Source organism: Psychroflexus lacisalsi (assembly GCF_020164495.1).
In the GTDB taxonomy this organism is placed as follows: Bacteria; Bacteroidota; Bacteroidia; order Flavobacteriales; family Flavobacteriaceae; genus Psychroflexus; species Psychroflexus lacisalsi.
The window spans coordinates 230,686-288,356 of record NZ_JAIQYZ010000002.1; the positions used below are offsets into that span (position 1 = coordinate 230,686).

58 protein-coding genes and 1 riboswitch (2 of these 59 only partly in view) are annotated in these 57,671 nt (G+C 35.9%); of the genes, 21 read left to right on the forward strand and 37 right to left on the reverse strand.

Going from position 1 to position 57,671, the window contains the following annotated elements; all coding sequences use genetic code 11:
• The 8 genes from LB449_RS08370 to LB449_RS08405 form a co-directional block, all read left to right on the forward strand.
• On the forward strand, positions 1-753 hold the 3' portion of the coding sequence (locus LB449_RS08370; RefSeq protein ID WP_224454650.1) for a DUF5694 domain-containing protein. It extends 120 nt beyond the left edge of the window; only the last 753 of its 873 coding nucleotides appear in the window; its start codon lies beyond the left edge, outside the window; the stop codon is at positions 751-753.
• Positions 754-772: 19 nt separating this feature from the next.
• A complete protein-coding gene (locus LB449_RS08375; RefSeq protein ID WP_224454653.1) occupies positions 773-1,630 on the forward strand; it encodes a hypothetical protein in 858 nt (285 codons plus the stop codon).
• Positions 1,631-1,717: 87 nt separating this feature from the next.
• On the forward strand, positions 1,718-2,305 hold the full coding sequence (locus tag LB449_RS08380) for an outer membrane beta-barrel protein (protein ID WP_224454655.1): 588 nt from the start codon (positions 1,718-1,720) through the stop codon (positions 2,303-2,305).
• Positions 2,306-2,374: 69 nt separating this feature from the next.
• Entirely contained in the window at positions 2,375-2,521 is a 147-nt protein-coding gene (locus tag LB449_RS08385) for a hypothetical protein (protein ID WP_224454656.1), read from the forward strand.
• Between the two features lie 35 nt (positions 2,522-2,556).
• Positions 2,557-2,991 (forward strand): GspE family protein, encoded by a 435-nt coding sequence (locus LB449_RS08390; protein WP_224454657.1) that lies wholly within the window; start codon positions 2,557-2,559, stop codon positions 2,989-2,991.
• Between the two features lie 457 nt (positions 2,992-3,448).
• Complete coding sequence (locus tag LB449_RS08395) at positions 3,449-4,315, forward strand: TraB/GumN family protein (protein WP_224454658.1); 867 nt, start codon at positions 3,449-3,451, stop codon at positions 4,313-4,315.
• Between the two features lie 367 nt (positions 4,316-4,682).
• Complete coding sequence (locus LB449_RS08400; RefSeq protein ID WP_224454659.1) at positions 4,683-4,868, forward strand: hypothetical protein; 186 nt, start codon at positions 4,683-4,685, stop codon at positions 4,866-4,868.
• Between the two features lie 68 nt (positions 4,869-4,936).
• Positions 4,937-6,646, forward strand: coding sequence for a DUF885 domain-containing protein (locus tag LB449_RS08405; RefSeq protein ID WP_224454660.1), 1,710 nt, complete (start codon positions 4,937-4,939; stop codon positions 6,644-6,646).
• A 16-nt stretch (positions 6,647-6,662) separates the two neighbouring features.
• Here the strand turns inward: LB449_RS08405 and thiD are convergent, their stop codons facing one another.
• From thiD to mraZ, 21 genes are all read right to left on the reverse strand, one after another.
• Positions 6,663-7,472, reverse strand: a complete 810-nt coding sequence (gene thiD, locus LB449_RS08410; RefSeq protein WP_224454661.1) for a bifunctional hydroxymethylpyrimidine kinase/phosphomethylpyrimidine kinase — start codon at positions 7,470-7,472, stop codon at positions 6,663-6,665.
• A gap of 33 nt (positions 7,473-7,505) precedes the next feature.
• Positions 7,506-8,165: a thiaminase II gene (gene tenA, locus LB449_RS08415; RefSeq protein WP_224454662.1), complete on the reverse strand. Its 660-nt coding sequence runs from the start codon at positions 8,163-8,165 to the stop codon at positions 7,506-7,508.
• Positions 8,166-8,210: 45 nt separating this feature from the next.
• Complete coding sequence (thiM, locus tag LB449_RS08420) at positions 8,211-9,020, reverse strand: hydroxyethylthiazole kinase (protein WP_224454663.1); 810 nt, start codon at positions 9,018-9,020, stop codon at positions 8,211-8,213.
• 5 nt (positions 9,021-9,025) lie between these two features.
• Positions 9,026-9,901: an ABC transporter substrate-binding protein gene (locus LB449_RS08425; RefSeq protein WP_224454664.1), complete on the reverse strand. Its 876-nt coding sequence runs from the start codon at positions 9,899-9,901 to the stop codon at positions 9,026-9,028.
• 1 nt (position 9,902) lies between these two features.
• A complete protein-coding gene (thiE, locus tag LB449_RS08430; RefSeq protein ID WP_003442419.1) occupies positions 9,903-10,532 on the reverse strand; it encodes a thiamine phosphate synthase in 630 nt (209 codons plus the stop codon).
• Between the two features lie 62 nt (positions 10,533-10,594).
• A riboswitch (TPP riboswitch) is annotated at positions 10,595-10,683 on the reverse strand.
• A 137-nt stretch (positions 10,684-10,820) separates the two neighbouring features.
• Entirely contained in the window at positions 10,821-11,204 is a 384-nt protein-coding gene (locus LB449_RS08435; protein WP_003442418.1) for an acyl-CoA thioesterase, read from the reverse strand.
• A 237-nt stretch (positions 11,205-11,441) separates the two neighbouring features.
• Positions 11,442-13,187 carry a T9SS type A sorting domain-containing protein gene (locus LB449_RS08440; protein WP_224454665.1) on the reverse strand — a complete coding sequence of 582 codons (1,746 nt, stop codon included), beginning with the start codon at positions 13,185-13,187 and terminating at the stop codon, positions 11,442-11,444.
• 2 nt (positions 13,188-13,189) lie between these two features.
• Positions 13,190-14,782 (reverse strand): S8 family serine peptidase, encoded by a 1,593-nt coding sequence (locus LB449_RS08445; RefSeq protein ID WP_224454666.1) that lies wholly within the window; start codon positions 14,780-14,782, stop codon positions 13,190-13,192.
• A gap of 162 nt (positions 14,783-14,944) precedes the next feature.
• The gene (gene ftsZ, locus LB449_RS08450; RefSeq protein ID WP_224454667.1) at positions 14,945-16,816 is read right to left on the reverse strand and encodes a cell division protein FtsZ; all 1,872 of its coding nucleotides are present in this window, start codon (positions 16,814-16,816) and stop codon (positions 14,945-14,947) included.
• Positions 16,817-16,842: 26 nt separating this feature from the next.
• A complete protein-coding gene (gene ftsA, locus LB449_RS08455; protein ID WP_224454668.1) occupies positions 16,843-18,237 on the reverse strand; it encodes a cell division protein FtsA in 1,395 nt (464 codons plus the stop codon).
• Positions 18,238-18,249: 12 nt separating this feature from the next.
• A complete protein-coding gene (locus LB449_RS08460) occupies positions 18,250-18,969 on the reverse strand; it encodes a cell division protein FtsQ/DivIB (RefSeq protein ID WP_224454669.1) in 720 nt (239 codons plus the stop codon).
• Positions 18,956-20,308, reverse strand: coding sequence for a UDP-N-acetylmuramate--L-alanine ligase (gene murC, locus LB449_RS08465; RefSeq protein ID WP_224454670.1), 1,353 nt, complete (start codon positions 20,306-20,308; stop codon positions 18,956-18,958). The genes LB449_RS08460 and murC overlap by 14 nt, the downstream gene beginning before the upstream one ends.
• On the reverse strand, positions 20,305-21,402 hold the full coding sequence (gene murG, locus LB449_RS08470; RefSeq protein ID WP_224454671.1) for an undecaprenyldiphospho-muramoylpentapeptide beta-N-acetylglucosaminyltransferase: 1,098 nt from the start codon (positions 21,400-21,402) through the stop codon (positions 20,305-20,307). Before murG ends, murC begins: the two co-directional genes overlap by 4 nt.
• Complete coding sequence (locus tag LB449_RS08475) at positions 21,399-22,640, reverse strand: FtsW/RodA/SpoVE family cell cycle protein (protein ID WP_224454672.1); 1,242 nt, start codon at positions 22,638-22,640, stop codon at positions 21,399-21,401. Before LB449_RS08475 ends, murG begins: the two co-directional genes overlap by 4 nt.
• 6 nt (positions 22,641-22,646) lie before the next feature.
• Complete coding sequence (murD, locus tag LB449_RS08480; protein WP_224454673.1) at positions 22,647-23,990, reverse strand: UDP-N-acetylmuramoyl-L-alanine--D-glutamate ligase; 1,344 nt, start codon at positions 23,988-23,990, stop codon at positions 22,647-22,649.
• On the reverse strand, positions 23,991-25,211 hold the full coding sequence (mraY, locus tag LB449_RS08485; protein WP_224454674.1) for a phospho-N-acetylmuramoyl-pentapeptide-transferase: 1,221 nt from the start codon (positions 25,209-25,211) through the stop codon (positions 23,991-23,993).
• A gap of 3 nt (positions 25,212-25,214) precedes the next feature.
• A complete protein-coding gene (locus LB449_RS08490) occupies positions 25,215-26,678 on the reverse strand; it encodes a UDP-N-acetylmuramoyl-L-alanyl-D-glutamate--2,6-diaminopimelate ligase (protein WP_224454675.1) in 1,464 nt (487 codons plus the stop codon).
• A complete protein-coding gene (locus tag LB449_RS08495) occupies positions 26,675-28,639 on the reverse strand; it encodes a penicillin-binding protein (RefSeq protein ID WP_224454676.1) in 1,965 nt (654 codons plus the stop codon). The genes LB449_RS08490 and LB449_RS08495 overlap by 4 nt, the downstream gene beginning before the upstream one ends.
• A gap of 1 nt (position 28,640) precedes the next feature.
• Entirely contained in the window at positions 28,641-28,955 is a 315-nt protein-coding gene (locus LB449_RS08500) for an FtsL-like putative cell division protein (protein ID WP_224454677.1), read from the reverse strand.
• Between the two features lie 2 nt (positions 28,956-28,957).
• Entirely contained in the window at positions 28,958-29,860 is a 903-nt protein-coding gene (gene rsmH / locus LB449_RS08505; protein WP_224454678.1) for a 16S rRNA (cytosine(1402)-N(4))-methyltransferase RsmH, read from the reverse strand.
• Positions 29,853-30,308, reverse strand: coding sequence for a division/cell wall cluster transcriptional repressor MraZ (mraZ, locus tag LB449_RS08510; RefSeq protein ID WP_224454679.1), 456 nt, complete (start codon positions 30,306-30,308; stop codon positions 29,853-29,855). Before mraZ ends, rsmH begins: the two co-directional genes overlap by 8 nt.
• Positions 30,309-30,653: 345 nt before the next feature.
• Between mraZ and LB449_RS08515 the strand changes: the two genes are divergently transcribed.
• Together LB449_RS08515 and yihA are read left to right on the forward strand one after the other, a co-directional pair.
• Positions 30,654-31,418, forward strand: a complete 765-nt coding sequence (locus tag LB449_RS08515) for an alpha/beta fold hydrolase (RefSeq protein ID WP_224454680.1) — start codon at positions 30,654-30,656, stop codon at positions 31,416-31,418.
• Between the two features lie 11 nt (positions 31,419-31,429).
• Positions 31,430-32,029, forward strand: coding sequence for a ribosome biogenesis GTP-binding protein YihA/YsxC (gene yihA, locus LB449_RS08520; RefSeq protein ID WP_224454681.1), 600 nt, complete (start codon positions 31,430-31,432; stop codon positions 32,027-32,029).
• Here yihA and LB449_RS08525 read toward each other — a convergent pair whose 3' ends face one another.
• The 3 genes from LB449_RS08525 to gldB are packed head-to-tail and all read right to left on the reverse strand — an operon-like array spanning position 32,030 to position 33,697.
• On the reverse strand, positions 32,030-32,401 hold the full coding sequence (locus LB449_RS08525) for a GTPase (protein WP_224454682.1): 372 nt from the start codon (positions 32,399-32,401) through the stop codon (positions 32,030-32,032).
• Positions 32,385-32,738 carry a gliding motility protein GldC gene (gene gldC / locus LB449_RS08530; protein ID WP_224454683.1) on the reverse strand — a complete coding sequence of 118 codons (354 nt, stop codon included), beginning with the start codon at positions 32,736-32,738 and terminating at the stop codon, positions 32,385-32,387. The genes LB449_RS08525 and gldC overlap by 17 nt, the downstream gene beginning before the upstream one ends.
• A gap of 2 nt (positions 32,739-32,740) precedes the next feature.
• Positions 32,741-33,697 (reverse strand): gliding motility lipoprotein GldB, encoded by a 957-nt coding sequence (gene gldB / locus LB449_RS08535; RefSeq protein ID WP_455431240.1) that lies wholly within the window; start codon positions 33,695-33,697, stop codon positions 32,741-32,743.
• A gap of 82 nt (positions 33,698-33,779) precedes the next feature.
• Here gldB and nadE point away from each other — a divergent pair, with 82 nt between their 5' ends.
• A complete protein-coding gene (gene nadE / locus LB449_RS08540) occupies positions 33,780-34,562 on the forward strand; it encodes an NAD(+) synthase (protein WP_224454685.1) in 783 nt (260 codons plus the stop codon).
• Between the two features lie 54 nt (positions 34,563-34,616).
• Here the strand turns inward: nadE and dnaG are convergent, their stop codons facing one another.
• The 6 genes from dnaG to LB449_RS08570 form a co-directional block, all read right to left on the reverse strand.
• The gene (dnaG, locus tag LB449_RS08545; protein WP_224454686.1) at positions 34,617-36,569 is read right to left on the reverse strand and encodes a DNA primase; all 1,953 of its coding nucleotides are present in this window, start codon (positions 36,567-36,569) and stop codon (positions 34,617-34,619) included.
• A gap of 147 nt (positions 36,570-36,716) precedes the next feature.
• Positions 36,717-37,694, reverse strand: a complete 978-nt coding sequence (locus LB449_RS08550; protein ID WP_224454887.1) for a polyprenyl synthetase family protein — start codon at positions 37,692-37,694, stop codon at positions 36,717-36,719.
• A 49-nt stretch (positions 37,695-37,743) separates the two neighbouring features.
• Complete coding sequence (rlmN, locus tag LB449_RS08555; RefSeq protein WP_224454687.1) at positions 37,744-38,790, reverse strand: 23S rRNA (adenine(2503)-C(2))-methyltransferase RlmN; 1,047 nt, start codon at positions 38,788-38,790, stop codon at positions 37,744-37,746.
• 409 nt (positions 38,791-39,199) lie between these two features.
• Positions 39,200-40,063: a hydroxymethylglutaryl-CoA lyase gene (locus tag LB449_RS08560; protein ID WP_224454688.1), complete on the reverse strand. Its 864-nt coding sequence runs from the start codon at positions 40,061-40,063 to the stop codon at positions 39,200-39,202.
• 46 nt (positions 40,064-40,109) lie between these two features.
• The gene (locus tag LB449_RS08565; protein ID WP_224454689.1) at positions 40,110-40,727 is read right to left on the reverse strand and encodes a LysE family translocator; all 618 of its coding nucleotides are present in this window, start codon (positions 40,725-40,727) and stop codon (positions 40,110-40,112) included.
• A gap of 5 nt (positions 40,728-40,732) precedes the next feature.
• Complete coding sequence (locus LB449_RS08570) at positions 40,733-41,755, reverse strand: quinone-dependent dihydroorotate dehydrogenase (protein WP_224454690.1); 1,023 nt, start codon at positions 41,753-41,755, stop codon at positions 40,733-40,735.
• A 107-nt stretch (positions 41,756-41,862) separates the two neighbouring features.
• On the opposite strand from LB449_RS08570, the gene pepT reads away from it, so the two are divergent.
• From pepT to crcB, 3 genes are read left to right on the forward strand one after another with little or no spacing between them, the layout of a single operon-like run.
• Entirely contained in the window at positions 41,863-43,098 is a 1,236-nt protein-coding gene (gene pepT, locus LB449_RS08575; RefSeq protein WP_224454691.1) for a peptidase T, read from the forward strand.
• Between the two features lie 54 nt (positions 43,099-43,152).
• A complete protein-coding gene (locus tag LB449_RS08580) occupies positions 43,153-44,193 on the forward strand; it encodes an AraC family transcriptional regulator (RefSeq protein ID WP_224454692.1) in 1,041 nt (346 codons plus the stop codon).
• Positions 44,193-44,573 carry a fluoride efflux transporter CrcB gene (gene crcB, locus LB449_RS08585; RefSeq protein WP_224454693.1) on the forward strand — a complete coding sequence of 127 codons (381 nt, stop codon included), beginning with the start codon at positions 44,193-44,195 and terminating at the stop codon, positions 44,571-44,573. The genes LB449_RS08580 and crcB overlap by 1 nt, the downstream gene beginning before the upstream one ends.
• A gap of 16 nt (positions 44,574-44,589) precedes the next feature.
• Here crcB and LB449_RS08590 read toward each other — a convergent pair whose 3' ends face one another.
• The 3 genes from LB449_RS08590 to LB449_RS08600 are packed head-to-tail and all read right to left on the reverse strand — an operon-like array spanning position 44,590 to position 48,003.
• Positions 44,590-45,516 carry a 2-hydroxyacid dehydrogenase gene (locus LB449_RS08590; RefSeq protein WP_224454694.1) on the reverse strand — a complete coding sequence of 309 codons (927 nt, stop codon included), beginning with the start codon at positions 45,514-45,516 and terminating at the stop codon, positions 44,590-44,592.
• Between the two features lie 10 nt (positions 45,517-45,526).
• The gene (locus tag LB449_RS08595) at positions 45,527-46,156 is read right to left on the reverse strand and encodes a response regulator (RefSeq protein ID WP_224454695.1); all 630 of its coding nucleotides are present in this window, start codon (positions 46,154-46,156) and stop codon (positions 45,527-45,529) included.
• A complete protein-coding gene (locus LB449_RS08600; protein ID WP_224454696.1) occupies positions 46,153-48,003 on the reverse strand; it encodes a sensor histidine kinase in 1,851 nt (616 codons plus the stop codon). The genes LB449_RS08595 and LB449_RS08600 overlap by 4 nt, the downstream gene beginning before the upstream one ends.
• Positions 48,004-48,322: 319 nt before the next feature.
• Here LB449_RS08600 and LB449_RS08605 point away from each other — a divergent pair, with 319 nt between their 5' ends.
• On the forward strand, positions 48,323-48,718 hold the full coding sequence (locus tag LB449_RS08605) for a pyrophosphohydrolase domain-containing protein (RefSeq protein ID WP_224454888.1): 396 nt from the start codon (positions 48,323-48,325) through the stop codon (positions 48,716-48,718).
• 84 nt (positions 48,719-48,802) lie between these two features.
• On the opposite strand, the gene LB449_RS08610 is transcribed toward LB449_RS08605, so the two are convergent.
• From LB449_RS08610 to LB449_RS08620, 3 genes are read right to left on the reverse strand one after another with little or no spacing between them, the layout of a single operon-like run.
• Positions 48,803-49,417 (reverse strand): deoxynucleoside kinase, encoded by a 615-nt coding sequence (locus tag LB449_RS08610; RefSeq protein WP_224454697.1) that lies wholly within the window; start codon positions 49,415-49,417, stop codon positions 48,803-48,805.
• Between the two features lie 4 nt (positions 49,418-49,421).
• A complete protein-coding gene (locus tag LB449_RS08615) occupies positions 49,422-50,210 on the reverse strand; it encodes a hypothetical protein (RefSeq protein WP_224454698.1) in 789 nt (262 codons plus the stop codon).
• A gap of 43 nt (positions 50,211-50,253) precedes the next feature.
• A complete protein-coding gene (locus LB449_RS08620; RefSeq protein WP_224454699.1) occupies positions 50,254-50,577 on the reverse strand; it encodes a DUF6122 family protein in 324 nt (107 codons plus the stop codon).
• A gap of 115 nt (positions 50,578-50,692) precedes the next feature.
• On the opposite strand from LB449_RS08620, the gene rpe reads away from it, so the two are divergent.
• The 4 genes from rpe to LB449_RS08640 are packed head-to-tail and all read left to right on the forward strand — an operon-like array spanning position 50,693 to position 54,391.
• On the forward strand, positions 50,693-51,355 hold the full coding sequence (gene rpe, locus LB449_RS08625; RefSeq protein WP_224454700.1) for a ribulose-phosphate 3-epimerase: 663 nt from the start codon (positions 50,693-50,695) through the stop codon (positions 51,353-51,355).
• Position 51,356: 1 nt separating this feature from the next.
• Positions 51,357-52,316, forward strand: a complete 960-nt coding sequence (locus LB449_RS08630; RefSeq protein WP_224454701.1) for a YpdA family putative bacillithiol disulfide reductase — start codon at positions 51,357-51,359, stop codon at positions 52,314-52,316.
• A gap of 48 nt (positions 52,317-52,364) precedes the next feature.
• Positions 52,365-53,276 (forward strand): hypothetical protein, encoded by a 912-nt coding sequence (locus LB449_RS08635; protein WP_224454702.1) that lies wholly within the window; start codon positions 52,365-52,367, stop codon positions 53,274-53,276.
• 50 nt (positions 53,277-53,326) lie between these two features.
• The gene (locus LB449_RS08640) at positions 53,327-54,391 is read left to right on the forward strand and encodes a flavin-containing monooxygenase (protein WP_224454703.1); all 1,065 of its coding nucleotides are present in this window, start codon (positions 53,327-53,329) and stop codon (positions 54,389-54,391) included.
• A gap of 57 nt (positions 54,392-54,448) precedes the next feature.
• Here the strand turns inward: LB449_RS08640 and sucC are convergent, their stop codons facing one another.
• Positions 54,449-55,642, reverse strand: coding sequence for an ADP-forming succinate--CoA ligase subunit beta (sucC, locus tag LB449_RS08645; RefSeq protein WP_224454704.1), 1,194 nt, complete (start codon positions 55,640-55,642; stop codon positions 54,449-54,451).
• Between the two features lie 123 nt (positions 55,643-55,765).
• On the opposite strand from sucC, the gene LB449_RS08650 reads away from it, so the two are divergent.
• Both LB449_RS08650 and LB449_RS08655 read left to right on the forward strand, forming a co-directional pair.
• The gene (locus LB449_RS08650) at positions 55,766-55,990 is read left to right on the forward strand and encodes a DUF3820 family protein (RefSeq protein ID WP_224454705.1); all 225 of its coding nucleotides are present in this window, start codon (positions 55,766-55,768) and stop codon (positions 55,988-55,990) included.
• A gap of 82 nt (positions 55,991-56,072) precedes the next feature.
• Positions 56,073-57,671, forward strand: partial view of a CTP synthase gene (locus tag LB449_RS08655; RefSeq protein ID WP_224454706.1) — the 5' portion only. 6 nt of this gene lie beyond the right edge of the window; the window shows 1,599 of its 1,605 coding nt (coding positions 1-1,599); it begins with the start codon at positions 56,073-56,075; the stop codon falls past the right edge of the window.

Consider the following 57,671-nt stretch of genomic DNA (forward strand, 5'->3'; position numbering starts at 1 on the left):
ACATTCCATTTTGCCTATTATGATCAGGATTTATATAAGACTGATAAAGACAAAAGGGTTGATATTTTGTCTAAAAAAAGACAAAAAGAAATTCAAGAGCTGGTAGAATATATATCTCTGTTTAAGCCAACAAAAATATTTGTTGAAGATTTTAATAAGGATAATATTCTAATGAAAAATTACAGGAATTACAAAAATGGAAATTATAAACTAACAGCTGATGAAATTGATCAACTGGCTTACAGATTGATGGATAATTTTGAACTTGACACTTTATATGGTGTAGATGAAAAAACAATCTTTCAGACATTATATAGTAAACCAGAAACTAAAAACTACGCTTCAGATTTAAGCAAAGGCTTTGATTTACAAAAAGATTTTTTAGAAAGTGACATCGGTAAAAGGTACATGAAATGGTATGAAATAGATGATAGCTTAAAATTAGAAAATTCAATGCTTGATTATTTCAAAATATTAAATTCACCAATAAGTCAGAAAAGAGGATTTTACAGCTTGTTTGCAGGGACCTTTGGATATGAAAATACAGATGGCGCTGACATATTAACTTTAAGCTTGGTAAGTCGAAATATGAGAATTTTAAATCACATTGAAAGAAATATTAATTCACCTGATGAAAGAATTTTGATTTTATTTGGCTCATCTCATACAGACTTTTTTAAATTATTTTATAATTCGTCACCTGAACATAAATTGATAGACTTTAATGAGCTATACTCTTTAGAGATGAATTAATTACATTAATAAAAAAATCATGATCAAACTTGTCCTCATCCTCATCCTTTACCTGGTAAGTCTTTTTTCTAATGCGCAAACCGACAGTGTTGAAGAGTCTGTAGATTTAAAATGGAAAATAGCAGATACATTAACGTACCATACTGTTATGAGAGATACCATTTATGGAAGCAGTAAATCACAAACTGAAACCGATTCCATCAGAAGTAATATGAACGGCTTATTACAACTCATGCAAAAACAATTTTTCAACCTGAACTATGAAACAAAACTGTTTCCAGACAAAAATGGAAACGTTGACATCGCTATGATGCTAAAAGAAAATAGAGCAGACTCTACAAAATCGATTTTCTCAGGAATTGCAAAAATGAACGGTAATGTAGCTTTAAGAGGTAAAGTTAGTCCTGAAGGAAAACTATTAAGCTATTACTACAAAAGAGCTCAAAACAATATCATTTCGATTTTATTTGAACTACCAACGGCCTCCGTAAAGGTTGGAGATGCATGGAGTTTGGATGTAAATATGATTTCGATGGACCAGAATTTCAAAGCTGACTCGACTTACAAGAACAATACAGTAAGACTTAGTGAAATAAAGATCCTGAATGGAAATAAAATTGCAGTCATAAAATACGATTTGCAAGAGTTTGTTTCTGGAGAATTTGATAATAGATTCATGTCCATGTTTTCAAAAGAATCAGCTTACAAAGAAACGTACATGAAAATATCTCACAAAGCAACTGCGGAATTTGATATCGATAAAGGATATTGGATTTTATATGACGGAGTTATGGACACAGAAACCAATTTTTCTCCACTAGGCATGAATGGAAATAAAAGAACTAAATTTAAATTAACACCTGTAAACAAGAGCTGATCAAAATTTAAAAACCCTGGTCTTTCATTTAAATTTCATAGACCTAAACGATCAATTAACATTCAATTCATCACAACCAAAAGTAATATGGTATTCAACTGTTTTAAAAGTACACTCTGTGCTGCCTTGCTGATAGTTTCAGTAAAAGCCATTGCTCAAGATTCAAAATTGAGCCTGGAAGTCAATTATCCTATAACTTTTGGTAATAGTTATATCGGCGAGGCTTACGATGGTATTGTAGATGTTGGTGCCAATTACCGACTTTCAGAATTGAATTTTGTAACTATTGGAACGTCCCTAAATGCAGGGGTTTATAAGTTACAAGACGATATCAGTCCCCAATTGATAGACGCTTACGTCTACATGATTCAACCAAGGGCTTTTGGAGAGCTAAATATTGAAACTTTGCCAAGGCTTCATCCTAAAATAGGTGCCGGTTACACTTTGGTAATTTACAATTTGATCAATTCAGAACCTTTTGCAAATTTTGACAGTAATACCGAAACAGAGGGAGCGATAAACCTTAATTTTAGTCTTGCGTTTGATATTTCTTCGAGACTATACATCCAGGCTCAGTATGATTTTATCACTTTTGATTTTGGCTTTGAAAGACCAAATCCAGATATAGACGATAATTTCAATATCTTTAAAGCAGGATTGGGTTACCGATTTTAAAAAAGAGATTGCCTTGAAACTAGTTTTTGATAAAAAATTATTACAGTTATGAAATTCAATAAAGTCAGAATGCTGGGAATAGTAATATTCATTGCTGCATTTACAGTTCATTATTTCTTTGAAAATTCTGCGATTAGTTTTTTCCTTGGAATATCAACTGCAATCGGGATTCTACTTGTAGTTTATGGGCGTTTAAATATCTTCAGAAGAAAATAAACATTTAATAATCCTGGATTTAAACGTTCAAAATCATGAAAATCAAATACAAAAAGAGTAACATTTTTAATAACCTACTACTGGCGATTTTTTGGTTTGGTATAGCCATATTTTATTGGGTTGTAAAAAGATTTGAGCCCTTAATTTTATTTCTACATTTAATTCCTATATCCAATTTTATATATCGGTATCTTTATAAGAAGGAGAACCAATACCTCACTATTGAAGATGGAGTGATACAGAAAAATAATCTCTACAGCTCAAATACTAAAATTCAAGTCAATGAGATCTCAGAAATTGAAAAAATTGGCCTTGATTATCTTCTCAAATCTGAAGACATCAACTTAAGATTCGACCCAAACTTAATTGATGAAGAATCACTCAAAGAATTGACTCAGTTTTTAGGACAACTGAATTTACCTTCAGAAAATAATCTCTACAGCAAGCTTAATACAGGATTGAAAGTTTAGAATCTATATTCATGAAAATCAAATTCAAAAAAAAAACGATTACGTTACAACCTAAACATCGGTATTTTAATGACGTGTTTAGGTTCGGCATATTTCATTTTCGATGCAAGTCCAATGATCTCCGGCTATCTATATTTGGCAGCTGGTCTGAGTATGACTTTCCAATACCTTTATGATGTAAAGCACCAGTACCTCATCATTGAGAATGGCATCATCAAAAAGAACAAACTGTATAGTTTAAAAAAAAAATCCTTATCGAGGATATTCTTGAAATAAAAGGTACCAACAAGGGATATCTTCTTAAATCTGAAAAAGTAAATCTAAAGATTAACCCTAAAGTAATTGATGAAGAGTCGATGCCAGACTTAATTCAATATCTGCAAAGCATAAATATTCCAGATGACAAAAACCTTTTCAGTAAATTTAAATTCAATTAAAAAACTTAAAACCAATTTTTATGAAAATCAAATTTCTATTTATTTTATTTCTCGGCTGTGCTTTATCACTCACAGGGCAAGCGCAATCCACAGAAAATGCCTTGTTTTGGAAAGTTAGCGGCAATGGGTTAACTGCCGACTCTTACCTCTACGGTACAATTCACCTGGCTTGCGAAGTCAAGATTTCTGACAATGTAAAGCAAGCTTTCGACTCTACGGAGCAACTCGCTTTGGAGATTAATATGGCAGACCCCAATATGATGACAGTCATGATGCAAAACATGTACATGAAAGACGGCAAAAAACTATCCGATTTTGCTAACGATGAGGAATTGAAACAGCTCGAGGCATTTTTTAAAGGTAAAGTACAAGGAATGAATTTTGGCATGATGCAAAGCATAAAACCATTCTTTTTGAGTGCTATGGCTGTAACAAGTTTTATGAGCTGCTCGACTCCACAAGGTTATGATATGTATTTTATGGAACAGGCGAAAGCAAAAGAAAAATCCATCATCGGCCTTGAAACCTTAATGGATCAAGTCAATATGATCGATAAAATACCTTATCAGGAACAAGTTGATGAACTCCTAGAGATGGCAAGTAAACCCGCAGAGGAGAATAGCCGTGTTTACCAAGAAATGCTCAGAAGATACGAGGCAAAAGACCTGGACGGACTCATGAAGTTTATGACAGAGCAAGAATCTAGCATGAACTTATACGCCGAAGACTTCCTGGATAATCGTAACAAAAAATGGATCCCAGTCATCGAAGAAAAAGCAAAGGAAACCTCAACTTTTTTTGCCTTTGGAGCCGCCCATTTGGCCGGTAACAATGGAGTGATTAATTTGCTAAGGAGAGCAGGTTATACTATAAAAGCGATGGAATAATTCCAGAATTAAAGTAATTATTTTCTTATCAGAATTAATTAAAATGATTTTGCTAAAGTTAGATTAATACTCTTCGATACATTTCTTAAAATGCGAAACTAATTTGGTACCCCAGTCTTATGAAAAGTTTCAACTGAAGGGTTTAAGTTGGCTTAAGACTGAGATGAGCAAACTTAGATTTCCAAATGCTTAACCAATATTTAAACAAATACATGTTTTTAAAATTACTTAGACCTCACAGGTTTTAGAAACCTGTGAGGTCTAAGTAATTAAGTTTTAACCTAAACAAATATTTTTTTTAATAGCATCACTTTTATATAAACTGAAATCTGGGTATCGAAATATAAATTATCTTTATGTTTAACCAATGAAAAAGGCAAAGCGCTATGTATATTTGAATTTGGTATTCGGTATCATCTGGCTTTTGGCAGGCTTTTTCAAGGTAGGCTTTAATGGTCAGGATAATTGGTTTGGCTATGTCTGGTTTGTTTTGGCAACTTTTTATCTTGGAGTTTTTATCTATCAGATTTTAAAACTCAAAAACAAAAGCTAAAAAACAAAGTCGATATAAAATGTGACTCTGTTCAGCTTAGCCTATTCTGTAATCTAAACATCAATTTTATGAAATCAAATTTAAGTGTAATTATCATTTTTATAGTTTGCAACTCACTTTGGAGTCAAACACCGAGTCAAAGCTTAGACTCTATTATACAGACCTATCAAGACCATAAAGGTTACGACCAAAAAATCTATCCCTTGGGTTTATACACAAAAGCTTATTACCAACAAGAAGCAAATTTTGCGAGTCAACTCCTTACCGATTTAGCTGAAATGGATAACAGCCAACTTTCAGAAACTGAACAGATTTCATTAGAAATGCTAAAGTTTAAGCTCAAGGAAACAGTGGACTTCTATGAGTTTGAAGCCTACTTAAATCCACTGCTGTCCGATTCTGGTTTCCATCTTAGTCTATCTTATGAAGTGAGAGACCTCAACACTTATGAGCAAGTGAAAGCTTATCTCAATAAACTCAATGCTATTCCTACTTATGTGGACCAACATTTTAAACTTCTGAGACAAGGCTTAAAAAAAGGCATCACCCAACCCCGAGTGATTTTTGAAGGCTATGAGTCGACTTACGATTCTCAAATCGTTGACCAGCCTGAAGACAGTTATTTTTACGAACCTTTTCAGAACTTACCCTCTACCCTATCAGAATCTCAAAAAGACTCTGTAATGCAAGCAGCAAGAACGGCCATAAAAGCCAACGTCATTCCACAATTTAAGCGTGTTAAAAGCTTTTTTGAAACGGAATATTTACCCACTACTAAAACCACTTTAGGAGTTTCAGAAGGACCACAAGGCGAAGCCTACTATCAAAATCGGTTAAATTACTATACAACCTTGGATTTAACTGCTGAAGACATTCATCAAATTGGTTTGGATGAAGTGGCGAGAATCAATTCAGAAATGAAAGCTATCATAGCAGAAGTCGATTTTGAGGGGAGCTTTGAAGAGTTCATCTACTTCCTTAGAACCGATGAGCAGTTTTATGCTAAAACTGGAGAAGAACTTTTAAAAGAAGCCCGTGATATAGCCAAACGTATCGATGCCAAACTCCCGGCTTATTTCAAAACTTTACCTAGGAAACCCTACGGTGTCACAAAAGTCCCCGATGCCATTGCTCCTAAATATACCACAGGCCGCTATATTGGCGCTTCCAATGACACTCAACCTGGCTATTACTGGGTCAACACCTATAACTTGCCCAACCGGCCTTTGTATGTTTTACCGTCGTTAACCGCTCACGAAGCGGTGCCTGGACATCATTTACAAAACGCTCTTAATGCAGAGCTTGGCGATAGCATTCCTGATTTTAGAAAAAACATGTATTTATCCGCCTATGGAGAAGGTTGGGGTTTGTACTCTGAGTTCCTTGCTGAAGAAATGGGGATTTATACCACCGCCTATGAGCGATTTGGAAAATTGACTTACGAACAATGGCGTGCTTGTCGTTTGGTTATAGATACGGGCATTCATGCCATGGGATGGACTCGAGAGGAAGCTGTAGACTATTTCACCAAAGAGACAGCCCTTTCGTTACACAATATCAATACCGAAGTAGATCGCTATATTTCATGGCCAGGACAAGCCGTTTCTTACAAGATTGGTGAGATCAAAATTCGCGAATTACGAGCGAAAGCTGAAAAAATGCTTGGCAGTGGCTTTGATATCCGTGAGTTTCATGAAGTTATTCTTGAACAAGGGGTTGTCACCTTACCGATTTTAGAACAACGTATTAATACATTTATTGATAAAAATAAAAGTTAGCTCAAAATCCAAGAGGTCAACCCTCCAACTTATAAAAATGATGAATTGGGCCTGAGCCTTTGCCTATTTTATAGTCACCACCCGCTTTGATAGCTTGGTAAATAAATGTTTTTGCTTTTTGAGACGCTTCTTCTAAACTAAAACCTTGAGCCAAATAACTTGCCAATGCAGAAGATAGACTACACCCTGTACCATGCGTATTTTTGGTTGTGATTCTTGGGGAACTCAATTTTGTTATCTGTTTTGTTTTAACATTGAATAAAATATCGACAGATTTATCACCTTTTAGGTGTCCAGCTTTAAGTAATACAGAGACCTTAAACTTTTCGGCCAAAGCTTTTGCATACTCTGAAAACTCCATAGAATTTTTAATATTTTCACCTAGTAGAAGCTCCATTTCGGGAACATTAGGTGTCATCACTTCTGCCTGCGGTATTATTTGATCCATCAAGGCTTGTATAGCATCTTCCTGAAGCAAACGATCACCAGAAGTTGCTACCATAACGGGATCTATAACGATATGTTTTGGTTTGTAATGTTGAAGATGTTTTGCAACCTCTTCGATCACCTCTTTAGAATGAAGCATTCCTATTTTTACGGCATCTGCTCCAATATCCTCCATCACTGCTGTAAATTGATTTGCAATCATCTGAGGAGAAACTCCTTCAATGGCGTTTACACCAAGGGTGTTCTGGGCTGTAATAGCAGTAATTACTGTTGCAGAATAAGCTCCGCAGGCTCCAGCCGACTTTATATCAGCTTGTATGCCTGCACCACCTCCAGAATCACTTCCTGCTATAATTAAAAGCTTTGGGTAAGTTTTCATTTTTAGTCATTTATTAATGATGGTTTTTTTAGCTCAAACTGGCCACTTTTCCTTGCGATACGCACTATCCCAAAACATCCATTCCAGTTGTGCAGTCTTTAGAAAAGCTTCTGTCATTTCTTCTCTTACTTTGGACGTTGTATTTTCAGCATAATACTCTGTAATTTCAATAGCACGATCTACAGAATTTGAAAAATCCTCACCTCCATAGGTATCCATCCACTTTTGGTAAGGATTATTGTTTGTGTTGGCAATTGACAGCAAATAATCCCCGACTTCTTTATAAATCCAGAAACAAGGCAAAACAGCAGATAAGCTCACTTCTATAGAATCGTACTGATAAACTTCAGTAAGAAAACCAGTATACAAGCTACAAGTTGGAGATTTCTCTGGTGGCTTAAATCCTCCCAATTGACTTATAAATTCTTTGTGCAAGGCTTTTTCAACTTCAATAGTTCCATTCGCAAAACTCATATAGTCCAACGAATGATCAGGGTCTTTTAATTGGGTAGCGATATTACCCAGTACCTTCCCGTAAATAGTTAGATAAAAGGCATCTTGATGCATATAAAAATGGAATTGTTCAGCACTTAAAGTTCCTTCACTTAACTCTTTAATGAACGCATGATTTTTAATTTGGTTCATTAATGGATGTACTAGATCAATTGTCTTAGGAAACCATTTATAATTCATAATTCAATTATTTTGATAGTGGTTAATCATATGGTATTATACGAATTAAACAAATTCAATCTTGGATTTATCTCTCAAAATCGTATCAGTAAGTTTATATATTTCATCGATAAGAAATACTCTAAAACTGCCAGGATAACACCCTCTATTGTGCTGGGCAGCATGTTCGCCAGCTATTCCCATACTCAAAAAACTCGCTATACAAGAGGCCAATAAATTATCCGTGTTGGCTCCGCAAAATCCAGCAGTAAGTGCCCCAAGCATACACCCAGAACCTGTGACTTTGGTTAGCATGTCATCGCCATTATGAACAAGTGCTGTTATTTCTCCGTCGGTTATAATATCAATTTTGCCTGAAGCTGCAACAATACATTTCCAATCTTTAGCTAGTTGTTGACAAACTTCTACACCATCCTCACCCTTATCTAAGGAATCCACTCCACGCACTTTAGTTTCTACTCCTGCCAAAGATTTGATCTCGCCAAGATTACCTTTAATAATATCTACTTTACCAAAAGATCTTAACTTATCTATAAAACCAATTCGTCTTGGGATAGCTGCACATCCTACTGGGTCCAAAATCACGGGTATGTTGAGCTCATCTGCTGCTTTAACGGCTTGTAGCATCGCTAACTCCTGCTCTTTGGTTAAGGTTCCAATATTTAGGTAAACAGCGTTGGCAAGTTTCGTAAAATCATAAGCTTCATCTGCAGATTCACACATGGCTGGTGATGCACCAATACTCAACAATATATTAGCACAATCGTTTATAGTCACATAATTGGTAATGGCCTCTACAAGAGGAGTTTTGGATTTTAAATTTGATAGTTGTTCGTAAATTTGATTTTCTAACATTGCTTTTAATTTAAAAATGCTTTTTTGAATTTATCTTCACTTAAATCTGTGACGCCGATCTCATTAAAGAACTTCAAAATAGGAAGCTCTTTTTCCGATGAAGATTCAAAATCTTTACTAAAACATTTGGCTGTAGCTTTCAAGATATCGTCCATCAATGGAGTTGATTTTTCTTTTGTATACGCATAGTAAATACCATAAGCTTCCTCTGGATTTGTTTCAATAAATTGAATAGCCTCTTGGATAGCTTCTACGAATGCATTTACTTTTTCTTTATCTTTTTGATAATACGATTTTGAAGTGAAAAGATCTAAAGCACAAAAATTAGCGAACCCGGCCGAATCGGCGTCCATATGGATGACATCCATATTTTCATGCTTAGCTTCAATACCTTCAAAATTGTAAAAATACAGCCATCCTGCATCTGCACCCTCTTTCATGTGTTTGATAAGATAAAAATCCTTAGCAACAAATTCAACCTGTGAAGGCTTGATGTTTACGCCTTGTTTAGCCGCATAGCGCTTTATAATTTCAAGTCCAATACCATTAGTTTTCTCATTAGAAACTGGAGTGGCCACTTGGATTTTCTCCCCTTTCTTTAAGGCTTCATAAGAAGTTGTTTTCATGATAACACCGCCTTTGGTTTCAAAATAAGTTCCAAGAGAAAGGAATTCTGGATGATACTGCTCAATGAGGTGTAAAGGTTCGTTGGTCGCGAATTGTATGTTTCCTTCAATGAGATCTTGAAGTCCATCGTAGTGGTCTGTTGGAACTATCAATTCAAAATCGGTAATTCCTTTTTTTTTCAAAAACCCCTTTTCTTCGGCAACGATTATTGGTAAGTGGTCCGGGTTTAAAAACCATTCGATAGCTAGTTTCATTTTATTCTGATTTTGAGATGAGTTCGTTTAATTCTGTAACCGTTTGTTTTATACTTTCAGATTCAAAAATATCACTTACCAAAGCATATAAATCTGGTTGAAAATCGACAATTTCATTGATGTTTTTACGATTGATTCCCCCTATGACACAGACAGGGACATTGAGTTCTGCTTTAGCTTTGGAAATAACTTCTTTGCTTACCACATCGGCTTTAGGCTTGGTTTTGGAGGGATAAAAAGCACCAAATGCCACATAATCGGCTCCATCTTTTACCGCTTGTTTTGCGCGTTCTATATCTCCGTAGCAGGACACTCCAATAAGCATTTTTTCTCCAACTTCTTCTCGAGTTTCCTTTACAGTTTGATCGGAGAAACCAACGTGAACTCCATCAGCACCTATTTTTTTGGCTAATTGCACTCGGTCATTTATAAAAAAAGTGGCGTTTTTTTGGTCACACAAAGCTTGCAGAGATTTAGCAATAGGCTCTAGTTCGTCATCTGTAGAAGACTTATCTCTTAGTTGTATGACTTTGGCTCCTGCCTCCAAGGCTTCTTCTACCTGTTTTACAATGGTAGATTTTGGAGTTAGTACTTCGTCTGTAACAGCATAAATTCCTTTTAATGATTTCATTTTTGTATACAATTAAAAAAACCGCTTCATGTGAATACACGAAACGGTTTATTGATTTTTCCTCAATTTTTGTTTCGTTTTCCTACGCTGATATTATTCAGTTCAGGTTCTAGGATATACTCTCAGCCTTTCAGCACTCCTAACGACACTATAAAAGTAAATAATGTAAGTTAACTTATCACCTTCAGAGGTTCTAAATCTCTGGATTTTACATTAATTTTAAGATTAAGCCTAAGCTGAATATCGTTAAGCGTAAATTATAACGGAAATAAAATCAGAAAAAACGTTCTAAACTACTTTGACAGGATTTTTGTCTTCATCTATAGCTACGAAGGTGAATTCTCCAGTCACCGCTTTTTCTCTGAATTCTGTATACATCTCTTCTACAAAAATATCTACTCTCACTTTTAGGCTTGTATTGCCAACGTAGGTTACAAGTCCTATTAGTTCAATTATTGTTCCAGCTGGTATTGGTTTTTTAAAATCAATTTTATCACTACTTACAGTTACCATACGTTGTCTGCTAAACCTAGTTGCTGTTATAAAAGCGGTCTCGTCCATGGATTGCATGGCAGTTCCTCCAAATAGGGTATCGTAATGATTTGTAGTGTTTGGAAAAACGGCTTTAAAAATGGTAGTCTTTGAATTTTCAATTCGCTCTTGAATGGTCATACTCTTAAATTAAGATGCTAAGGTAGTTTTTTTCACAAACTTAGTTTGATACCAAATTTGCATTTAACTTGTCTTAAAAAACTGAATTATTTTTACTCCCATGATTAAAAAAAGCCAAGCATTTGCGACATTATAGGTTCAATTTGGTATAATCTATAGAAGTTGGATTTACTTCATATAAAACAAAACCCCCGCATCAATAGACGCAGGGGTTACTAATAATTAGATTATAGAGTGTTATTTCTTAATAAATCTTTTAGTCATTGTATCTTTTCCTGATGTCATCATCAAGAAATAATTTCCTGAGGATAAAGAGGATACATCTATTGCAGTATTCGATCCATTGGGTGTTAAAGACATAAGTTGTTTTCCTTGTATATCAAAAACAATCACTTTATCAATGGTTAATGGAGTATTCCCAAGTTCCAGATATAAGGTCTGTTGAGCAGGATTTGGGTATAGTGCTACTTCCAGAGTCTCAAATACGTTTGAACTTAATGTACAGGTTGAGAAAGGATCTAACACTGTAATACTTACTGTTTCCTGAGTTTGGTTACCACTAGTATCAGTCACTATATATGTGACCTCTACCATTTCATTTTCAGGGTCATAATCATCACAGTTGAAATTAACTTGACTTAACTCCTGAGTTGCGATACCACAATTATCCATTGAACCTCCATCTACATCTTCTAGGGTAAGTGTTGCATTACCGTCCTCATCCAATTCTAAAACAATATTCTCATTCAATAGTATTTCTGGATTTTTATTATCTTCAACAATGATATCTTGAGTTTGAGTACTAACATTTCCAGAACTATCTTCAAATTCCCATGTAATAGTAGTGTTTTCTACAATAGGAAATTCTACTGTTGTCGTTCCTTCTATTTCCCCTGTATCACAATTATCTTCTGACGTTGGAGCAACAAGTTCTAACACTTCACATTGAGCTATAACATCTTCTAAAACTGCTTGAGTTGGCACTGGCGCTACAAAATCTCCAAAAGTGACAGTTACGGAAAGACGATCTTGGCTTTCACATTCACCTACTAAGTTAGCAGCATAAAGTGTTTCTCCATTAGAGATTGTATAGTCCGGTGCTAGAACAGTTCCATCATTTTCCTGAGCATACCAAATAACAGTTGCAGTGTCTACTTCTAATTCCTCCAACAAAGGTAGAGAGCAGAAATCTTGTTCTGCTTCGCCTACCGGCGTAAGGACATTACAAGTCCCAGCAGGTAAAAGAACTACTGAGTAATCCTCAACCTCTCCCCAATCGAAAGATTCACAAGATGATGGTAAACCATTCCACTTCATAGAGACTCGCATTCTTAAATTTTCTCCTTCTACAGCACCTTCAGGAACTGTAAAAGAACTACTTACTTCATCACTTGTAGATGGTGGAGCAGATAAGATAAGCTCACCATCATCTGTAAAATCTCCGTTTAGATTAAAATCAATCCAAACATTAATTCCTTCGTTATAAACTGTTCCTGGCCAATCGGGATTAACTGTAATTGTATACGATTCTCCTACCACAAGGTCAGTGGAAAGATTGGTAAAATCTGAGTAACCTGGTCCAGCTCCAGATTCATTATCTAAAGCATGTAATCTTACTCTGGCGATGTGCTCATCACTGGTATTTTGCCCTGAAGAATTACAATATTCTAAAACAAATTCTTCAGTTGTGAATGTTATGATTTCAGAATATTCTGACGTGGTGTTTTCAGTTAAACATTGAGTTCTGATTTGAACTTCGTAGGTAGTCAATTCTGTAAGACCCTCTAAGTTAATTGTGTTAATTTGTAAACTACTTTCAATCCATTCAGTGGTTCCTTCTTCTCTATATCTGAAATCAAACTCAGCTCCTCCAGGAGCATTATCCCAAAATAACGATGCAGATTCAGAATCTACTCCACCAACTGTAATACCAGATGGAGGAACAGCTTCACAAACAACTGGCTCTGCATTAAGACCAGTCACAATTAAAGTGAAATTCTGCTGTGCATTGTCAGATTGCCCTTATGAGTAACTGAGATCGTGTAAGTACCTGTTGCGTTTTCAATATCCACTCTTTCGAAGGGGTCCTTGGAATTGTTCGCCTTTTCATTGGTAATGACGCCGGTTAATCTCCAAGGAAGATACTCGGTTCCTGTTTGTTCTAAGGATATGTCAAGGTCATTCACCAATCGAGCTTCATCAGAATTGACTTGAGTTGTTGCTACACCAGCAGGATCTGTCCAAGAAATAGAAGCTAAAAGTGCATCAACATCATTACTTTGCACTTCTAAGGTATACGTTTGGCCAGGAAACAGAGACAATTCATTTACAACAGCACCATTATCTTTTTGACTCAAAGTTTCAGCAGCTCTTTTAGAATTCATTAATCCCCAACCAAAATTGTTATCAGGTCCCTCAATTCCAGCATCATCTGCGGTATGCAAAATAAGACCTTTAAGTGTAGCAGATCTCATATAGTTCCCGAAAAGATTATTTGCGTGTTGTTGAAGCAATAATGCACTCCCAGCAACATTAGGAGAAGCCATAGAAGTCCCTGAAATAGAGTTGTAAGCTGCATCTCCGCTAGCAAAAGTCGAAAAAACACCAGTTCCATTACCTGTTATATCTGGCTTGATTCTAAGATCGTCTGTAGGGCCTTGACTACTACCAGAATTAATGATTACCGAAATTAACTCTCCATCCTCAGAGACGTTAGCATCCTGACCATTAGCTACGACCAAGTTATTTTTTGAAGTAGAATGCCCTGTTAATTTATCAAATCTAGGATTTGCAGGATCTAAAGGGGAGCCATTCCAAGATGCATTACCATCGTTTCCCGCAGCTACAACCATTAAGTAATAAGGAGCGTTATACTGTATCACATCCCAAATTCTAGATTCACCAATGTAAGCTCCAAAATAATAGTCTGGTAAATTATCTGCTCTAAATCCGTAGGAATGGTTAGAAACCAACATACCCTGAGCGGCGGCAGCTGTTGCCTCAGCTTTGTCATTATTCCATTTATAACCTTCAACATTGCCCTTCGGAGCCATTCCCTTTGCATTTGGAACCACGCCAGAAGCCATGATAGTCCCAGTGACATGGGCCGCATGAAAATTTAAATCTAAACCTTCCGAGGCTACATCCATTAATGTAACTCTACTGCTCCCTGAGGTTTGGTATTCTTGATGAGTAACTCTAGCATGACCGCCATCCCAAACATGGGCTGTCATATCTTGCCCATCTAAGTTAAATCCAGTTGAGCCGCCAATATTTAAATGATTTGTTCTCGTTGAACGAGAAGCATCTACATTATAAGTCTGATAATAAATAGGAGTTCCATTAGCATCGAAGCGTTGAAGTTCCGCATAACTCCCATCTTTTAGAGTTAGAGAAATCTCTAAATTTCTACGTTTAGCCTGATTTAAAACCGATTGTTTTTGTGATGTAAACACATCACTAAAATCATTTGAAAGTTGATTTAGTAAGGTAGAATTGTATTTGGAAGTAATTCTTTGTTTTTGAGCTTCCGTTTGTGAAAAGGTCGTTAAGCTGATAGAAACAGTAAGACTAAACATCAAAAGCTTGAAGTAATTTGATTTTATGTTTTTTTTTGTTAAATAATTAAGGATCTAAAATTAACAAATAACACTATATTAACTAATGCAAAAACGTTAATTTTTTAAACAAAAAAGGCCAACAAAATTGTTGACCTTTTTAAAGCTGTAAAATTATTACTTTTAGTCTACATTATCATGGAGAAACGAGTTGTTGGATCTAAAGTTTAAATTGTCCTTATCACCTTCAACACTTGTTCTTGACAAACCTTTTCCTTGAGATTGATTATGATCTAGTTCGATGCCTGCGCGCTTGTAAGCGGGTTGCTTTTCAATTTCATCAATATTATTGGTGTTTCTGAATTTATAATTAAACTGCTTCATCTTAGCTTTTCGCTCCGCTGCTCGGGAAGCAAGCTCAGACAAAGGAGTGTTCATAGGATCTATTTCATCACTTGTTCCTCTTTCGGTTCTTGTAGGCTCAACGGTTCGTCTAGTAAATTTGACTTCTTCCGGTTCTTCTTCCTTAGATTTTGACTGTGGTTTTTTAGATGGTGAAGCTTGCTTTGAGTCTCCCTCATCCATAAACTCCGATAAGTCGTATTTTTTAACTTCAGAAGTTGAGAGATTTTTCATTGAATTTACTTCTTCTGGCTCGTTAACTTCAATATCCCTTACAGATCTGGAAGATGGCGATTGTTCATCTTCCTCCTCATTTTCAGAAAAATCAAAACTCAACATGCCAGATGAATTGTCTTCGTCTTTTAAAGGACTGTCTTCAATAATTTCAAAATCATCTTCATGAGCATTTACGATCTCAAAATCAACATCCAGATGATTAACATTTGGTTGATCCGTTTCGTTTGACTCATCTTTCGGCTCATCTTCAGAATCCAGGTTATGAACAACTTTAGACTGCTCCTTTGTTTCCGGAGTTTGCCTTCTGGACTGAGGCACATCTATAGAAGACTGCTTTTTGAATCTGCCAGTCGATAGATTTTGTTCGATACGCTGATCATCCTCAAGTGTATGAATAATTTTTTTGGTCTCAGTATTGACGATTTCGTCTTGTTGTTCAGTATTAAATCCCGTAGCAATAACGGTTACTGAAATTGAGTCCTCTAAGCTTTCATCATCACCAACACCCATGATGATGTTAGCACTGTTACCAGCTTCTGCCTGAATGTGGTCGTTGATTTCACCTATTTCATCTAATGTGATTTCGTCGGTTCCTGAAACGATGAGTAACAATACATTTTGAGCTCCTTTAATTTTATTGTCATTCAATAAAGGAGAATCTAATGCTTTTTCAATAGCGATTTGAGACCTATTGGTACCTGACGCTACTGCAGATCCCATGATAGCAGTTCCGCTGTTACTCAAAACTGTTTTAGCATCACGTAAGTCAATGTTTTGAGTGTAGTGATGAGTGATGACTTCAGCAATACCTCGAGAGGCAGTGGCTAAAACTTCATCAGCTTTTGAAAATCCAGACTTAAAGCCAAGATTTCCATACACTTCCCTCAATTTATTATTATTGATAACTATGAGTGAGTCCACATTGTTTCTAAGTTCTTCAACTCCCAACTGAGCCTGTTCATTTCTTGTGCGTCCTTCAAACTGAAATGGAATGGTAACGATACCAACCGTAAGTATATCCATTTCCTTTGCAAGTCTTGCAATAACTGGTGCAGCTCCTGTTCCTGTTCCACCACCCATTCCTGCGGTGATAAATACCATTTTGGTATTGGTACTCAATAAACCCTTAAGGTCTTCTCTACTTTCTTCTGCCGCTTGCTTACCAATATCTGGATTTGCACCTGCACCAAGTCCTTCTGTAAGGTCAACACCCAATTGTATTTTGGTGGGTACTGGACTGTTTTCCAACGCTTGTGCATCTGTATTACATATAACAAAGTCAACGCCCTTAATGCCTTGACTAAACATATGATTGATGGCATTGGAACCTCCACCGCCTACTCCAATGACTTTGATCACGTTGGATTGGTTTTTTGGGAGATCGAATGAAATATTTTCAAATTCTTGCTGACTCATAATTCTTTATTTTGGTTGGTATACTTCTACTCTGCGTTATCTAAAAAATCTTTTAATTTGTCAAACCATTTTTCGACGACATTTCTGCTTGGTCGAGCAGGTTGATTGGGCTGCTCTGGAATTCCTTTGTCCTGTTCTGTATCTGGAGACTCTTCTGTTACTCCGTTCACATTATATTCCATTGCTGTTTCTGCAGACTTTTCGACATTTTCAGGGTTTTCCATTTCTTCCTGCTCTAGACGTTCCGCCTTATCAAAAGCTTTGCGTTCCAATCCGTCCATCACTAAACCCACTGCTGTAGCGTAGAGCGGACTTGCAATTTCTTTGTCGGTTTCTCCAGCTAGATACTCGTTTGGATAACCAATTCTAGTATCCATACCAGTAACATATTCTACTAGCTGCTTTAAATGCTTCAATTGTGCTCCTCCACCAGTAATGACAATACCGGCGATTAACTTTTTCTTTTGTTCATCATGACCGTAGTTTTTAATTTCTAAATAAACCTGATCTATAATTTCTACTGCTCTGTAGTGAATCACTTTCGACAAATTCTTAAGTGATATTTCTTTGGGATCTCTCCCTCTTAATCCAGGAATCGAAACAATTTCATTTTCTTTATTTTCTCCAGGCCACGCTGAACCAAATTTTACTTTAAGTAATTCAGCTTGCTTTTCAATAATAGAACATCCTTCTTTAATGTCCTCCGTGATTACATTACCACCTAACGGAATTACAGCGGTGTGTCTTATAATTCCATCTTTGAAGATGGCTAAATCTGTAGTTCCACCACCTATATCAATTAAGGCTACGCCTGCTTCTTTTTCCTCTTGGCTCAATACTGAATTTGCCGATGCCAGCGGCTCTAATGTCATTCCATTGAGCTCCAAACCAGAATTCTTCACACATCTACCAATGTTTCTGATAGATGAAATCTGTCCCACAACCACATGAAAGTTGGCTTCCAGGCGTCCACCAGACATTCCCCTGGGTTCCATGATTTCAGACTGACCATCTACTTTATATTCTTGTGGCAACACATGAATAATTTCTTCTCCGGGCAGCATAACTAACTTGTGAACCTGGTTACATAAATTGTCGATATCATCATCTTCTATTACCTCCTCAACATCATTTCTTGTGATGTAGTCACTATGCTGTAAACTTCTTATATGTTGCCCTGCAATTCCTACGGTGACTCCTTTGACATCTATCCCAGAATTTGCTTCTGCTTGCTGTATAGCTTGTTGTATAGATTGTATAGTTTGAGTAATATTATTGACGACACCTCGATGTACACCCAGACTTTTGGTTCTTCCGATGCCTAAAATCTCTACTTTTCCATATTCATTTTTGCGACCAATCATGGCAACAATCTTTGTTGTTCCTATGTCTAAGCCTACTGCAATATTATCTTCTTCCATCTTTGTAGATTATTACTTTTTTGTACACACTACCTGATTACCAAATTGCAAATCTATGCGTTTATAGTCATCTAATTTCTTGTATTCCAAAGCCTTTGAATAAAAAACTTTATAGTTAGTCAACTTTTTCTCAAGATAAGAAATTTGACCAAAATTGACTAAATATTCCCTATCTCTCACCTCTAAAACAAAGTTTTTTTCCGATTTTTTTCGGATTGCAATTATATGTTTTTTTAAAAAATCATCGGACTCTATTTTCATCAAAAGTGGATAAACTTCTTTAAGCTCATCCGTATTCAATCCAGAGACCAAAGGCACTCTAGATGAGTAGTTTGCAGATAAAGGCATCGCCAAACCCTCAGCATCCAGATAGTAAAATCCTTTATCTCTAATCCTGGCAATGGGTTCTCTTTGGATAATTTTCGCTGAAAGTGTTCCATCCAGGGTATAATAAACTTCAGAGGTCTTTATCATTTCGTTATTATCTAAAATTTTTTCGAAGGTGGCCAAACGATTTTCATTGATCAATGAATCACCATTAACTTCTAAAACTTCACCTAGCAACTGTTCAACTTCAACCTCTGTTATAAAAATTTTGGAGGCATCCAATAATTCGACCTTCAGAGTTTTTACTGGTTTCAGATTTTGGCGATGGTTCGCAAACCCCACTAGGAAAAAGAGGACACCCAGGATCAAAACCAAACGTACGGTATGTAGTTTAAATGCTTTCATGTAGGTAATTTGAAATTTTAATTGCTTCTACTCCTATGTCTCCAGCGCCAAGCAGAACAATGACTTCATTTTTGGCTCTCGTTATTCTATCTTGAATATCATTTTTAGTAATCATTTTTTTTAATGGATGTTGTATTAAATTCAGAAGAAATTCTGAATTTACTCCCGCCATAGATTCCTCTCTCGCTGGATAAATGTCCAGTAAATTGACTTCATCAAATTGAGCTAAGCTTTTTGCAAAATCTTCAGCAAAATCTTTGGTTCTCGAAAATAGATGGGGCTGAAAAATGACCACAGATTTTTTCTCTGGATGCATTTCAGAAATCGCCTGATATACAGCGTCTATTTCCTTTGGGTGGTGAGCGTAATCGTCTATCGCTACCAAATTTTTAGACTTGTAGATATAATTAAAGCGTCTTTGTACACCCTCAAAACTGGCTAAGGCTTTACCAAAGGCTTCGGCAAGCTCTGGCCTGAAATCAATAGCTAAACTCAAGGCTGAAGCGGCATTGAATAAATTGTGATGTCCTGGTAAAGAAAATTTTAATTGCTCTAGCTGAATATTTCCTTTCTGAAAATCAAAAGCGTAAGCGCCATCTTCTACTGAAATATTTGTAATCTGAATATCTGTGTCTTCCTCTATTCCTATGAATTGCGCGTCAAGATCTAGGCCTGTCTTAGCATAGAGGTGTCCTTTTGGAACTAATCTTGAAAACTCCTGAAATGTATCTACTAACTTTTGAGAAGTTTTGTAAATGTCGAGATGATCGGCATCCATAGAAGTGATTACTGCTGCAGATGGATGTAATTGGAGAAAAGATCTGTCAAATTCATCTGCCTCCACAACGACAACCTCTTCGCCATCACCGATATAGTTGGTTTTATAATTTTGTAAAATTCCACCGCAAAAGGCCGTTAAGTTGATGCCACTAGCTTTAAGAATATGGACTAAAATCGCAGAAGTCGTCGTTTTACCGTGAGTCCCTGCAACGGCTAAAGTTGGTAAGTGTTTTGTAATTTCTCCTAAAACCACCGAACGCTTATACATTTCAAAATTCTGATCTTTGAAGTGCTCGAAAAACTTCGAAGTCTTTGAAATTGCAGGTGTATAAATAACAAGCGTAGTTTCTTTTGATAAATTCTGAATCTGATTACTAATAGTTTCAGAATAAACTACATTAATCCCTTCAACTGATAAAGTTTTGGTCAATTCTGACTCGGTTCTATCATAACCAAGAACCATCAAGTCTTTTTGGTTGAAATATCTAGCCAAAGCACTCATCCCGATACCGCCGATACCAATCAAGAATACATGTGTATATTGCTTTAACTCCTTCATCTCATTACTTTTTCTATGCGTTCCACTTCGTCTACTATCGCTTTTGTAGCCATTGGTTTAGCAAGTGTCAATATATTATTTGATAGTTTTTCCTGAAGTTCAGTATCATTTATCAAATCACTAAATACAAACTCAAATTTTTCATCCAAATCTGATTCTTTCAACATTATCGCTGCCTCCTTATCTTCAATAGATTTGGCATTTTTGGTTTGATGGTCTTCAGCAACATTTGGCGACGGAATGAAAATAACTGGTTTCCCAACCAAACTCAATTCACTCACTGCCCCTGCTCCAGCTCTGGAAATAATCACATCTGCAACTGCATAAGCTGAATCCATTTTGGAAATGAATTTGAGAATTTTAATAGATTTGGTTTCTAAAGATTTGTAGCTATCGTAGTACAACTTACCACATTGCCACAAGACCTGAAGATTTTGGTTTTCAAAAAATGAAAGCTTTTCAGCAATCAATTCATTGATACGCTGCGAGCCTAAGCTACCACCGACAATCAACAGTGTTTTTTTGTTGGGATCCAACTGAAAATGCTTCAGTCCAGATTCCTTTTTACTTCGCACTTCAAGTAAATCTTTACGTATTGGATTTCCTGTAAGCACTAATTTTTCTTTAGGAAAAAACTTTCCCATGCCTTCATAAGCCACACAAATAGCATTGGCATCTTTGGCTAGCCATTTATTGGTTATACCTGCGTAAGCATTTTGCTCCTGAATCAATGTTGGGATCTTTAAAATCGACGCCATTTTCAATAACGGTCCACTAGCAAAACCTCCAGTGCCAATAACCACATTGGGCTTAAATTTTTTGATCAATGTTCTTGCTTTCAACATAGAGCTGAGCAATTTGAATGGAAACAGGAGGTTGGATAAAGTCAGTTTTCTTTGAATCCCAGAGATCCACAAGCCTTCGATTTTAAAACCAGCCTCTGGAATTTTGGTCATTTCCATTTTGTCTTTTGCTCCAACAAAAAGAAATTCAGCATTTGGATTTCTTTCTTTCAATTCTTCAGCAATAGCGATAGCCGGGTAGATATGTCCACCTGTTCCTCCTCCAGAAATCATGTATCTTTTTACATTCATATCGTTTCGCTTAAGACTTCAAGTGGGTTCTCTATCGCAAGATTATCATCTCTTTCTTTCTGTTTGGCTTTAGCTGTCGCCTTTACTTCGTTGTTTGCACTTACACTGATGACGATGCCTAGTGACAGACACGTCATCCAAATAGAAGTGCCACCACTTCCTACCAAAGGCAAGGTTTGTCCAGTTACAGGCAGAAATTCAACAGCCACAGCTATGTTTACAAAAGCTTGTAGAATGATCGGAATTCCAGCAGCTACAACCAGTAATCTACCATAAGCAGTTTCAGATTTTGTAACGATAATCGCTATCCTGTATAACATAAATAAATAGGCTAAAATCACTCCGATTCCGCCAACCATTCCTAACTCTTCCACAATGATTGCATAAATAAAATCTGAAGAAGACTGAGGTAAAAAGTTGCGCTGCACACTTTTTCCTATTCCATTTCCTGTTATTCCACCGGTAGCAATTGCTATTTTGGCTTTTTCAACCTGATATTGTTCACGAGTTTGTTCATCCTGAGTAAATGATTCAACTCTACTGATCCAGGTATCTACTCTGTTGGGGAACAAATCCGGAAAGGCTTTTGCTGTAAGTCCAAATAAGACTAGACCCAGCATCCCAAAACCAACAATTGCTGCAGTGTATTTGAAAGTGTAGCCTCCAACAAATGTGAGTAACAATACTATTGAAAAGATAATAGCTGCAGTGGAAAGGTTGGCAGGAAGAATAAGTCCAACCACCAGGAATACCGGTACCCAAAGAGGTAAAATAGTTTCTTTGAACGTATAGGTCTTGTCTTTGATTTTAGATAAATAGCGTGCAACATAGATCAATAATACCACAGAAGCCAAAGTCGAGGTTTGAAATGAAAAATTGACTATAGGCACGTGTATCCATCGGCTAGCATTAGCGCCTTGCATGGTAGTTCCTTGTAGTAAAGTTACAACTAGAAGTACGATGACCACAGGAAGTAATATAATCGACAAACCCCTGAAATAGCGATACGGAATTTTATGAGTCGCGTAGAGTATAGAAAAACCTAATACGAGATGGATAAAGTGCTTGACTAAGTAAGCAAACGTACTTCCGCTTGCTCCGTTAAGATAAGCCAAGTTACTAGAGGCACTATACACAGGAATAAAAGAAAAAATAGCCAAAAGCGCAGCCACAGACCACAACATCTTGTCGCCTTTTATGCTTTTGAAAAATTGTTTGATACCTGTATCAGTTGACATTTACGTTTATTTTTTAAGACTTTGAACTGCATTTTTGAATTGTCTACCTCTGTCTTCATAGTTTTCGAATAAATCGAAACTTGCACATGCAGGAGATAAAAGAACTGCATCGTTATCTTCTGTAAGCTCGTAAGCTATAGAAACTGCATCAGCCATATTGGAAGTTTCAATAACTGTATCAACACAATTACTAAAGACCTCATAGATTTTTTGATTATCTATTCCCAAGCAAACGATAGCTTTCACTTTTTCATTCACCAGAGAAAGTAAATCTTCGTACTTATTGCCTTTATCCACTCCTCCCACAATCCAAACTGTCGGAGCATTCATACTGTCCAATGCATAAAATGTAGCATTCACATTTGTAGCTTTAGAATCGTTGATAAAAGCTACTTTATTGATTTTTCCTAATTGCTCAAGTCTGTGCTCGACACCATGAAAGCTTTCCATGCTATCACGAATCGTTTGCTTCCTTATTTTCAGCAATCTGGCTGCAGTTGAAGCTGCCATTGCATTTCTTGTATTATGATCGCCTTTTAAAGCTAAGTCTGTTACTGACATAGTAAATAGATTATGATTTAAATTGATATTAATTTTGTTGTCTTTGATGAATGCCGACAGGTCTTGAATAATTGTTGACATGGTAAAAGGAATTAATTTTGATCTAATTCGATTTTTGTCCAACCATCCTGTAATTACTTCATCGTCTTTGTTATAAATAAGGTAGTCGGCTTCAGTTTGATTTAATGTAATTCTGAATTTCGCTTCAATATATTCCTGAAAATTATTGTGGTACCTATCTAAATGATCTGGAGTAATAGTCGTTAAAATAGCAATATGAGGCCTGAAGGTCTCGATTCCATCCAGTTGAAAACTGCTCAACTCCAGGACATAGTTATGAACGCTTTTCCTCGCCACCTGTTCTGCAAAACTAAAGCCTACATTTCCAGCCATGGAAACTGATAAACCCGCATTTTTCAAAATATGAAATACCATATTTGTAACGGTTGTCTTACCATTAGACCCAGTTATTCCAATCAAATTAGCATCAGTATACCAAGAAGCAAATTCAATTTCAGAAATAACCTTAATTCCACTTTTTCTTAAATTCTGAATCAGTGGAAGATCATCAGAAATACCTGGACTCTTGACAATTACGGTAGCAGATTCTAATCTTGATAACGAGTGACCACCTTCTTCAAATTCAATTTCTTCTGAATTTAATTTAGTTTTAAACTTAGGCTTGATCTCAGAAAAATCTGACAAGAAAACTTCATAGCCTTTATCTTTTCCCAGGATTGCAGCTCCTACACCACTTTCTCCACCTCCTAAAACAACTAGCTTTTCCATTTATCTAATTTTTAGTGTGACGATGGTTATAACGGCCAGCAAAATCCCAATGATCCAAAATCTTACTACGATTTTTGACTCGTGAAAACCAAGTTTTTGATAATGATGATGCAACGGCGCCATTAGAAATACACGCTTTCCTGTTCCTGTCTTTTTTTTTGTGAATTTGAACCAACCTACCTGAAGAATGACAGATAAATTTTCGATCAGGAAAATTCCACAGAGAATTGGAATCAAAAGCTCCTTACGTGTTGCAATAGCAATCACAGCAATAATTCCACCGATAGTCAAACTACCTGTATCTCCCATAAATACTTGAGCTGGATAGGTGTTATACCATAAAAACCCAACCAAAGAACCTGCAAAAGCAGTTATAAAAATTGTCATTTCCCCAGATCTCGGAATATTCATTACATTGAGATAGTCTGAGAAGATTATATTACCAGACACCCAGGCGAAAATTCCTAAAGTGAGCACTATTATAGCAGAACTCCCCGCAGCTAGCCCATCTATACCGTCGGTAAGATTGGCTCCATTGGAAACTGCCGTCACAATAAGAATCACAATAGGTATGAATATGATCCAGGCATAAGAGGCAGCACCTTCGCCTATCCAAGAAATTGCTTTAGAATAATCCAACTCGTTATTTTTGAAAAACGGGATAGTCGTGGTCGTTGATTTTTCTTCAGGCGAGGTTTCTGAAATCACCTGAACATTATTGGTATTAGTTACTTTATTATCGGGTCTCACCGTAACATCGGGATGAAAATACATCACAGCGCCAACAAAAATCCCAAGACCTACCTGTCCAACCACTTTAAATCTACCCTTCAATCCTTCTTTATTCTTTTTGAAGGTTTTGATATAGTCATCCAAAAAACCGATGGCTCCCATCCAAATGGTAGTTACAATCAAGAGAATGACATAAATGTTATTGAGTTGAGAAAGAAGCAAAACTGGGATAAGTGTAGAAAATATAATGATAAGTCCACCCATTGTAGGTGTCCCGGCTTTTTCTTTTTGTCCTTCCAAACCTAGCTCTCTTACACTTTCACCGATTTGTTTTCTTTGAAGGAATAAAATAATACGCTTACCAAAAATAGTGGAAATCAATAGCGAAAGGATGATGGCAAAGGCCGCCCTGAAAGATATATATTGAAACAAACGCGCACCTGGGAGATCGTAGTTACTTTCCAAAAACTCGAATAAATGGTATAACATATCTTATTTATTAAATTGAGCTAGTAGTTCCTTTACGATTTTCAAATCATCAAAATCTGATCTCACTCCATGTACTTCCTGATAAGTTTCATGTCCTTTTCCAGCTATCAAAATGATATCTCCTTTGTTAGCCATACTACAAGCTGTTTTTATGGCTTGTTGCCTTGAGGTGATACTCAGAGTTTTATATACATCATGAGGTTCAACTCCTTTTTCTATATCATTTATGATATCATCCGGATCTTCAGTCCGTGGGTTATCACTCGTTAAAATGACTTTAGTACTTAAGTTTCCAGCAATTTTACCCATCAAAGGTCTCTTCGTCTTATCGCGATCACCTCCACAACCTACAACAGTGATAAGTTCTTCATTTCGAGTTCTGATATCATTGGTGGTTTGTAATACATTCTTCAGTGCATCCGGAGTGTGTGCATAATCGACAATGACGTGAATTCCTGTATCCGAAATATGATGCTGATACCTTCCATCAACCGGCTTTAGCTGACTTAGAATCTGTAAGTTCTCCAATTGCTCTACCCCAAGCAAATCTGCTGAAGCATAGACTGCCAATAAATTATAAGCATTGAAATCGCCTATAAATCTTGACCAAACTTCATTGCCATTGATATTTAATTTTAATCCTGAAAAGCTTTTTTCAAGAATTCTAACTTTATAATCTGTTAGGTTTTTCACTCCATAACCGTAAGTTTTAGCTTTAGTATTCTGAAGCATATAGTTGCCATTCTTGTCGTCGACATTTGTTAGAGCAAAAGCTTTTTTAGACAACTGATCAAAAAATCTCTTCTTGACATCTCTATATTCAGCAAAGGATTTGTGATAATCCAGGTGATCCTGGGATAAATTGGTAAAAATACCGCTGACAAAATCAAGCCCTAAAGTCCTGTGCTGAGCAATTCCATGAGAACTGACTTCCATAAAGCAAAACTCTACACCCACTTCATTCATCCTTCTCAGGTAAGAATTAATGGTCAAAGAATCTGGTGTTGTCAACTTGGTGGCAAACTCCTTATCATTTACCTTGATGGTTACCGTAGAAATCAAACCTACCTTAAAGCCAAGAGCTTTAAATAATTGAAAAAGCAGTGAGCTAACTGTCGTTTTCCCATTGGTTCCTGTAACCCCTATCAGTTTGAGATTTGAGGAAGGGTTATCGTAAAAATTTGAGGCCATAAAAGCCAAGGCCTCTCTAGTATCTTTAACCTGAATATAAGTAATTTCCAGAGCCAATTCAGAAGGAAGATCTTCACAAACTACAACTACAGCTCCTTTTGAAATCGCTGCATCAATAAACAAATGTCCATCTGCTGCTGCACCTCTTATCGCCACGAATACATCTTGAGCTGCAACCAAACGGCTGTCAAAATGAATATCGTTCACCTCTAGTGCAGTTGAGCCTTTTACAGATTCAATAGAAACTTTATATAATATGTCTTTTAAAACTTTCAACTTGATATTAGATTTACTCTTTGATTATTTGTAATTTTTGTTCCGCTTTTGATCGATTGCCTCTTTACTTTACCGTTGCCGACCAAATTCACTTTCAATCCTAAATTCTCTAAAATCGAAACAGCATCCATAGCAGGATAACCTGTAATGTCTGGCATGACTGTTTTGTATTTTTGAGAAACTTCGAAGTAATTTTCATAGGTCTCATTTACAATATTGGAATTAAAAACCTCCTTGGTAATTTCATCCTTGAGCGGTGTGTCGATATAGATTTTTTGAGCGATTTTTTCAAAAACTGGTGCTGCGACAGTACTTCCGTAATAACCTATTTTTGGATTTGGTTTGTGGATGACGACAATACAAGAATATTTTGGCTCATCTGCAGGAAAATAGCCTACGAAAGAAGAAACATATCTTCCAGATTCAATCCAATATTCAGTTTGGCAAGTTCCTGTTTTTCCCGCCATAGAAAAATTTGAATTATTGATGTTGCTTCCTGTTCCTTTTTCCACAACCCTCTTCATCAAGTCCTGAAGTTTCAAAGCCGTTTCTTTTGAACATACGCTCCCTTCAACTATTGGGTCTGAATAGGATTCAATAAGTGTATGTTTATCTCTTACCTGCTTGATGAATTTTGGCTTAATTTTCAATCCATCATTTGCAATAGCATTATAAAAAGTCAAAGTTTGTAGTGAGGTTAAGGAAACTCCATAACCAAATGACATCCAGGGCAAAGTGGTACCATACCAGTTGGAGTCCTGAGGATGAGGAATGTGAGGTTTACCTTCTCCTTTAATTCGAAGTCCTATCTTTTCATTTAATCCCATATTATAAAGACGATTGACAAATCGCTCTGGCTTGTCTTTATAATTCTCATAAATCATTTTGGCAAAAGCCGTGTTCGAAGACACCTCAAATGCCTCAGCTGCAGATATCTTTCCATACCCACCACGTTTGGAATCGTAGACTCTTCTATCGAAAAATTGAACCATGCCTTTTTCAGTATCAAACACTGTACTTGTATCTATAACTTTGTCTTCCAAAGCAGCAGCCATACTCATCAATTTGAAAGTAGAACCTGGCTCGTGTGGTTCATAAACCGCATAATTGAGTTTTTCGTAATATTTATCAGAATTTTTGATACGTCCTAAATTGGATATAGCCTTAATTTCACCTGTTTTGGTTTCCATAACCACAACACTTCCATGGTCGGCTTCAAAATGCTCTAACTGTTCTAGCAACGCATGATGAGCTACATCCTGAATATTGACGTCAATAGTAGAAATAACATCATAGCCATCTTCAGGCTCAACTTCATTGATATCACTTATCGGTTTCCACTGACCTTTAGCTATTTTTTGCTTTAATCTTCTTCCTTTTTTTCCCTTTAAAAATTCGTCAAAAGCACCTTCCAAACCTACATTTCCAAAACCAACAGTTCTTTCCCCAATTTTTCCAAGCGGGTTTTCACGAACTGTAGATTGTTCTGCTATGAACCCCCCTTTATAAGGCCCAAGATTGAAAAGCGGAAACTCTCTTATGTCAACATAATCTGAATAATCAACTTGCTTTGCAATAAGCACGTATCTATTTTTGATTTGTCTCGCTTTCTTTAGCTTCTGAAGATGATAATTTTTGGAGTTACCAAGTTTTTTTGATAATTCTGAAGCTAATGCAGAAGCATATTTCTGAAAATTACTTTCTGAAACTGTGACTGCATCAAATCGGATATCATATTTGGGCACAGAAGTCGCCAATAAGTTCATATTCGTATCGTAGAGATTACCACGATTAGGCTCTATACTGAAGTTTCTATATACTGTTTCTTGGGCTAAATTCCTGTATTTCTGACCTTCTACTACCTGAATATCGAAAAGTTTGTAGCCCATAAGCAAAAACACAACTACGAAGATTGCAGCTATGATGTAAAACCTCCTTAAAATGCTTTTGTCTGTTGTCATTTTATTTGGACTTTACTATAATTTTATAAGGCGGCTTATCCGATAAGCCTATGGAGCGTTGTTTCATTTTTTTTGCAACATTGGACTCCATTTTTTGTTGCATTACTGTTTTACGAGTATCAACAAATTCACTTCTCAATTCTTTTAATTGCTGATTGAGTTCAGCAACCTGATATACTTTTCTTTCTGCACTATGAGAACTTGCAATCATTATAATGGCCAGCAATGCGCAAAACACAATAAAAGCCCAGTTGGTAAAAGCGCCTTCGCTTACCAAAAATTTGCCTTTTAATATGTTTCTTAAGCCATTTGTCATGATTATAACTTTTCGCCAATTCTCAATTTTGCACTTCTAGATCTATTGTTTTGTCTCATTTCGGTTTGAGCTGGAGTAATTAGCTTCCCTGTTTTTTTAAAGGGAACCAGCATGTTACCATAAAAGTCTTTTTCTGGAGCTCCGGAAAATTTCCCGTCTCTTATAAATCGCTTCACAAGTCTATCTTCCAAAGAATGGTAGGAAATCAAACTCAGTCTTCCACCCTTTTTGATCAAGTCTGGAGTTTGAAGCAAAAACTCTTTAAGTGCCTCCATTTCTTGATTGACTTCTATGCGAATAGCTTGATAAACCTGAGCTAGGAACTTGTTCACTTTTGTAGGTGGAAAAAATGGAGTAAGCAAAGCATTCAATTCTGAAGTGGATTGAATAGGTTTTACCGATCTTTCTTCAACAATGGCTTTTGCAAGTTTTCTAGACATTTTGATTTCACCATACTGCCACAACAATTGAGATAATTGCTCTTCAGAATACGTATTGATTAATTCTGATGCACTAATTCCAGTCTGCTGATCCATCCTCATATCGAGTTCGGCATCAAATCGTATTGAAAACCCTCGTTCCCCTTCATCAAACTGATGAGAAGAAACACCGAAATCTCCAAGTATAGCATCTACTTCTTTGACTCCTTCCAGCTTCAAAAAACGTTTAATAAACCTGAAATTTGCTTGTATCAGCGTAAAGCGGGAATCATTGATTAAATTCTGCTGAGCATCATGATCCTGATCGAAAGCGTAAAGTTTTCCATGTTCACCAAGTCGGGATAGGATTTCTTTGGAATGTCCACCACCGCCAAAGGTCACATCCACATAAACACCATTTGGTTTTATGGACATGCCATCAATGCTTTCTTTGAGCAACACAGGAATGTGGTAAGCTTCACTCATTGGTTTCAAATCCCATAACGTCTTCAGCTAGATCTGCGAAATCCTCAGATTCACTAACGACAGATTCATATTTATCTTTATCCCATATTTCAACAATATTGATTGCAGAAGAGACGACTATTTCTTTTTCTATAGATGCAAAACTGATAAGGTCTTTAGGAATCAATAATCGCCCGTTTGCATCGACCTCAATCATTTTGACTCCTGCAGAAAATTTTCTTATAAAATCATTGTTTTTTTTATTGAATCGATTTAAGCCATTCATCTTTTCCATGAGTAAATTCCACTGACTCATAGGATACAATTCCAGACATGGCTGAAACACAGAACGTTTCAAAACAAAACCCTCTTCAAGGATAGGAAGCATCTGCTTTTTCAAGCCAGACGGTAGCATAAGTCGACCTTTTGTGTCAACTTTGCATTCGTAAGATCCTATGAGGGTGTTCATGATTAATTTGATTTCAATTTCAAATATATCGAAATTTTTACCACATTTTACCACTTTCTACCACATTGTGGATAACTTTTTCCATTAGAAGCCTTTAAGACTTGTCTAAGGCAGTAATAACCTAAGATTTGAAGTCTTTTAATATAAGCCCAATAGCTGTGGATAAAAGGATAATTCTTCAGTTCGAGAGAATTTGAAGTGCAAAACACAGAAATCTACAAACGAAATCAGTTTTAAAAGTCTTATTTACAAACATTTATATCCATAATTGACAAGTCCTAAAAACTGTAAGGTTTTCTTATTCAAATATCTTTATATTTGGATTTTGAAATTCTAAAAAACCTGATGGAAGAACATATAAAGCAAGACGGAAAGTTTAAATACTTTGAAAAAGGCGAAGGCACTCCAATTGTTATTTTACACGGACTTATGGGTGGCTTGAGCAACTTTGATGGTGTTATGTCTTATTTCCCTAAAAAAGGTTATAAAGTTGTTGTACCTGAATTGCCACTTTATGAACTACCATTGCTTAAAACCAACATCAAAAACCTTACAAAATACATCAAGGAATTCATAGACTTTAAGGCTTATGGAAAGGTGATTTTGGTTGGAAATTCCCTTGGCGGACATGTAGGACTACTCACTACAAAATTATACCCCGAAATTGTTAAAGCGCTTGTCATCACAGGAAGCTCGGGTCTTTATGAAAGTGCAATGGGAGAAAGTTATCCCAAACGTGGTGATTATGAATACATCAAAAAGAAAGCTCAGGATGTATTTTACGACCCTGAAGTCGCTACACAAGAAATTATCGACGATGTTTATAGCGTAGTGAATGATAGAAGTAAACTAATAAGAACTCTATCTATCGCCAAAAGCGCCATACGACATAATATGTCCAAAGATCTTCCAAACATGGAAACACCAACTTGTATCATTTGGGGAAGACAAGACCAAGTTACTCCTCCACAAGTTGCAAAAGACTTCGACAAATTACTTCCAGACTCTGAATTATTTTGGATTGATAAATGTGGACATGCAGCTATGATGGAACATCCAGATGAATTCAACCAAATCTTGTTTGACTGGCTTGAGAAAAGAAAATTATAAGACTTTAAGCCATGAAAATTAAAACCTCAGAGTTTGTGATGAGCAATTCGGACGTTACCAAATGTCCGAATACTCAATTACCTGAATATGCATTTATAGGTCGAAGTAATGTTGGTAAATCTTCACTAATCAACATGCTCACGGGCAGAAAGGCCTTAGCAAAAGTGTCTGGTAAGCCTGGAAAAACTCGACTGATCAACCATTTCCTAATTAATGAGAATTGGCACCTGGTAGATTTACCAGGATATGGTTACGCCAAAGTAAGCAAACAGGAGAAAAAAACGTTTCAGAAATACATTACGGCCTATTTTGAAAAAAGACAACAACTTGTTAATACTTTTATTTTAATTGACAGTAGACATGTCCCTCAACCTATCGATTTAGAATTTCTGGAGTGGATGGGTATGAACACCATTCCCTTTTCAATTGTATTTACAAAAGCTGATAAACTAAAGCCTAATGTTTTGGAAAAAAACATTGAGGACTACAAATCTAAACTTCTTGAGACCTGGGAAGAACTGCCCCCCTATTTTGTGACATCTTCAGCAAATCAAACAGGACGTGATGAAATTTTGAATTACATACAAAGCATCAACGAAACTCTGGTGTAATTACAATCTCGATTTAATCTTGTGGATCAAAATATCCACGTCTTCAATTTGATTAAGTTCATCTTTTCCAATCATCAAGCTCAGGTCATAATTATCCTGATAAAGTATTACTGGAAGATCGTACAGCTTTTCAAATTTTGATTTGAATTTTTTCTTGTATTCGTCCTTGTGAAAAAATATCATTTCGATATCGCTTTCTTTCCGAAATGTCTTCCATTTTCTGTTTTCTGAAACAATGCCGAAAGTAAGCTCACATAGCTTACACTCGTAAGTTTTTGGACTTAAAATCTTATGAACACTGTCTAGTAACGAATTATTTACTCCAGCATTGGCATTGTATACAAAAATTAAGGCCTTATTCTTTTGCATCATTTTTTGCATCTTTAATATCTAACTTTTCAGCAAAATAATCGCAAAAATCTCTCATCGTTGCGGTCATCTTTTCATCATCGGTTGCTCTCTGAAAGGTATCTGTCATGCCTACAAAAATTTGATGAAAAAACTTTTTCATCTCATCAACTGGCATCTCTTTGGTCCAAAGGTCAATACGTAAGGTTTCTTGAGCTTTGTGGTCCCAAATACTTAAGAAGGCCGCTTTAGCCTCTTCATTGTCAATACCGCCATCTTGTGCGGACCAGGTTAACTTTTCTGGAATTCTATTATCGTCTGTAACAACATTGATTTTAATTTCAGATTTTTTCTCAATCATAACTAAGGTTTATATTTTGATTTTTTAAAAATAACATCAGACTCAAGTTCTAAGAGTTCTTTTATGTTTGTATTAGGATATTTATTCATGTAAGCCCTCACAATCTGCCATCCTACATATTGACCGATTCTTGGTGAGGACTCATTGTCTAGTTCCAAATAAAATTTTGAATAAGGCGCTAGATTTATAAAACGATCTTCTAAACGATTATCTGTGGAATAAATCAAATTGCGTTCAACAAAAAAAGACCAGATTTCAGTTTCATTTTCTTCTGCCCATTTTAATTGCTCTTCAGAATAATAAATTTTTGCATGATCAGATTCAAAAGGCATTAAAAGGTCTTTTAGATAAAGAATTTTACCATGGTAAATCATATCAGACAAAAAAGTTCTGGATCGTTTAGAATTTAGTTTTTGCTTTATAAATGCTTCAGCTACATCCGAAATTAAAAATTCTTTATCCTGCTGTTGAGCAATATATTGAGCTAAACCTTCATAAAATTTATGCTCGCTCCCTAAATAATTATCAAGAGAAATTAATAAGGCATCTTCCGTTAATACTAATTTTCGTCTGTAATTCACCTCCTCTGCCAAAGTGTAAACCGTTGGAATCTTATAGTCCGAAAAATAATACTTTACATATTTAAAAAAATGCTCAATTCTTAATTTTTCTTCCTTAAAATCTGGAAATGCACTTTGAACTTCAGTATTGATTTCTTTTTGTAAACCACTTTGCATTTTAGCAACCCACAGACTGTCTGGAACTTGGTCTGGGAAAAGAGCTGGATACTTTGACTTTAATGCTGATAAATTTTCTGGTGTTGTTTCAGCGAATTTCAGGTCAAATCGTTTAACCTCTGTATTAATTGTTAAGGCTTCTGCTTCTGTATTTAGTTTTGAGTTTTTGTCACAAGCTGATAAAACAAAAAAAAGACTTAACAAAATTAAACGAATCCTCATATTTCCAGACTTGATGTTTTTCAACAAAACAGTTTACTTATATTTGAGACAAATGTAAGTATTAAAGCCTAAAAATAGCCTTATGAAAACCCAGAAAACAATAGATCATATCACAGATTGGATGAAGGATTATTTGAAGGAGAGTCAACAAAAAGGTTTTGTTATTGGAGTTTCTGGTGGAATTGATTCAGCTGTAACCTCAACACTTTGTGCTACTACTGGCAAACCTACATTATGTGTGGAATTGCCCATTCACCAACACAAATCTCAAGTATCCAGAGCCAGAAAACATATAGAACAACTGGAAAGCAGATTTGCTAATGTAAGCTCTGTAAAAGTTGATTTATCCAACACATTTGATACATTCAAAGCGAATTTACCAGAAATTGAAAGTAAAGATGTGCAGGATTTTTCACTTGCCAATTCCAGAGCGAGATTGAGAATGACTACGCTTTATTATTTTGCTGGAATCCACAGCTATTTAGTTGCTGGAACTGGAAATAAGGTTGAAGATTTTGGGGTAGGATTCTATACCAAATATGGAGATGGCGGTGTGGATTTAAGTCCCTTAGCAGACTTGATGAAAAGTGAAGTTTTCGAAATCGCAAAGGATCTAAGCGTAATTAATGAAATACAAGAAGCAGAGCCTACAGACGGACTTTTTGGTGATAGCAGAACAGATGAAGACCAAATTGGCGCTAGCTATGATGAATTGGAGTGGGCTATGGAATTTGACGGAGATCAGTCCGAAATAACAGATAGGCAACAAGAGGTATTAAAAATCTACAAGAAATTACATTCTGCGAATCAACATAAAATGCAAGCTATTCCTGTTTGCGAAATTCCAGAAGAGTTCAAAGATTAATTGAAGTCAACGTGTTAATTTTTTGCAAGACAAAAGCTACAGAGAGCACTTAAACTACAACACTCGGTTTAGTTTATTGGAAATTAAAACTTCAAGTCCATTGTATTCCATAGTTTCTCTCATCAGTTCTATATCTACATCTTCTTTCTGATCTCTAATAATTTCACTAAGCTCTTTTACCTTTTTTCTTATAAGAAAACGACGAAGATTTAGGATAGTTTCCATTACCTCTCGTGGATCCAAAACACTTTTATCGACCACAAAAATTTCTTGACGCTTCCAATCGTGAAGTTGATTCTTTTCGTACTCCATCAAAATGGAAGTGACTTCTTGAGCGAGTTCAGGCTTTAAATGATTCACAAAACTATCGATTTTTAGAATTCTATCCTTAACATAGGTTTCAATAATAAGATCGAATAATTCTTTGAAAATAGGATTTGAAAATTCAACTTCATCTTCCTGCAATTCGATAAATATTTTTTCGAAAACAACATATTCTCGTTTAACTTCTAAGTGTTTATCTTCTTCAAAATCAAAGTCAAAATCCACAAAAACAGCAGTATGCTCTCCGTATCTCAACAGCAACTGAATTAAACTTCGCTCCAAAACGTACTGCTGATCGACTTTATGAACCGGAGTTGATTCTTTAGTTTCTTTTACAACTTCAAGAGTTTTCCGTCTGTCTCCACGACCTGCTTCTCTTCTGTCTTTGGCAAGAATTTGAGCCAGTGTACTAAACAATACATCTTCTGAAACATCAAGAAGATTGGAGCAGGTTTGGATATAAATTTCCTGAGTAATCTGGTCTGGAATTTTTGAAATTGAATTCACAATATCCCTCACTACTTCGGCTTTCTTGACTGGATCTTTCTCTGCATCTTCCAGCAAAAGCGAAGCTTTAAATCTTATAAAATCCTGAGCATTTTCATCAAGGTAAAGTTGCAGATCTTCAAGTGTATTAGCTTTTGCAAAACTATCGGGGTCTTCGCCCTCAGGAAAAAGACAAACTTTCACGTTCATGCCCTGTTCCAAAATCAAATCAATTCCTCGAATGGAAGCTCTCAAACCAGCGGCATCACCATCAAATAAAACCGTTATATTGTTGGTCAACCTGCTGATGAGTCGAATTTGCTCTGGTGTTAAGGCTGTCCCTGAGGAAGCCACCACATTCTCAATCCCGGTTTGATTAAACTGAATCACATCTGTATAGCCTTCAACCAGATAGCAATTATCGGATTTAGCAATAGCCTGCTTGGCCTGATAAAGTCCGTAAAGCACTTTACTTTTGTGGTAGACTTCACTTTCAGGCGAATTGAGGTATTTGGCCTGCTTTTTATCGTTAGTCAGAATTCGTCCACCAAAACCAAGTACACGACCAGACATAGAATGAATTGGGAACATTACCCGACCCTTGAAGCGGTCGAATCGCTTTTCTCCCTTGACGATAGTAAGACCTGTTTTTTCAAGAAATTCTAATTTATAGGCTTTTTGTAAAGCTGTGTCCGTAAAGGCTTGCCACTCGTCTGGGGAATAGCCAAGATCAAATTTCTCAATGGTTTCTGAAGTAAATCCACGATTTTTAAAATAGCTCAGTCCTACCGACTTGCCTTCATCGGTATGAAGCATCTGCTTTACAAAGAAAGTTTTGGCAAATTCATTGACCAGATACATGCTCTCCCTTTCACTTGCCTTTTCCTTTTCTTCTGAAGATTGCTCCGTTTCTTCAATTTCGACATTGTAGCGTTTTGCCAAATGCTTGATGGCTTCAGGATAAGTAAAGTGTTCGTGTTCCATCAAGAAAGCAACGACATTACCCCCTTTCCCGGAACTAAAGTCTTTCCAAATTTGCTTTACTGGTGAGACCATAAAACTCGGCGAACGCTCTTCCGTAAATGGACTTAAACCTTTAAAATTACTTCCCGATTTTTTTAATTGAACATAATCTCCAATGACCTCCTCAACCCGGGAAATATCAAATACTTTATCAATGGTAGTTTTACTAATCAATGGAAATCAATTTGAAATTTAAATAAAGATAAAATAATAGTACATGATAAAAAATATTTCACTCAAGTTAAGATTAATTTTACGAGACCTCACAGGTTTTAAAACCTGTGAGGTCTGAGTGTTTATTACATTTTCAACTTTTCAGGTTTATTTTTCACGATCGATAACATAATCGATCATGAGTTGAAGAGAAGCTTTGTATTTGGATTCTGGATACTGTTGTAAAATTTCTGAAGCCTCTTTTTGAAAAGCTTTCATCTTAGTTTGAGCGTATTCCAAACCTCCTGAAGATTTCACAAAATCAATAATTTGATTAACCCGCTGTTTGTCTTTGTTATGATTTTTTACTGAATTGATGATCCAGTCTTTGTCTTTTTTGGACACCTGGTTCAATGTGTAAATAAGAGGAAGCGTCATTTTCTGTTCTTTAATATCGATTCCCGTGGGTTTACCGATTTTTTGTTCTCCGTAATCAAAAAGATCATCCTTAATCTGAAACGCCATCCCGATAAGCTCTCCAAATTTCCTCATAGATTCCACATGAGCAGAATCAGGCTTTACTGCTGCTGCGCCAAGACTGCAGCAAGCTGCGATAAGTGTAGCCGTTTTTTGACGAATAATTTCATAATAAATATCTTCTGTAATATCCAGTCTACGGGCTTTTTCTATTTGGAGCAATTCTCCTTCACTCATTTCGCGAACCGCCACAGATATAATTTTCAACAAGTCAAAATCATTATTATCTATAGATAACAGTAAGCCTTTAGATAACAGGAAATCACCCACTAATACGGCGATTTTATTTTTCCATAAGGCATTGATGGAAAAAAAACCACGACGCTGATTGCTATCATCCACAATATCGTCGTGAACCAAAGTTGCTGTGTGAATTAACTCTATAACTGAAGCTCCTCGATAAGTTCTATCGTTCACTTCACCATCAGAGACCATTTTGGCTACCAAAAACACGAACATAGGTCGCATCTGCTTGCCTTTTCTGTTGACGATAAAGTGTGTTATTTTGTTGAGAAGTGCAACCCGAGAAGACATAAAAAGAGAGAACTTTTTTTCAAAAAGTTCCATCTCATGAGCTATAGGTTCTTTTATTTGAGAGACTGTTTTCAAGACTCGCAAATATAGAGTTTATAATATTAAGAAAATCTGAAAATTAGGGTTAAACCTTCATTTTATTAGCCAACTGTCCACAGGCTGCATCTATATCTTTTCCACGGGAATGTCTTAAGGTAACCGTGATGTGATTGGCTTCCAGAGCATTCATATATTTGGCAACAGCTACATCTGTACCTTGTTGAAACTGGCCGTCATCAATGGGATTATATTCAATAATATTCACCTTACAGGGAATAGCTTTGCAGAATTCTACCAAAGCGCGAATATCTTCTTCTCGATCATTGATGCCGTTCCATACAATGTACTCGTAAGTAACAGATTTACCTGTTTTCTCGTACCAATACACCAAAGATTCCCTCAAATCGGCTAATGGAAACTTAGCATTGAAAGGCATAATTTGAGTTCTTATTTCATCAATGGCAGAGTGTAATGAAACCGCGAGGTGAAATTTAACCTCATCATCTGCTAGTTTTTTAATCATTTTTGGGACGCCAGACGTTGATAAAGTAATTCGTCTTGGAGACATGCCTAAACCTTCTGGGGAAGTTATTTTTTCAATAGATTTCAATACATTATTATAATTCATCAAAGGTTCGCCCATTCCCATATATACAATATTGGAAAGCGGAATGCCATTGTAAAGTTTGCTTTCTTTATCAATCGCCACCACCTGATCAAAAATTTCATCAGCATTGAGGTTTCGAAGCCGTTTCAATTTTGCAGTTGCGCAAAATTTACAATCTAAACTGCAGCCTACTTGTGAAGAAACACAAGCTGTTGTTCTGGACATGGTTGGAATCAATACCGACTCCACTGTAAATCCATCGTGAAGTTTGACCGCATTTTTGATAGTGCCATCCTTGCTTCGCTGCATTTGATCGACTTCAATATTGTTGATAACGAAATTATCCATCAGCATTTGCCTGGTCTCTTTGGACAAATTGGTCATGTCTTCAAAGTTATAGGTCGCTTTATTCCACAACCAATCATAAACCTGAGAACCTCTAAAGGACTTATCCCCATGAGAGACAAAGAAGTCTTGCAATTCTTTTTTACTAAGTGCGCGTATGTCTTTCTTTGAATTTTTCACACTGCGAAATTAAGTAAAAAAGAAGGGAATCTTCTAAAAAGTATGTTATACCAATTTAAGTATTTGAAGGACAAGAATGCATCTATTATTTATAATTTTAATCAAAGCAATTTAAGAAAACGCTAAAGTCGCTAATTCCTAAATTGACAATAACCAATGCTTTGCATAACTCTCCCTTTTTTCTTTGCGTATTTTGTGTGAACCTTCTGGTTTATGATAAAAATTGATTAATTGTAAGAGAATATTAGATTAACGCAAACCCTTCAGACTTACCTTTCAACCCAGCTATTATGGGTTTATTTGAACTTCATAATTGAAGCTAACTTTATCTCAGCTTCAAATGTATCCAGACTCAAATTCAAAAGAAGTGAAAAACAGTAATGATTGCCTTTACTCGCTTTTATAATTTCTAATGATACTTTGTAAACAAATCTGAAGCTTTATTGTAGGCCGATTCAAAGCTGGTCATGCGAATCGAATTTTCGATGTTTTTAGAATTGAAGTAAGACAACATCTTTTCGGTTTGCATATTTCCGGTTAAGTCATCTTTAGCCATGGGGCAGCCTCCAAAACCTTGAATCGCCCCATCAAATCTTCGGCAACCTCCCAGAGTGGCGGCATGGACTTTTTCATACCAGGCATCTGGAGTGGTGTGCAGATGAGCTCCAAATTCCATATCGGGATATTTAGGAATCAGCGTTGAAAATAAGTCTTCAATAACATCTGGTGTTGAACTTCCAACTGTATCCGATAAGGAAAGAATTTTCACTCCCAAGTCAGCTAACTTTTCTGTCCACTCTCCCACTATATCCGTGCTCCAGGGATCACCGTAAGGGTTTCCAAATCCCATGGATAAATAAGCAACAACTGATTTATCTGATGCATGTGCTATTTCTAAAATTGATTTCAACACCTCAACAGATTCGGAAATCGTTTTGTGTGTATTCCGCATTTGAAAATTTTCAGAAATCGAAAATGGATAACCCAAGTAATTAATCTCAGGAAACTTTGAAGCATCCTCTGCTCCTCTTCTATTGGCAACGATCGCCAGTAATTTACTTTGTGTTTGTGACAAATCCAACATAGATAAGACATCTGCAGTATCCTGCATTTGCGGAATCGCTTTAGGCGAAACAAAACTGCCAAAATCTATAGTGTCAAAGCCGCATTTAAGTAAGGATTGGATGTATCTGACTTTTTCATCTGTAGGGATAAAAGGCTTGATGCCTTGCATGGCATCTCTGGGACATTCAATAAGTTTCACTGATTTCATGGGCCCAAATATACAGTTTTAAGGCATTTTGAAAAGTGAATTCAACTTAAAGTAGGATCAGAATTGCAATCCCAACGAATGTGATGACTTGAAACCACTTTAGGAATGAATAAGAAGTTGAAGATTTAAATAGAATTTTGGAAAGTTGATCTGAAAGTACAGCCACAAAACTAAAAATCACAAAAGCCTGCAACATAAATAAACCGCCTAAAACATAAAATTGCATCATCAAATCCTTTTCAGTATCCCACAAAAACCCTGGAAAAAATGCAAGGAAAAAAATGGTGACTTTTGGATTTAAGATATTCATGATAAAGCCTGTTTTAAAATCAGAAAAAGCTGATTTTTTAGAAACCACAGTCTTATCCTGAAAAAAATTTTGAGGCGGAGACGAATAGACCTTATAGGCTAGATAGAGTAAGTAAAGAGCTCCAGCAATCTTTATACTCCAAAAAAGAGGTTCAGAATTTCTGATGATCAGAGAAACTCCAAAAGCTACTAAAGAGGTGTGAATTATAATTCCTGAAACCAAGCCCAAGGCAATAATTATCCCTTTTTTGTAGCCACCGACAAGGCTCTGAGAAAGTACATAAATAATATCTGGCCCTGGCGAAAGCGTTAATAATATTGAGGCAATAAGAAATGGGATGAGTTGCTCCAACATAAGATTCAGGAAATTTTATCCAAAATAGCTTGATTAATCGCTTTGACAAGTCCAGGACCTTCGTAAACAAACCCGGTATAAAGTTGCACCAGACTTGCTCCCGCATCTAGTTTTTCCAAAGCATCTTCAGGCGTCATGATCCCCCCAACACCAATAATTGGAAACGCCTTATGACTTTTTTCAGACAAAAATCGAATCACATCTGTGGAAGATTTGTTTAAAGGTTTTCCACTCAAACCACCCATTTCATCTTTGGATTCTGACACTAAACCTTCTCTGGAAATCGTCGTATTGGTGGCAATTACCCCAGCAATTTTGGTAGTTTCAACAATTTCAATAATATCCAGAAGCTGAGATTCAGTCAGATCTGGAGCGATTTTCAGCAAAATGGGTTTTGGGTGAGGCTTCTTTTGGTTTTTTTGCTCCAAGTGATTTAGAAGCTGAGTTAAGGGTTCTTTGTCTTGTAACGCTCTTAAGTTAGGCGTGTTTGGTGAACTCACATTGACTACAAAATAATCTACATAATCAAACAAGGCTTCAAAACTGAAGTCGTAATCATCGACAGCATCTTCGTTGGGAGTGACTTTATTTTTACCAATATTTCCACCAATCAGAACATCTGTATTTTTTCTTAACCGCTTGACGGCTTCACCGACACCCTCATTATTGAAACCCATTCGATTGATAATAGCTGAGTCTTCCTGCAATCTAAACAAGCGCTTCTTTGGATTTCCAGGTTGGGCTTTGGGAGTTACAGTTCCTATTTCAATAAAACCAAAACCTAGATTTGATAATTCCTTGTACAATTCTGCATTCTTATCAAACCCAGCGGCAAGGCCTACTGGGTTTTTAAACTTAAGTCCAAAAACTTCTCGTTCTAAGCGTTTGTCTTCAAGTGAAAACATTTTTTTTAGAACAGAGGGAATACCAGGGAGTTGATGAGCAAACTTAATAGATTTGAAACTAAAATGATGTACTTTTTCAGGATCAAATCGAAATAAAATTGGTCTTAAAATCTGTTTATACATCTTTCCCTAAGTTTGATTACAAAAATATAGTAAATCTCTCTAAGACAATCGATTTGTAGGAGGTTTAATAACTTCAAATTCATATTTTTGAATAAAATAAAAATAGCATGATTAATTCACAAAGGCTTTTAGAAAGATTCCTTACTTATATCAAAATAGACTCTCAAAGTGACCCCAGTAGCAACGCTACTCCAAGTACTGAAAAACAGTGGGACATCGCCGACCTACTCAAGAAAGAATTGGAAAACATTGGCCTGGAAGAGGTTAGTATAGATGACAAAGCCTACATCATGGCAACGCTTCCCTCCAACGTGGAATACGATGTTGACACTATTGGATTTGTATCACACTTTGACACTTCTCCAGATTTTAAAGCTTCAGACATTAATCCTCAAATCCATGAAAACTATGATGGAGGTGACATCGTATTAAATTCTGAACAGAATATCGTTTTATCTTCCAGCTATTTTAAAGAATTAAAGGATTACAAAGGACAGACCTTGATCACCACCGATGGAACAACTCTACTGAGTGCAGATGATAAAGCAGGAGTCACAGAAATCATTTCTGCGATGGAATATTTGGTCGATCATCCAGAGATTAAGCACGGTAAAATAAGAGTTGGATTTACACCCGATGAAGAAATAGGCCGAGGGGCACATCATTTTGATGTCGACAAGTTTGGGGCAAAGTATGCCTACACCATGGATGGCAGCCAAATTGGAGAATTAGAATACGAAAATTTCAATGCTGCTTCAGCGGTCATAAAATTTAAAGGTACGAGTGTTCATCCTGGATATGCCAAAAACAAAATGGTTAATTCTATCTATATGGCTCAAAGATTTATTGACGTTCTGCCCAAAGATGAAGTTCCTGAACGTACGGAAGACTACGAAGGCTTTTTCCACCTCTCCAAAATATCCGGAGACATCGAACTTACAGAGCTCAAATACATCATAAGGGATCACGACAAAGATAAGTTTGAAGCCAGAAAACAATTGATGCAGGATATAGTTTCAAAAATGAATACCAGCATAGAAGAAGCTGACATCAGTATAGAGCTGAAGGACCAATATTTCAATATGAGAGAGAAAGTTGAGCCTATAAAATACATTGTAGACATTGCCGAAGAGGCCATGAAACAAATTGATATCACACCAATTTTAAAACCTATAAGAGGAGGAACAGATGGAGCTCAGTTAAGCTACAAAGGCTTACCATGTCCGAACATCTTTGCTGGAGGTCACAATTTCCACGGAAAATTTGAGTATGTTCCGCTAGAAAGTATGGTAAAAGCTACCGAAGTTATTGTCAAAATCGCAGAACTTACAGCCAGAAAATAAATTCAAAAACGCTGATCTCATTTTGAGTATCTTAGCTTAAATATTTAAAATAACATGAAATTTTTCAAATATCTTTTTTTCCTTATTGTACTCGTATTTGTAGTTGGTTCACTCTACGTTGCCACCATATCACTTCCCGAAGAAAAAACCATAACTGTTGAAAATTCGCTGCCAGCAGAGTTATTGAAAGAAAGAATTCAGGATTTATCAACCTACAAAAATTGGTTTAGTTTTCCTCAAAAAGCAACTTCAGAGCCAAGGCTTGGAAATGCAGAAAATTTTGAAAACACTACACTTTCGTGGCAAAATGAAACTTTTGAATCCATTAATTTTCAGAATAAATCATTCTCTCAGGACTCAATTCAACAACGACTCGTATTAAAAACCTGGTTAAGTTCTTCTGAATTTGATATAAGTTGGAAATTTGGGTCTTCAGATAACCAGAACTCCAAGATTACAGTTCACTTAAAATCGGATGCTGGCTTTTGGCAAAAAACTGAATATGTTTTTACAAATAAAACGCATTTAGAAATTACTGAAGCTGCCGTAAAAGAAAGTCTAAAAACACTTGAGCAACAAATCACTAAAGAGATCTCTGTTTATGATATCTCACCAGTGGGCAAAGTAGAAACTGGCGGATTTTACCTCCTCCACGCAACTTCTGCTTCAAGACTTGATTTTGAAAATATTTTGAAAAAATCCAATCCTACGTTCAAAAGTATTGAAAATTTCATGCAAGAACAGGGAGTTGGTGTTTTTAAAGGTCGATTAATCCTTTTTGAAAACTTATATGAAGAAACTGAAAACGTCATATTTTCTGCCGGAGTAGGAACAGAAAATCGGGTAGTCATTCCAGATTATTTTGAAGTTTTATCCAAGCCGATAACCAGAAGCATGTATTTTAAAACTCAACTTACTGGAGATTATTTTAATCTTAAAGAACTTTTATCTATAGCTGAAGCTATCATCGAAAAAAGAGATTTAATTATTAACGGATCTTTAAAACCTTACCTTGAGTTTGCAATTGACGGAAACGATACTGTAAACCCAGCAGAATGGATTACCAATTTTTACATCCCTATAATTGAAAATTAATGAAGTCTGCATTGCTGGTTTTCTTAGGTGGTGGTTTGGGCAGTCTTGTCCGGTATTGGGTATCTCTAATTTTTAAATATCAGGTGGACACAAAACTTGATATATACGGAACTTTAACCGTAAATGTATTGGGCAGTCTACTCATAGGCATCTTAATGGGCTGGTTTTTGAAATCTGAAACCTCGCACACAAACTTACAACTACTGCTTGTTGTAGGCTTTTGTGGTGGATTTACCACGTTTTCAACATTCTCCTCAGAGAATATGAATTTGCTCAAAAACAACTTATACACAGAGTTTCTTCTTTATGGATTAGGAAGTCTGTTGATTGGGATATTGGCTGTGTTTATTGGTGTTTTGATTATAAAAAAAGGGTTTTGATGATAAACATCTAAGTTTAATATCCTTTCTCAACATCAACTTCATTCATCAAGGTTTCGCCATTTTGCATCTTTTCATAATTTTCCAACAGCTGCTTGGCTACCGATTCTGGATCTGTCATACTCGCTATATGCGGTGTAATTTGAATTTTAGGATGATTCCAAAATGGATGAATTTCTGGTAGTGGCTCCTCCTGAAAAACATCCAAACTTGCCCCTTTGATAATACCTCTGTCTATTGCTGAAATAAGATCTGCTTCTACCAAATGTTCTCCGCGAGCGACATTTATCAAATATGCATCTTCCTTTAATTTATTAAATAGCTGCAAATCTAAAATTCCTTTAGTCTTTGAAGTCACTGGAAGCAAACACACCAAAATTTGAGTTTTGTTTAGAAAAGCGTCTAGCTCATCTGCACCATAAACCTGAACTCCATCTACAATTTTAGAAGAATTCGCGTAACCATAAACCTCAAATCCATTTGCCTTCAAAACTTTTCCGGCTTCCTGACCTAACACACCATAACCCATGATGCCGACACTCGTTTTTTTAGGTGTTTGATAGGATTTCGGTTTCCACTGTTTTTCAGATTGATCCTGGAGGTGAATAAATAAATTCCTGGAAACAGCCAGGCACTGTAAAAGAACAAACTCACTCATATCTTTTGTCAACTGGTCATCGACGATTCTTGTCACTTTCACATCTTCAGGAAGATTATCATCTTTCAAGATATGATTTACACCGGCCCCCATGGATGCGATTACCTTTAGGTTTGGAAAATCTTTGTAAAGTCCTTCAGGGTGCTTCCATGAAATAGCAAACTCAACATCGTCAGGCCTTTCCACATCTGGATATATTTGAATATCCAGGGACACATTTTTTTCTTTAAGTGTTTTAGCCCACTTACCGGGATCTCTGGTGGTGCTGACCAATAGTATTGACATAATTTATTTTTTAATCAAATTTATATTTTTTATCCATTGCATAACGCAAAAGTTCACCCTTGCCGTAAAGACCGAGCTTATGAGACATATTTCTTCTATGAGTATCTATTGTTGAAACAGCAGACTGCCTTACCTCTGCAATTTCCTGAGAAGTTTTGCCTTCCGCAATAAGATCAAGAATTTCTTTTTCAGTTTGAGATAACTTTGATTTTTCTGATTTCTCTCTTTTATTAAAAAGCTCTGAAATACCTTCTAAATGGTCGTCAAAATAATCGTTGCCTTCATAGACTTCTCGTAAAGCGATAACTAATTCATCCATTGGAGAGGTTTTTAAAACATAGCCGTTCACTTTAGCATCAATCATTTTTCTCACCGCATCGATCTGATCAAACATCGAGAGTACAATTATCTTGATATCACTATGTTCAGCTCTTAAGACTCTGGTGAGGGAAACACCATCCATTTTTGGCATCTTTATATCTATAATCGCTATGTCAACAGGTGTATTTTTTAGTTTTTTCAAAAAATCCCTGCCATTATTGGTGAAAAATTTCAGGTCAATATTTTTATCATTTTCCAAACGTAAACAAATACCATCTATAAGCGTTTGGTGATCATCTGCAATTGCTACTTTTATCATAATGGTATATCTATAAGTATAGTGGTTCCTCGTCCTTCTTTAGAATCAATAGAAAAATTACCGTTCAATAATTGCACGCGCTCCTTTATGCTCTGTAATCCAAAAGAATCATTATTACTGATTTTATTTTTATCAAATCCAACACCATCATCTTCAATGATAATATTAAGAAGAGAGTCTATTTTTGTAATAGAAATGGAAGCTGTTTTTGCTTTAGAATGCTTGACCACATTTGCCATGCTTTCTTGAACAATCCTAAACACATTAAGCTCAAGCTTTTCATTGAGCTCCACTTCTTCTTCTATAAATGAATTAAAATCCACTTGAGTCTTACTAAAGGAACTTACGTTTTTACTTAGCTTTTGAAGAGCTGGAAATAATCCATTATCATTCATCAAGCCACTATGTTTGAGATGAGCTAAGGATCGGATATCATGATAAGTTTCTTCAAGCAACTCGTGAGTTTTTTCAAAAACTTGAGAAGATGAATCCTGGATTTCAAATTCATTTTTGAAATGATCAAAATAGGACTTTATAGCCATAAAATTTGAGCCTATATTATCGTGAAGTTCACTTGCAATTCTCATTCTCTCTTTTTCCTGACCAACTACCAAGGCATCCAAAGCTTTTAACTGCTGTTTTTTCAGCTTTTCTTCAATTTTTTTGATTTCCAAAGCCTTGTCTTTTTGGATAATCTCTTCTTTACGCCTGGCATTCTTATAGACAGAAAAAGATAAAAATATAAGTAATACCAAAGCCCCAAGAGAACCAAGGATTAAAGCTTCATTTCTTTGATTTTCCTTTTCTAAAATTAAATTCTCCTTTTCTTTTTTCTCAGCTTCAAAACGGGTAAGGTTTATATTTTGCTTTTGGATATTCAAGCTATCTCTGTATTGAACTGACTTATTGAGATAAAAATAAGCGGAGTCCAGTTGATTTATCTCCTTATAATCTTCTGCGAGCTTTTGATTGATATAGGCTGTAAGCTCAAAATCATAATTAAAATTTCTATAGTCATTGGCCTTCTTGGTCCAAAATATAGCCTTTTCGTAATCCTCAGTGTAGCGGCTCAAATCTCCTAAGCTAAAATAACCTAAGGCTACTTTATGAGGAAGACCCAGTTCTTTATTTATTTCGATTGCTTTATTATAATAATACGAAGCCGAATCTTTATCTATAATAACATCTGTATAATAAAAGGCATGAAACGTGTGCACCACACCTAATTTATAAGAGCTAAAATCATGTTCCAGGTAATCATAAGCATTTTGGATATGATCAAGAAACTTGGCTGTGGTATCATTTTCTTGCTCAAGACTTTCAAAAGCTAATTCTAATTCTAGGTCAACAAGTTGTAGTGTATCTTTTGTTGTCACTGCCAACTCTTGAAATGCTTTGAGATAATCTACAGGATTTTGATAAATATCTGGATTTGCAATGGCATAAAACAGATCAAGATTGATGGAATTGTAATTGACTAGGTCATCAATTTCCTTATAATATTTCTGAGCAATCAAGTAATTATCCGCAGCAAGGTCAAAATTGCTGTTCAAATCGTAGGATTCTGCCAGATTATGATAGTAATAAGCTTTTTGTTTGGTACTTAATCGGGTAGTATCAAGATTAAATAAAACCTCAAAAGACTGTTCCAGTTGTTTGAAGGTATTGTAATATTTAGATTGAGCTAATTTTAAGTTAGTAGCATCTACTTCAGAAGATTCAAAGAGGAGGATCTCCAGTTTATCGTATTTGTTGTATCTGAATAATTGATCAATTTCATCTGTTTGAGCATATGAAGAAAAGTTGAAAAACAAAATAAAAAAAACGATGTTCCTGAATAAGATCATTAACTCACTTTAGTAGAATTGAAGCTTAAAGTTAAAATTATTTTTAACTTTTTAAGAGCCCCCCATCATATTTCTTATGAGATCCAGCAAAGATTCCTCTCTCCAGTAGAATCTTAAAAAAACTAACGAAATGATGAAAATAAAGAAACCCAGTAAAACAAATAATGTCCCCTTGTAATATCTACTGTGCATGCCTTTGTCTTTAATGTAAGAATAAATCAATATTGATACAAAAGCCACAACAAAAAAAATGATAAAGGCAATACGTCCAGGAGTAAACATAAATGTTTTATTTTACGCAAAAATACTTCTTATTCTTATGAAAAAACCGATAGACCAAGTAAAAAAATTCCATAAAGCTTTCGGATTGGACATTTCCGAAACACAACAAGCCAACTTAGAACTTGAGAAAAATTTGTTGCGTTATAAACTCATGAGGGAAGAAAACGAAGAATATCTGGATGCTGCAATGCAAGGTGATCTTACAGAAGTTGCTGATGCTCTTGGTGACATGCTATATATTCTTTGTGGGACCATTCTATCTCATGGCATGCAGCATAAAATTGAAGAGGTCTTTGATGAAATTCACCGTAGCAATATGAGTAAGCTAGGTGAGGACGGAAAACCGATCTATAGAGAGGATGGAAAAGTCCTGAAAGGCCCGAATTATTTTAGGCCCGATATCAAAAAGATAATTGGAGATAGTGAGTGGTAAGTCAAAATAAGAAATTTACTCCATCATTATTTTTTGATATGAGGAGTAAAAGTTCCCCTCCTTGGGAGGGGTTAGGGGAAGAAATTAAAACAACCCATTAATTTCTCCATCGATTTTATTTAAGATCACTCCAAGGTCTTCGGGTTTATCTACAAAATCTAACTCATCTACATCGATGATTAGCAATTTACCCTTATCATAAGTTTGAATCCAGGCTTCGTAGCGCTCATTGAGTTTATTGAGATAATCTATAGATATGGAATTTTCATATTCTCTTCCTCGTTTTTGAATTTGCTTGACCAGGTTTGGCACACTACTTCTAAGATAAATCAACAGATCTGGAGATTCTGTTACAGACTCCATGAGGTTAAACAGAGAGGAATAATTTTCATAATCTCTGTTGGACATTAAGCCCATAGCGTGAAGATTGGGGGCAAAAATAAATGCATCTTCATAAATAGTTCTATCCTGAATGATGTCAATATTACTCTCACGGATTTGTAAAATTTGTCTAAAACGGCTGTTCAAAAAATAAATCTGCAAGTTGAATGACCAACGCTTCATGTCTTCGTAAAAATCCTCTAGAAAAGGATTTTCAATGACGTCTTCGTATTCTGCTTTCCAATTGTAATGTTTTGCGATAAATCTTGTGAGCGTAGTTTTTCCAGCTCCTATATTCCCAGCGATTGCAACGTGCATAAAATCAGTTATTTACTATGTTTATTCTGTACGTGTAGAGTACTTTATCGCTGTAAATATAGATGTTTTCATCATTGAAATAAAATTGATTGAAGGTAATTTCTGGTTTTTTAAAGATGATTTTATCATCTGTGTCTTTACCAAAAATTTCGAGGTGAATTTCGGTTTGAACCATGACCTGGTTTTTGAAGATATTGAAGGAAACAGCGTTTTCATAATTGAATTGGTCGATCAAGCTCCCATTGATATTGAGCTTTGAGAAACCGTTAGGATGGAGTAACCATGAAAAATTATAGTTACTTTTCATTTCAAGGACTTCTTTATTGATGGGTAAGGACGAACTTCTAGTTCGAAGCTCTTGATAATCAAAAAGTTCGAGCTGTTGAAGATCAGCATTGAATATCCAAAGTAAATTATCTTTGGAAATACCAGCAAAATCAACAGTTTTAAAATCTGATATAAAATTGAAATTTATTCGCTCAACTTCATTTAATCGGTTGTCCAAAATCACTAGGGTATTTGCTTCTTTGTAAAACAAAAGGATTTTGAGCGGATTCAATAAGTCAACACTTTCCAGTTCGCCTAATTGCAAATCTTGAAATTGAAATTGTTTTTGATTTTCAGTTTTGTAAAACACATTATTCTTTGAAAAATATAAACGTTGATAAGTATCAACTCCCCAAAACTGATCCGCGTCAACAGGTAATCTATCTACCATCTTTAAGCTAACTGGCTGAGCACTTAAAGCTAACGCAAACAAATTCAGAAATAAAAAAAAAGAGAAACGTTTCATTAAAATAGAATGTTTTGAAATATACCAAATTAACTGTTATGGCTCAAATGCCGGACCATAAACAATCAATGCCGTCTGTGATCATATGGAAGACAAGTCCGATGAATGCAAGTTTTAACCACTTGTTTTTGAATATAAACATTCCTGCCACATAAATGATAATGGCAATTTCGGAATGAAATGTATGAAATCCTACGCTACAGCGGTTTGGATCAAAAATGGGTGTTGCCCACAAGTGATCAATATCTACGAGCATTGTTGAAAGTAATATCAGGAAACCTTTCAAGACTTGCCTGGAACTGTAAATCCATGCTATAGCAATTATGACTACAAAATGATTGAGATAATGAACTAAAAATTGCCACATTCTATTTTTCTATATCTTGCAAAATACAGTTAAACACCTCTTAAACACAAGCCGTTTTACTAAATATGTAGTGTTTTAAGCATTCAAAACCTTATTTTTGCTTAAAATTTTACCAATGAGTGATAAACTAATTGCCCCTTCCCTACTCGCTGCAGATTTTGCCAATTTGCAACGCGATATAGAACTTATAAATGAAAGTGAAGCAGATTGGTTTCATATAGACATTATGGATGGCGTTTTTGTTCCTAATATTTCATTTGGAATGCCTGTTCTAAAGGCGATAACAAAACATACCAAAAAATTTGTAGATGTACATTTGATGATTGTAGATCCAGATCGGTATATCAAAGATTTTGCAGATTTAGGTTCCAATATGCTTACAGTGCATTATGAGGCTTGTACACATTTACATAGAAGTCTTCAGTCCATTAAACAACACGGAATGCAAGCTGGTGTAGCTTTAAATCCGCATACCAATGTCGAATTGCTAAGAGACTGCATTTCCGATATTGATATGGTTTGTCTGATGAGTGTGAATCCAGGTTTTGGCGGTCAGCACTTTATAGAACGAACATATGATAAAGTAAAACAGCTAAAAGCTTTGATTGAAGATGAAGGCGCTTCCACTAAAATTGAAATAGATGGCGGTGTAACCAATAAGAATGCGGAAGAGCTTGTAAATATAGGAGCTGATGTTTTGGTTGCGGGTAGTTACGTATTCAAATCTGATAATCCAAAACAAACAATTCACGATTTGAAAAATTTGATAAATAAATAACATGGTATATGATGTTCTAATAGTTGGTGGTGGCCCAATAGGCATTGCTTGCGCACTTGAAGCAAAAAAGAAAAATCTTTCTTATGTCATTATTGAAAAAGGCGCGCTGGTAAATTCACTGTACAACTATCCAGATAAAATGACTTTCTTTTCTACGTCAGAAAAGTTGGAACTAGACGGTATTCCATTTGTAAGCACAAACTCCAAGCCTTCAAAACAAGAAGCTTTGGAATATTACAGGAGAATTGTTGAATCCAAGCAAGTCCACATTCAGCTGTTTGAAGAAGTCAAAAATGTTTATAACGAAGATCATGTGTTTACAACCACCACTTCAAAAAGTAAATATCAGTCCAAAAATGTTATCATAGCGACAGGCTTCTATGACATTCCAAATCACTTGAATATTGCTGGTGAAGAATTGGATAAAGTCACTCATTATTACAGAGATCCACATTACTATGCTACTCAAAAAGTTGTGGTTGTTGGCGCTAGTAATTCGTCTGTAGATGCAGCTTTGGAAACATACAGGAAGGGAGCTGAAGTCACTATGATAGTAAGAGGAAAGCAGATTGGAGAACGTGTAAAATACTGGGTCAGACCAGATGTCATAAACAGAATTAAAGAAGGAAGTATTATAGCTTATTTTAATTCTGAATTGACAGAAGTTGGTGAGGATTATGTGAAATTTAAAGATGAAGAGGGTAAAATCCAAACACTGGAAAATGATTTCGTTTTAGCATTAACTGGTTACAGACCTAATTTTGAATTTTTAAAAAAACTTGGAATTAAACTCAGTGAGGATCAACTTTCTATTCCTAAATACGATGAGCAAACCATGCAAACCAATATTGATGGGATTTACCTGGCTGGAGTCATCTGCGGCGGAATGGAAACTCACAAGTGGTTCATCGAGAATTCAAGGATTCATGCCAAAATGATTATTGCGGATATTATATCTTAAATAACTATTGTGTGGGATTGTGATAAAACAATTTAACTATATTTAAACATGTCAAAACACAAGCTTTCAAAATTTTATTCTTCTGTAAACTCGTTTTTTCTTTCTGAAGCGCTGAAAGAAAAACTTGAAAAAGTAATAGTTGTTGCTGCTATTATCAGTTTTGCAATTCACCTGGGGATTATTGGCTTGATTGATTTTAACTTGTTGGACATTGGCGAATATGACGGCAATTTCATCATTAGCCCTATTTCAGCTATCTACACGCCCTTTTCGATCATTCTTATTTACGAGGTTTATCTCTTGGTTTTTTATTTACCAAAATCAATTACAATCTACATTGGCAAACAGTATGAGATCATCACCTTGATTTTAATAAGAAAAATATTTTATGATTTATCTAATTTAGAATTTTCTTCAAGCTGGTTCTCCATTGAAGGAGATATACAGTTTACTATTGATATTGTTGCTACTTTAGTCCTATTCTATCTGATATACACCTTTTACAAGTTAAACTCTAAAAACAAGGTGGAAAAAGAAAAGATCACTTCTAAAACAAAATCTCACATCAAGGTAAAAAATATATTCGCTACCATTTTAGTGCCTACTATTGTCATGCTCGCGCTTTTTTCCTTTGGAAGTTGGTTTTATGAAACTATTTCAGGTACAGAATATTCTTCCGTGTCTATCAAATCGGTTAATACTATATTTTTTGATGATTTCTTTACAATATTGATTTTAATTGATGTGTTGCTGCTTCTATTCTCATTTTTACAAACTGAAGAATTTAGCCGTGTCATAAGGAATTCCGGTTTTGTCATCTCAACCATACTCATCAAACTATCTTTCTCCGCAGACAATATCATCAACACTATTCTTATCGTTGTGGCTGTCAGCTTTGGAGTTATTATTCTTCACATTTACAACAAGTACTTTAAACTGAATCAAACGCTGCAAGCATAATATTTGCTTTTGAAAGGATTATAGCTTATATTATAGAAAACATTTCAAAAATGTATGATTTTATAATAATAGGTGCTGCACAGGCTGGACTTTCCATGGCTTATGAACTTGAGCAAAAAGGTAAAAACTATATAGTCCTTGATAAAGAAGACGAGGTAGGAGCTTCTTGGCTTAAGCGGTGGGATTCCTTAACACTATTTACCCCATCGGAATTTAATAATCTGAAGGGCATGGATTTTCCTAAACCAAAAGGTCACTATCCAAATAAATATGAAGTCGCCAATTACTTCAAAGCTTACGTTGATAAATTTAAAATTCCTATTCACTTCAATACTTTAGTTACAGAAGTTCAGGACAAAACCGATTATTTCATCATCAAACATGAAGGTGGGTTTTATGAAACGGAGCAAGTCATCATTGCTACTGGTCCCTTTCATATCCCATACACTCCCCCGTTTCACAGCAAAATAGATTCATCGATTTTTCAGATTCACAGCGACTATTACAAGAATCCTAGTCAGTTGCAGGAGGGTAAAGCCATGGTGGTTGGTGCCGGAGATTCTGGATACCAAATTTTGGACGAAATTTCAGATACCAATCGTGAGGTTTATTTCTCTGGAGAAACCGATGTAAAAACTTTACCCCAGGAATTTTTAGGAAAGACCTTGTGGTGGTGGTTTACAAAAACTGGCTATCTCAGCTTTGGGAAAGATTCCTGGCTTGGTAAAAAAATAAGTGAAGCCAAACAACCGGTTATAGGTGTAGATGTAAAGGGTATTCTGAACAAAGAAAATGTTATACCTGTTGGAAAAACGGTAGATGCCAAACAAAAGACAATAATCACAGAAGAGGCAAAACTAGCCGACATTAAGAATATTATATGGGCGACAGGGTATCGACCAAAATTTGATTGGATAGAAGGCCTGGAACTCGATAAGAGCGGCTATCCAGTTCATCACAGAGGCGTAAGTAATGTGGACGGTCTTTATTTTATCGGACTTCCATGGCTTCATACTCGAGCCTCAGCCACTCTCGGCGGAATAAAAAAAGATGCAGATTATCTGGCTGATTATATCGAGAATAAAACTTCGAGCCAAAAACCTATTTCAGTCTAAAACACAAAAAAACCCTCGATACATCGAGGGTTTCTATATTCTATAAAGTTGTAAGTGTTAAGCTAAAACTTCTTGAACTTTATCTGCAGCTTCTTTAAATTGAACTGCTGTCTTCACGTTAATTCCTGCTTCTTTGATCAATTCTACCGCTTTTTCAGCATTGGTTCCTTGAAGTCTTACTATGATTGGGACAGTAATCTGATCTCCCATATTTTTGTAAGCTTCTATGATACCTTCTGCAACACGGTCACATCTTACAATTCCTCCAAAAATGTTGATCAGGATAGCTTCAACCTTTTCATCTTTTAAGATTAATTTAAAAGCTTGTTCCACACGCTTAGCATCTGCCGTACCACCAACGTCTAGGAAGTTTGCAGGTTCTCCACCAGCAAATTTGATTAAGTCCATTGTAGCCATGGCAAGTCCAGCACCGTTGACCATACAGCCTACATTTCCGTCAAGGTTGACATAACTCAAGCCAGCATCTCTTGCTTCCACTTCTGTAGGATCTTCTTCACGCGTATCGCGCATGCTTTGGTAGTCTTTATGTCTAAATAAAGCTGAATCGTCTAAAGTTACCTTAGCATCGACGGCTAAAATTTTATCGTCGCTTGTTTTTAGAACAGGATTGATCTCAAATAAAGAAGAATCTGATCCGTCGTAAGCATTGTAAAGTGCAGTGACAAACTTTGTCATTTCTTTAAAAGCTTTTCCTTCAAGACCAAAGTTAAACGCAATTTTACGCGCTTGGAAAGGCATTATTCCTGTAGCAGGATCAATTTCTTCCGTAAATATTCTTTCAGGAGTTTTTTCTGCAACACTTTCGATGTCCACACCCCCTTCTGGAGAATACATAATCATATTCCTTCCAGTTGCTCTGTTTAGCAAAACAGACATGTAATATTCATCTGGTTCATTATCACCTGGATAGTAAACATCTTCGGTTATAAGAATTTGGTGCACTTCCTTACCCTCTTTACTTGTTTGAGGTGTAACCAAATGCATTCCTAATATTTCGTCTGCAATTTGTTCTACTTCCTTAAGGTTTTTAGCAAGTTTGACGCCACCACCTTTACCACGACCACCGGCATGAACCTGGGCTTTGATTACGTGCCATCCAGTTCCGGTTTCTTCAGTCAATTTTTTTGCAGCTTCAACAGCTTCTTTAGGAGTTTTAGCTAGGATACCTTTTTGGATGCCTACGCCAAAGCTACTTAATATTTCTTTGCCTTGATATTCATGTAAATTCATAATCAGGTTTTATAGTATAAATTGGTTGACAAAAGTAATAATTAAAAGTTTGGCTACAATAATTTAAAAGGGTTTCTTAGCAACATGACTAAAAGCCTATCTCATACCTAGAATTGACTGTTAATGAATTCTGAATCTCACAAAAAAGCTTTAATCGAACTTGCCAATGCTAAAATGCACTTTGGTAAATACAAGGGCTATTATCTTTCTGATATTCCAGAATATTATTTAATATGGTTTAAACGAAAGGGATTTCCAGAAAATAAACTTGGTCAACAAATGCAAGAAGTATTGGAACTGAAAGAGAATGGTTTGGAAGACATCCTGAGAAGGATAAGAAGAAGCTAAGGATTTTTAAACTAATTCTAAGTTTAAGCAAAAATTAAATGATATTTTTGCATCCCGTATAGACACAAAACTCTCAACACAAATGGCCGATACAAAGTATATTTTTGTAACAGGCGGTGTTTCTTCGTCTTTAGGGAAAGGAATAATCGCAGCTTCATTAGCAAAACTTCTACAAGCAAGAGGTTATAAGTTAACCATTCAAAAGCTTGATCCGTATATCAATATAGATCCTGGTACGCTCAATCCTTATGAACATGGAGAGTGTTTTGTAACTGAAGATGGTGCAGAAACAGACTTGGATCTTGGTCACTACGAGCGATTTTTGAATGTAAATACCTCTCAGGCCAATAATGTAACGACTGGTAAGATTTATCAAAACGTTATTGATAAAGAAAGAAGAGGAGACTTCCTCGGAAAAACAGTACAGGTTGTTCCTCACATTACCAACGAAATAAAAGAGCGCATACAAATTCTCGGGCAAGATAATAAGTATGACATCGTCATTACTGAAATTGGAGGAACTGTAGGTGATATTGAATCATTACCTTATATAGAAGCTGTAAGGCAGCTCAAGTGGGAACTTGGTGAGCACAATGCTTTAGTGATTCATTTGACATTGATCCCGTATCTTTCTGCTGCAAAAGAGCTAAAAACAAAACCTACTCAACATAGTGTAAAAACGCTCATGGAAAGTGGAATTTCTCCAGAGATATTGGTGTGCAGAACGGAACATGAAATCAATGATGACATCAGAAACAAACTGGCACTTTTCTGTAATGTCAAAAAAGAGGCTGTCATCCAATCTATTGATGCAGCGTCTATATATGAAGTTCCTGGGCTTATGGCAGAGGAAGGATTGGATACCATTACCCTAAAAAAATTAAACCTTAAAGATGATGTAGTTCCGGATTTGGAAAAATGGAACTTCTTTGTTGACAAATTAAAAAATGCAACTGAAGAAATTTCAATAGGTTTAGTTGGTAAGTATGTTGATCTTCAAGATTCTTACAAATCAATTTTGGAATCGTTTATTCATGCTGGAGCTTATAACGACGTCAAAGTAAATGTAGTTTGGATCAACTCTGAAGAAACAGAACACAACGAAGCTATTTTTAAAAATTTGGATGGACTCCTGGTAGCTCCTGGTTTTGGAGAGCGAGGTATTGAAGGTAAAATAGCAGCTGTAGAATTTGCAAGGACTCACAAAGTTCCATTTTTAGGAATTTGCCTTGGTCTGCAAATGGCAGTTATAGAATTTTCTCGAAATGTTTTAATGTTAGCAGAAGCAAATTCAGAAGAAATGGACCCTAACACTCTACATCCTGTCATTGGCCTCATGAAAGATCAAAAAGACTTAAAACAGATGGGAGGTACGATGAGATTGGGAGCCTGGGATTGCGAACTCCAGCCCAATTCTAAGTTGGCTAAAATCTATGGAAAAACAAGCATTTCGGAAAGACACCGACATAGATATGAAGTGAATAATAAGTATGTAGAAGACTTAGAAAAAAATGGTATGCTTTGCACAGGTAGAAATCCTCAAACAGGACTTGTAGAAACTATTGAGCTGAAAGACCATCCATGGTTTATAGGGGTGCAATATCACCCTGAATATAAAAGCACAGTAGCTACACCACATCCGCTATTCTTGAGCTTTATTGAAGCGGCCAAAAAGTTTCAT

Coding starts and splice junctions, on each gene's coding strand:
- LB449_RS08630 (WP_224454701.1), top strand. CDS start 51,357: ATGGTATATGATGTTCTAATAGTTGGTGGTGGCCCAATAGGCATTGCT.
- LB449_RS08635 (WP_224454702.1), top strand. CDS start 52,365: ATGTCAAAACACAAGCTTTCAAAATTTTATTCTTCTGTAAACTCGTTT.
- thiE (WP_003442419.1), bottom strand. CDS start 10,532: ATGAAATCATTAAAAGGAATTTATGCTGTTACAGACGAAGTACTAACT.
- LB449_RS08405 (WP_224454660.1), top strand. CDS start 4,937: ATGAAATCAAATTTAAGTGTAATTATCATTTTTATAGTTTGCAACTCA.
- rsmH (WP_224454678.1), bottom strand. CDS start 29,860: ATGAGTGAAGCTTACCACATTCCTGTGTTGCTCAAAGAAAGCATTGAT.
- LB449_RS08385 (WP_224454656.1), top strand. CDS start 2,375: ATGCTGGGAATAGTAATATTCATTGCTGCATTTACAGTTCATTATTTC.
- crcB (WP_224454693.1), top strand. CDS start 44,193: ATGAAGTCTGCATTGCTGGTTTTCTTAGGTGGTGGTTTGGGCAGTCTT.
- LB449_RS08565 (WP_224454689.1), bottom strand. CDS start 40,727: ATGTTGGAGCAACTCATCCCATTTCTTATTGCCTCAATATTATTAACG.
- murG (WP_224454671.1), bottom strand. CDS start 21,402: ATGAATGTAAAAAGATACATGATTTCTGGAGGAGGAACAGGTGGACAT.
- LB449_RS08435 (WP_003442418.1), bottom strand. CDS start 11,204: ATGACCATTCAAGAGCGAATTGAAAATTCAAAGACTACCATTTTTAAA.
- LB449_RS08395 (WP_224454658.1), top strand. CDS start 3,449: ATGAAAATCAAATTTCTATTTATTTTATTTCTCGGCTGTGCTTTATCA.
- LB449_RS08495 (WP_224454676.1), bottom strand. CDS start 28,639: ATGACAACAGACAAAAGCATTTTAAGGAGGTTTTACATCATAGCTGCA.
- thiM (WP_224454663.1), bottom strand. CDS start 9,020: ATGTTAGAAAATCAAATTTACGAACAACTATCAAATTTAAAATCCAAA.
- LB449_RS08580 (WP_224454692.1), top strand. CDS start 43,153: ATGAAATTTTTCAAATATCTTTTTTTCCTTATTGTACTCGTATTTGTA.
- LB449_RS08615 (WP_224454698.1), bottom strand. CDS start 50,210: ATGAAACGTTTCTCTTTTTTTTTATTTCTGAATTTGTTTGCGTTAGCT.
- LB449_RS08560 (WP_224454688.1), bottom strand. CDS start 40,063: ATGAAATCAGTGAAACTTATTGAATGTCCCAGAGATGCCATGCAAGGC.
- LB449_RS08570 (WP_224454690.1), bottom strand. CDS start 41,755: ATGTATAAACAGATTTTAAGACCAATTTTATTTCGATTTGATCCTGAA.
- LB449_RS08610 (WP_224454697.1), bottom strand. CDS start 49,417: ATGCACGTTGCAATCGCTGGGAATATAGGAGCTGGAAAAACTACGCTC.
- LB449_RS08390 (WP_224454657.1), top strand. CDS start 2,557: ATGAAAATCAAATACAAAAAGAGTAACATTTTTAATAACCTACTACTG.
- LB449_RS08380 (WP_224454655.1), top strand. CDS start 1,718: ATGGTATTCAACTGTTTTAAAAGTACACTCTGTGCTGCCTTGCTGATA.
- gldC (WP_224454683.1), bottom strand. CDS start 32,738: ATGATTGAGAAAAAATCTGAAATTAAAATCAATGTTGTTACAGACGAT.
- LB449_RS08400 (WP_224454659.1), top strand. CDS start 4,683: ATGAAAAAGGCAAAGCGCTATGTATATTTGAATTTGGTATTCGGTATC.
- LB449_RS08650 (WP_224454705.1), top strand. CDS start 55,766: ATGAATTCTGAATCTCACAAAAAAGCTTTAATCGAACTTGCCAATGCT.
- LB449_RS08445 (WP_224454666.1), bottom strand. CDS start 14,782: ATGTTTAGTCTTACTGTTTCTATCAGCTTAACGACCTTTTCACAAACG.
- LB449_RS08620 (WP_224454699.1), bottom strand. CDS start 50,577: ATGTGGCAATTTTTAGTTCATTATCTCAATCATTTTGTAGTCATAATT.
- murC (WP_224454670.1), bottom strand. CDS start 20,308: ATGAAGGAGTTAAAGCAATATACACATGTATTCTTGATTGGTATCGGC.
- LB449_RS08475 (WP_224454672.1), bottom strand. CDS start 22,640: ATGTCAACTGATACAGGTATCAAACAATTTTTCAAAAGCATAAAAGGC.
- tenA (WP_224454662.1), bottom strand. CDS start 8,165: ATGAATTATAAATGGTTTCCTAAGACAATTGATCTAGTACATCCATTA.
- mraZ (WP_224454679.1), bottom strand. CDS start 30,308: ATGAACACCCTCATAGGATCTTACGAATGCAAAGTTGACACAAAAGGT.
- LB449_RS08375 (WP_224454653.1), top strand. CDS start 773: ATGATCAAACTTGTCCTCATCCTCATCCTTTACCTGGTAAGTCTTTTT.
- LB449_RS08595 (WP_224454695.1), bottom strand. CDS start 46,156: ATGATAAAAGTAGCAATTGCAGATGATCACCAAACGCTTATAGATGGT.
- thiD (WP_224454661.1), bottom strand. CDS start 7,472: ATGAAAACTTACCCAAAGCTTTTAATTATAGCAGGAAGTGATTCTGGA.
- LB449_RS08460 (WP_224454669.1), bottom strand. CDS start 18,969: ATGAAAGCATTTAAACTACATACCGTACGTTTGGTTTTGATCCTGGGT.
- pepT (WP_224454691.1), top strand. CDS start 41,863: ATGATTAATTCACAAAGGCTTTTAGAAAGATTCCTTACTTATATCAAA.
- murD (WP_224454673.1), bottom strand. CDS start 23,990: ATGGAAAAGCTAGTTGTTTTAGGAGGTGGAGAAAGTGGTGTAGGAGCT.
- mraY (WP_224454674.1), bottom strand. CDS start 25,211: ATGTTATACCATTTATTCGAGTTTTTGGAAAGTAACTACGATCTCCCA.
- sucC (WP_224454704.1), bottom strand. CDS start 55,642: ATGAATTTACATGAATATCAAGGCAAAGAAATATTAAGTAGCTTTGGC.
- LB449_RS08600 (WP_224454696.1), bottom strand. CDS start 48,003: ATGATCTTATTCAGGAACATCGTTTTTTTTATTTTGTTTTTCAACTTT.
- LB449_RS08640 (WP_224454703.1), top strand. CDS start 53,327: ATGTATGATTTTATAATAATAGGTGCTGCACAGGCTGGACTTTCCATG.
- gldB (WP_455431240.1), bottom strand. CDS start 33,697: ATGAGGATTCGTTTAATTTTGTTAAGTCTTTTTTTTGTTTTATCAGCT.
- nadE (WP_224454685.1), top strand. CDS start 33,780: ATGAAAACCCAGAAAACAATAGATCATATCACAGATTGGATGAAGGAT.
- LB449_RS08525 (WP_224454682.1), bottom strand. CDS start 32,401: ATGATGCAAAAGAATAAGGCCTTAATTTTTGTATACAATGCCAATGCT.
- LB449_RS08425 (WP_224454664.1), bottom strand. CDS start 9,901: ATGAAACTAGCTATCGAATGGTTTTTAAACCCGGACCACTTACCAATA.
- yihA (WP_224454681.1), top strand. CDS start 31,430: ATGAAAATTAAAACCTCAGAGTTTGTGATGAGCAATTCGGACGTTACC.
- LB449_RS08590 (WP_224454694.1), bottom strand. CDS start 45,516: ATGTCAATACTATTGGTCAGCACCACCAGAGATCCCGGTAAGTGGGCT.
- LB449_RS08605 (WP_224454888.1), top strand. CDS start 48,323: ATGAAAAAACCGATAGACCAAGTAAAAAAATTCCATAAAGCTTTCGGA.
- LB449_RS08500 (WP_224454677.1), bottom strand. CDS start 28,955: ATGACAAATGGCTTAAGAAACATATTAAAAGGCAAATTTTTGGTAAGC.
- LB449_RS08515 (WP_224454680.1), top strand. CDS start 30,654: ATGGAAGAACATATAAAGCAAGACGGAAAGTTTAAATACTTTGAAAAA.
- ftsA (WP_224454668.1), bottom strand. CDS start 18,237: ATGGAAGAAGATAATATTGCAGTAGGCTTAGACATAGGAACAACAAAG.
- ftsZ (WP_224454667.1), bottom strand. CDS start 16,816: ATGAGTCAGCAAGAATTTGAAAATATTTCATTCGATCTCCCAAAAAAC.
- rpe (WP_224454700.1), top strand. CDS start 50,693: ATGAGTGATAAACTAATTGCCCCTTCCCTACTCGCTGCAGATTTTGCC.